Here is a 55,925-nt window from a genome sequence, read left to right as displayed (position 1 = left end):
TTTCCGGCAGGATGCGCTCGTGGATGACGTTCTGTGCGGGCTCGCCGCCAATCCGGCCCTGCCGCCCGAACTGGTCGACAGACTGATCGCGGTCGCGGACGACGACCTCGCCTGGGCCCTCACGGACCGTGTGGACCTCAGCCGCCCCCAGGCGCTGGCGCTGGCCCGGAGGGACGAGGGGGCTGCCGCCGTGCTCGCTCGTGAGGGCAGACTGACGGCAGCGGACATCGATCCCGCGGTACGGCCGGACGCGGCCCTCGCCCTGCTGGAGAGCGGCGCCGGCGGCCCCGAGTTGGCACGCCTTCTCGTCGTGGATCCGGACGTGCTGCGTCGGGAGAGGCTGGCCGCCTGCCCCGGTCTTCCGTCCGACGTGGTGGACAGGCTCGCCGCCGATCCGGACGTACGAGTCGTCGCCGAACTCGCGCTGTGGGCGCCCCCGGACCTGGCGGCGCGGCTCGCCTTCCACCCGCACTCCGAGGTGCGCGGCGCCGTCGCGGCCAACAAGCGGACGCCCCCCGGCATCCTGGCCATGCTCGTCACGGGGGAGGGGATTCCGCCGGCGCGATGGTGCCAGGTCTGCGAGCGAGAGGCGACGCCTTTCGTCCACCCCCCGAACTGCCCCCGCCCCACGTGTCGCCTCTGGTCAGGCGCGGCCTGCGATGGAACACACCAGAGCGCCGTGCACGGCATGCACGAGCAGGCGCTGGGCAATCCCGCGACGCCGGCCGGCGTCGCTGCCGGTTTCGCCGGCCACCCTTCGACGCCGCTCCGCCTGCGGCTGGCCGCCCGGCCCGACCTGACCCCCGAGATCTGCCGACGGCTCTCGGCTGACCCTTCTCCCCGCGTCCGGGCGGAGCTCGCCGCGAACCCCGCTCTCGACGAGACGCGGATACGGGTCCTGGCCGCGGACCGCGATCCGGAGGTCCGGCGTGGTCTCGCGTTCCACCCCCGGGTGCCGCTCGACGTTCTCGGCCTCCTGGCCGGTACCGCCAGGATCGGCTCCACCCTGCTGCCCCGGATCGCCGCCGCCTCTCCCGCCGAGGTCGACGGGCTGGCCCGGTCGCCCCATCCGGTGGTGCGCATGCTCCTCGCCGAACGGCGCGATCTGCCGGCGAGGGTACGTGATCTGCTCGCAGCCGACGCCGATGCGAAGGTCCTGAAGTCCATCGCGGTCCATCCCGGCCTGTCCGAACGGCAGTTGCGCGCCATGGTCGACCGGCACGGTGACCGGGTGATCGCCAGGGTGGCGGGCAACCCGGACGCCACCCCGGCACTGCTGGAGGACCTGGTGCGGCACGACCCCCCGGTCCGGCGGGTCCTCAGGGAGGTGGCCGCGCACGGGGCGGCGACGGCCACCGCGCTGCTCGCCTGCCTGGCGGACGAGCGAGGAAGGCGCGCCGCCGCCGGCAACCCCGCCCTGCCGCCGCGGTCGCTGGCCGGCCTGCTCGACGATGACGACTGCCGCGTGGTGCGGGCGGCGGCCGCGAACCCTTCCCTGCCCCTCGCCGTGATGGCCCGGCTCGTACCGTGATTCCGCTGAGCGTCCCGGCCGCGCGCACGGGGCCCGGCCGGCGCGGTCGGGACGCGCGATGCGGTGAGGCGGTCGCGCCGCGACCGTCACCGGTGGCCGGCCACGGCGACGTCCGCGGCTGTGGCGGACTTCGGCGCGGGCACGGCCGCAACGGTTCCAGGGACGACTGCCGCCCCGTGATCCGCTGCGTGGCCGCTGAGGTGGAGGATCGCGTACCCCCTCCGGGGTACGGGCGCCGTCCCCTCGTGGGCGTGGTCCTCCGGCGACGCGGCTCGTGTCGCAGCGGGCGGGGCAGGGGAGCACCAGGGGTTGCCGCGGAGACGGAGCCTCGGGTGGTCCGGGGTCATGGCCGGATGTCGTCGCAGGCGATGGACAGATGCCGGGGGCCGCGAAGGACCGCGTTCCGGCGGTACGGCGGCGGGTCCTCCAGCAGCCGGGGGTTGTGCAGCCTGCGCGCCAGATGACTCAGCGCGAGCTGTGTCTCCTGGCGGGCGAGCGGCGCGCCGAAGCAGATGTGGAGTCCGCTGCCGAAGCCCAGGTGCTGGGCGTCGTCGCGGTCGGGGTCGAACCGGTCGGGGTCGGCGAAGCGCCGGGGGTCCCGGTTGCCGGAGCCCGGCACCAGCCATACCGCGGCCCCCTCGGGGATGGTGACGCCACCGATGTCGATGTCCGCGACGGCGGTGCGGTTCGGCATGAGTTGCACCGGCGGTTCAAAGCGCAGCAGCTCCTCCACCAGACGCACGGCCAGCCCGGGGTCGTCCCTCAGCCGCCCGAGGACCTCGGGGTTGCGCAGCAGGGTGAGCATCCCGTTGGTGATCAGGTTGACCGTGGTCTCGTGGCCGGCGATCAGTAGCAGGGCCGCAGTGGTGACGGCCTCCATCGTCGACAGGGTGTCGACCGCCCCGGAGCCGGTCGCGAGCTCGGAGAGCATGTCGTCGCCCGGCTTGCGTCGGCGTTCCTCGAGGAGTCCGGCGAGGTACCCGCCGAGTTGCAGTTGGGCGTCACGGGTCCGTCGGTTGCGTTCCGTCGGGTCTTCCCCGGGCATGGGGTCCAGACTGGCCGCGATGGTGTCCGCCCATGCGTGGAAGCGTGACTCGTCCTCGCGCGGGATGCCGAGGAGGCGGCAGATCGCGGTGACGGGGAAGGGGTACGAGAACTGCTCGACGAGGTCGATCCGTCCCGTGTCCTCGATGCCGTCGATGAGCCCGGAGACGACCGCCTCCAGTTCACCGCGCATCTCGTGGACGCGCCGGGGCGAGTGCGGCGGCCCGAACGAGCGGTTGGTGATGGTGCGCAGCCGGTCGTGCTCCGGAGGGTCCAGGCGCAGGAACGGTGGCGGCAGGGTCGAACCCTCGTCCTCCTCCTCGGACAGGCCGTAGACGTCCCGCACGGTGCGCTTGCGCCGGTCGGAACTGACCCGCGGATCGTGCAGGAGGCTCAGGATCTCCCAGTAGGTGCTGACGACGTAGGTGCCGCCTTCGTCGTGGAGCACCGGCGTCTTTCGGAGCTCCGCGTACAGGGGGTAGGGGTTCGCGCGGTTGTCGTAGTCGAGGATCTGCCGGATCAGCGGTTGTGTCATGTCGAGTCCTTGGAAGTCCCTCACGGGTCGCTGCCGCGCGCCGGGCCCGTCGGCGTACCACGCCCGGAGGAACGAGCGGCAGGCGGTTCGTGGCGCGGGGCGTGACGCACTCGCCCGACGGCCCCGCGGTCCGAGGGCGACCCCTGGCGCGCCGCACGACGACCCTGCCGTCTCCGGCGTCTGGCCGGGCGACTGCGGTCCGCCCGCGGCAGGTGGGGCAGGCCGACCACCCGCCCGTCGTCCCCTGCGCCGAGCGGCCCTGGACGACGAGGGTCGTGGACCTCGCACACAAGAAGAGCGAGGACAGCCCGTCTGCCTGCTCCACCACCAGGATGATGGCCGGCGGCCGACTGTGCGAACGGGGAGCGCCACGGAGCCCGCTCCGTGGGTGGGACCGGATCGCCTCCGGCCCCACCCGCCACCGCCCGCCGGTGTGACGCCGGCTGGAACCCGCGCGGAGTCCGGCGAAGCGCCCCTGCGCGGGGCCGTCGCACGGGTGCGGGCACAGCTCGCCCCGGGCGGGGGCCGGTGCCAGGCGCAGCTGCCGCGCCTGCCTCGGCCGACGGTCCCGCCCCTCAGCACCAACCGCTGGTCGGACCCGCCGTGGCAGTCCCACGGGCGCGGCCGGGCCCCCCGCCGAGCAGTCGCCGCGGGGCACGTCCAGGCATCGCGTGTGTGAGCGCGCTGTGCGGGGAGCCCCAGTGCCCCGCCGTACCGCCGTTCCTGTTCGCGGCACCAGTTCGTGGCCGCCGATGCCTTCCCGGGCCTGGACAGTTGACGAACCGTTGGGTAGGTGGTGTGGGCACGTTCCGGCGGCGGCCCGGGCGGCACTGCGGCCGCCGCTCGTCGGCGAGCGCCGAGGGCGGCGCGGCACGGGAGGCGACCGCGCCGGTGCACGCCCGTCCGCCGGAGACCCGCCACCCGGTCCTCGCCCAAGGAGTGAGATGACTTTCACCGTCACCGAGTACGCCGACCGCGTCTGGAACGGCGAGATCGACGACAGCATCGTGAGCACGCCGAAGAGCGGCGCCGGAGTGATCGACGTCGTCGACGGCGTCGGATGGCGCCCCGGATTCGGCAACGTCTTCGCTTTCCGCGCGGCCGGCGAGCTGCTCCTGTTCGACACGGGGAACCCGTATGACGCCTCGGGCCTCCACCAGGACCTGCGCCGGTGGAGCCGGATGCCGGTCACCACGGCGGTCTTCTCGCACGGCCATGTCGACCACGTGGGTGGGACCGGCCCGTTCGACGCCGAGGAAGGCCCGGCTCTCACCGTCGTCGCGCACGAGATGACCGGGGCGCGCTTCGACCGGTATCTCCTCACCAACGGCTACAACGCGGTGATCAACCAACGGCAGTTCCAGCTTCCGGATCTGACCTGGCCCTCCGAGTACCGCCGCCCGGACGTCACGTACCGGGACGGCATGACCCTCACGACCGGCGGGCTGACCTGCGAGCTGTTCCACGTCCGAGGCGAGACCGACGACGCGACCGTGGCCTGGTTCCCCCAGCGGCGCATCCTGTGCCCCGGCGACATGTTCATCTGGCTCGCCCCCAACTGCGGCAACCCCCAGAAGGTGCAGCGCTATCCGCGGGAGTGGGCCCTCGCACTGCGCCGCATGGCCGCCCTGGACGCGGAGATCATGCTTCCCTCGCACGGCGCCCCGGTCTTCGGCGCCGATCGCGTCCGCCAGGCGCTGGAGGAGACGGCGGAATGGCTGGAGAGCCTGGTGGAGCAGACCCTGGCGGGACTCAACGCGGGCGCACGGCTGGACGACCTCCTGCACACGGTCAGTCCTCCGGCCCATCTGTCCGACCGTCCCTATCTGCGGGCCGCCTACGACGAGCCCGAGTTCGTGGTGCACAACCTGTGGCGCCAGTACGGCGGTTGGTACGACGGCAACCCGGCCCGGCTGAAACCCGCTTCCGACGCCCGGCTGGCCGCCGAGCTCGCCGGGCTCGCCGGGGGTGCCGAGGTGCTGTCCGAGGCCGCCCGTCGCCACGCCGAGGCCGGAGAGTTCCGGCTGGCCGGGCACCTCGCGGAGCTGGCCGTGCTCGCCGAGCCCGACAGGGCGTCCCTGCACCGTGTACGGGCGGAGGTCTACGAGGCACGAGCGGAGGAGGAGGCGTCCCTGATGGCCAGGGGGGTCTTCCGCTGGGCCGCTTCGGAGTCGCGGCGCAGGTGCGAGGAGGACGCCCGGGGTCCGGCCGCGCGCGAGGGAACGGAGCCGCAGGGGGACTCCGCGCCGGCGTAGCCGCCGCGCCCCTCGCCCGACGGCGCGGCGACCGGGCGAGATGCGCGGTCGCGCCGGCCGCGGGTCCACCCTGGCGTGTCCCCCGGCCCGGGGCCTCGGGCGATCGGCCGGCCGGAGGAACATCGACCCGCCTGCGCGTGGGGCGCCGTGCCGCGCGGTGGCCGAACTCCCGTCGCCCGCCGCGGTCGGCCTCGAACGGGCCTCGTCGACCGATGCCCGGCCCGCTCGGCGCGGAGGACGCATCATCAGCACACCGCATACTGACGAACCGTCAATTTCCACTGTCCGTTGCCCCATTGAACACTGAGTTGAACTCAACTTAATGTGAGGGGGTGACCATGCCCACACGTCCCCGCGGCGCCGCCTCACGCGCCCTGCTGCTGCGCGCCGCGGCCGAGGAACTGGCCGGGAACGGGACGCTGGAGGTCGCCGCCGTCGCCCGCCGTGCCGGAGTCAGCGTCGGCCTGCCCTATCGCTACTTCGGCACCCGGAGCGGGCTTCTCATCGCCGTCGTCGAGTCCTTCTACGAGCGGCTCGCCGAAGCCTGCATGCTGCGCGAGTACGACGACCCGACCTGGGCCGAACGGGAGTCGCGACGGGTCCGCGACTGGGTCGGGTTCCTCTACGCCGAACCACTCGCCCCGTTGATCCTCGGCGGGCACGCCGGCGACGGCGAGGTGGCCGCCTTCCACACGCGCCGGCGCTCCGTCCTCGTCGAACTGGGGGCCCGCAACATCGCCCGTGCCCAGCGCACGGGCGAACTCCCGTCCCGCATCGACCCCGAGTTGCTGGCCGCCGCCACCCTGGCGGGAGCCGCCGCCATGGTCTCGGTGGCCCTCACCCGCACCCCGCGCCCACCCGCCGAGGAGGTGACCGCCCATGTGTGGGCCTACCTCCGCGGCGCGGTGAACCTGCCCGGCACCGTCGCCTGAGAGGACGCACGCCGTGCCCCCGACCCCCGATGCCCTCCGTCGTGCAGGTGATCGCGTCGAGACGCCGGAAGACCTCGGCGCAGACCTGGCTGCCGGGTACCCGTGCACCCGCAGTGCGGGTGCACGGGTCGACCGCGTCACCGTCGGGGGTGACCTCGCCGCCGTCGAGCGCGACGGCTACGTGCTTCTCCCCGAACTGCTCACCCCCCGGGAGTGCGCCGAGATCCGGCAAGCCGTGACGCCGCTGCTCGACAGGACCGGCCGCAACGCCTTCGAGGGCCACCGGACGCAGCGCGTCCACAGTCTGCTCAACAAGACCCGCTGCTGCGACCGGCTCGTCGACCACCCCAGGGTTCTGGCCCTGCTGGACCGGCTGTTCGAACCCGGCTACCTGCTGTCCCAGTTCCAGGTCATCAACATCAACCCGGGCGAGCACGCCCAGCTGCTCCACACCGATGACGCGTTCTACCGTTCCCCGCGCCCGCGGCCACCGCTCGGAGCGGCCACGGTGTGGGCCGTCGACCCGTTCACCAGTGACAACGGCGCGACCGTCCTCCTGCCGGGCAGCCACCGCTGGGGCGACGAACGCCGCCCGGGCGGCCGTGACCCCCGCGTGACGGTCGTGATGCCCCCCGGCTCCTGCCTGTTCTTCGTCGGCACCCTGTGGCACGGCGGCGGCGCCAACCGCTCGGGCGGCGACCGCCTCTCCCTGACCGCCCAGTACTGTCAGCCATGGCTGCGGCCGCAGGAAGCCTTCACTCTTTCCGTCACGCGGGACACCGCCAGGGCGGTGTCCGAGGACATCCGGCGCATGATCGGCTACAGCGTCCATCCCCCTTTCATCGGCATGGTCGACGGTATGCACCCCCGCCGCCTGCTGGAGGCGCGTCCCTCCGCCTCGCGGCCGGCGGGCCGGTGACCGGCGGTCCACGGGGCGCAGGAGCGTCCCGGGCCGCCGTGCTCGCGGAGCCCGTGCGCCGGTGCCGCGGAGTGCGGCAGCTCGCATCCCGTCGGCCCCGGGGAGCGGCCCTCGGTCTCCTCGACCGCCGGCCAGACGACTCGCGGCTCGGCGACTCGCGGTGCGGCGACCGCCGGCTCGGCGACCGGCAGCGTGACGACCGGCACGGACACCGGGGCGAAGAAGGGAACTGCCGAAGAGCCGCTGTGGAGACGAGGCGGCGGTGACGGTGCCTTCCGCCTGCAGCGGCCCGGCGTCGCCTGCCGTCCCGCGCGTCCCGGGCGGGACGATCCGCCCCGCCGACGGACCGTCGCACACGTACGGACCGGCCGGTGCGCAGGCGCCGCCCCGCGGGACGAGGGTGCAGAGCCCGGGGTGATGCGGTGATCGCCGAGATCGTGGCCCCTGCGCTGGGGATCGCCCTGTCGCCCTTCCCGGTGGTTCCCGCGATCCTCCTGCTGCTGACACCGCGGGCGCGGGAGAACAGCAGTGCCTTCATCGTCGGCTGGACGGCCGGGGTCGCCGGTGCGGCCGTGCTGTTCACCCTGCTGACCTCCGCCGTCGAAACGACCGGCGAGCCTCCCGCCTGGGTCTCCTGGGGGCGGATCGGCCTCGGCGGCCTCCTGGTCCTCGTCGGCGCGGGGCTGTGGAGGCGAAGGGGGACGAGGGCGGATCCGGCGTGGATTCGGGCGCTGGAGACCGCCGCCTGGCCGAGAGCGCTGAGGCTGGGCCTGCTGCTCTCGGCTGCCAACCCGAAGATCCTGGTCCTGATCGCGGCCGGTGGCGTCGCGATCGGTTCGGCCCAGCCGGCGGCCGCGGGCAGGGCCGGCTCCATCGCCCTGTTCACGCTCATCGCCTCCGCGGGCGTCGCCCTTCCGCCGCTGCTGCGCCTGCTCGCCGGGGAGCGGATACTGCCACCGCTGGGCCTGGCCAAGGACTGGCTGAAGATCCACAACGCCGCGGTCCTCGCTGTCGTGACCGGCCTGATCGGGGTCATGCTGGTGGTGAAGGGCGCCGGCGGGCTGTGACGCCGCGGCCCGGGAGAGATCACTCCATTGCATAAAACTGCAGTCATGCGTATAGTCATGCCATCACGTACGGAGGAACCGATGGCACTGAGCGCAGCAGTCGCGGGAGCGAGCGGATACGCGGGCGGGGAACTGCTCCGACTGCTCCTCGCGCACCCCGAGGTCGAGATCGGGGCCCTGACGGCCAACTCGAACGCCGGGCAGCGGCTCGGCGCACTGCAGCCCCACCTGCTGCCGCTCGCCGACCGGGTGCTCGCGGCGACCACCGCCGATGTGCTCGCCGGGCATGACGTGGTCTTCCTCGCGCTGCCGCACGGCCAGTCCGCCGCGGTCGCCGAGCAGCTCGGCGACGATGTGCTGGTCGTCGACATGGGCGCCGACTTCCGCCTGCGCAGCGCCGCCGACTGGGAGCGGTTCTACGGTTCCGCGCATGCCGGCACCTGGCCCTACGGTCTCCCCGAACTGCCGGGTGCCCGCGCCGCGCTGGAGGGAGCCAAGCGCATCGCGGTGCCCGGTTGCTACCCGACCGCGGTCTCGCTCGCGCTGTTCCCGGCGTACGCGGGCGGCCTCGCCGAGCCCGAGGCCGTGATCACCGCCGCCAGCGGCACCTCCGGCGCCGGCAGGGCGCTCAAGCCCCATCTGCTCGGCTCCGAGGTCATGGGCTCCATGAGTCCGTACGGTGTCGGCGGCGGCCACCGGCACACCCCGGAGATGATCCAGAACCTCAGCGCCGTGGCGGGGGAGCCCGTCACGGTGTCCTTCACCCCCACGCTCGCGCCCATGCCCCGCGGCATCCTCGCCACCTGCAGCGCCAAGGCCGTGCCGGGCACCACCGCCGAGGCGGTGCGCGCCGCGTACGAGAAGGTGTTCGCGGACGAGCCGTTCGTGCGGCTGCTCCCGGAGGGGCAGTGGCCAGCCACGGCGTCCGTCCAGGGTTCCAACGCCGTTCAGGTCCAGGTCGCCCTGGACGCCGCCGCCGGCCGCATCATCGCGATCAGCGCCATCGACAACCTGACCAAGGGCACCGCGGGCGGCGCGGTCCAGAGCATGAACATCGCCCTCGGTCTGGACCAGACCACGGGCCTTTCCACGATCGGAGTGGCACCTTGAGCGTCACCGCTGCACAGGGATTCACGGCGGCCGGGATCGCCGCCGGGATCAAGGAGAACGGCAACCCGGACCTGGCCCTCGTGGTCAACGACGGGCCCCGCCACGCCGCCGCCGGCGTCTTCACGTCCAACCGCGTCAAGGCCGCCCCGGTCCTCTGGTCCGAGCAGGTCGTCAAGGGCGGTGAGGTCTCCGCTGTCGTCCTCAACTCCGGCGGCGCCAACGCCTGCACCGGCCCCAAGGGCTTCCAGGACACCCACGCCACCGCCGAGAAGGCCGCCCAGGTCCTGGAGGGACACAGCGCCGGCGAGATCGCCGTCGCCTCCACCGGCCTCATCGGAGTCCTGCTGCCCATGGACAAGCTGCTGCCCGGCATCGAGAAGGCGGCCGCCGAACTGAGCGCCCACGGCGGTGAGAAGGCCGCCATCGCGATCATGACAACCGACACCGTGCACAAGACGGCAGTCGTGACCCGGGACGGCTGGACCGTCGGCGGCATGGCGAAGGGCGCGGGCATGCTGGCCCCCGGCCTCGCCACCATGCTCGTCGTCCTCACCACCGACGCCGATGTGGACAGCGCCGGCCTGGACGAGGCCCTGCGCGACGCCACCCGCGTCACCTTCGACCGGGTCGACTCCGACGGCTGCATGTCCACGAACGACACCGTGCTGCTCCTGGCCTCAGGCGCGTCCGGGATCGCCCCGGACCGGGGCGAGTTCGCCGAGGCCGTACGGGCCGTGTGCGACGACCTCGCCCGCCGGCTCATCGGCGACGCCGAGGGCGCCAGCAAGGACATCCGCATCGAGGTGGTCAACGCCGCGAGCGAGGACGATGCCGTCGAGGTGGGCCGCTCCATCGCCCGGAACAACCTCCTCAAGTGCGCCATCCACGGTGAGGACCCCAACTGGGGCCGTGTGCTGTCCGCCATCGGCACCACCGGGGCCGCCTTCGAGCCGGACCGGCTCAACGTCGCCATCAACGGCGTGTGGGTGTGCCGAAACGGTTCCGTCGGCGAGGACCGGGAGCTGGTCGACATGCGCTACCGGGAGGTCCGGATCACGGCCGACCTGGCCGCCGGGGCCGAGTCCGCCGTCATCTGGGCCAACGACCTCACCGCCGACTACGTCCACGAGAACAGCGCCTACTCCTCCTGAACGAGCCCTGCCGCGCTCCCGGACGGACCGGCCGCCACGGCACTTCCGCGACCGGGTTCCGCCCTCCCGGACCGGATTCCCCGGAGGCCGGAGCGCGCAGGCGAGCCGAGGGCCCGGACCCGGCGCGGCAGCGAGTCCCGGGCGGGCGAGCCGTGAAACGAGTCCTGAGCCAGACCCGAGAGAGCCGGAGCCGATGAGCACCCGCAAGCACACCGCACTTCCCAAGGCGCAGACGCTGATCGAGGCGCTGCCCTGGCTCACCCGCCACCACGGCCGGACGGTCGTGATCAAGTTCGGCGGCAACGCCATGGTCGACGAGGAGCTGAAGGCCGCCTTCGCCCAGGACGTGGTGTTCCTGCGGCACGCCGGACTCAAGCCCGTCGTCGTGCACGGCGGTGGGCCGCAGATCAGCGCCCAGCTGGACAGGCACGGCCTGGTCAGCGAGTTCAAGGCCGGACTGCGGGTGACCACGCCCGAGGCCATGGACGTCGTCCGCATGGTGCTCGCCGGGCAGGTCCAGCGGGAGCTGGTGGGGCTGCTCAACCAGCACGGCCCCCTGGCCGTCGGTCTCACCGGTGAGGACGCCCACACCATCACCGCCACCCAGCACCGGCCCACCATCGACGGCGAACTCGTCGACATCGGCCGGGTCGGCGAGATCACCGAGATCGACACCGGCGCGATCAGGGCCCTACTGGACGACGGCCGGATCCCCGTCGTCTCCTCCATCGCCCGCTCCGCCGACGACGGCCACGTCTACAACGTCAACGCGGACACCGCCGCGGCCGCCCTGGCCGCCGCGCTCGGCGCGGAGACGCTGATGGTCCTCACCGACGTCGAGGGCCTCTACGAGGACTGGCCGCGCAGCGACGAGGTGATCAGCCGGCTCACCGCCACCGAGCTGGAGAAACTCCTGCCCGAGCTCTCCAGCGGCATGGTCCCCAAGATGCAGGGCTGCCTCCACGCCGTGCGCAACGGCGTGAACACCGCGCGCGTCATCGACGGCCGGGTGCAGCACTCCATCCTGCTGGAGATCTTCACCGACGAGGGCATCGGCACGATGGTCGTGCCCGACGGGACCGAAGGGGGACCGGCATGAGCGACGTCACCGCCAACCACCGGCTCGCGCAGCGCTGGCAGGGTTCGATGATGGACAACTACGGCACCCCGGCGCTCGCACTCGTGCGCGGTGAGGGAGCCAGGGTCCGGGACGCCGACGGCATCGAGTACCTGGACTTCGTCGGCGGTATCGCCGTCAACGCGCTCGGCCACGCACATCCGGCCGTCGTCGAGGCCGTCACCCGCCAGATCGGCACGCTCGGCCATGTGTCGAACCTGTACGTCGCAGAACCGCCCCTCGCGCTCGCCGAGCGGCTGCTCCGCCTGTCGGGCCGTCCCGGCCGCGTCTTCTTCTGCAACTCCGGGGCCGAGGCCAACGAGGCCGCCTTCAAGATCGGCCGGCTGACGGGCCGTTCGCACATGGTCGCCACTCAGGGCGGCTTCCATGGGCGGACGATGGGCGCGCTCGCGCTCACCGGCCAGCCGGCCAAGCAGCAGCCCTTCCTGCCCCTGCCGGGAGACGTCACGCACGTGCCGTACGGTGACGCCGACGCGCTGCGGGCCGCCGTCACCGAGGACACCGCCCTGGTGATCATCGAGCCGGTGCAGGGCGAGAACGGCGTGGTCGTACCGCCGCCCGGCTATCTCCGGGCCGCGCGGGAGATCACCCGCGCCACCGGGACGCTCCTCGTGCTCGACGAGGTGCAGACGGGCATCGGCCGGACCGGCCACTGGTTCGAGTACCAGGCGCACGACGGCGTCGACCCCGACGTCGTCACCCTTGCCAAGGGACTCGGCGGCGGCCTGCCGCTCGGGGCCGCCATCGCCTTCGGCCCGGCCGCCGAACTGCTCCGGCCCGGGCAGCACGGCACCACGTTCGGCGGCAACCCGGTCGCCTGCGCCGCCGGGCTCGCCGTCCTCACCGCCCTCGAAGGCACGCTCGACGAGGTCAAGCGGACCGGGGAGAGGCTGAGGGACGGGGTCGAGTCCCTGGGGCACCCACTGGTCTCCCACGTCCGCGGGGCGGGCCTGCTCCTGGGTATCGTGCTCACCGAGCCGCTGGCCGCCCGGGTGCAGCAGGTGGCTCAGGGTGTCGGACTCCTGGTCAACGCGCCCGCCCCCGACGTCGTACGGATCATGCCGCCGCTGATCATCGGCGACGCGGAGGTGGACGCCTTCCTCCGGGTGCTCCCGGGCATCCTCGACGAGACACGCGGGGACGGACGATCTGGAGAATGAGACGACGATGACCGATGCGCAGAGCACCGAGAACTGGGCGTCCCCCCAGACGGAGACCGGTGGAGGGCCGTCCGTGCCGCAGACCCGCACGGCGCGCCACCGCCGGATCGTGGACATCCTCAACCGGCAGCCGGTGCGCTCCCAGAGCCAGCTGGCCAAGCTGCTCGCCGACGACGGGCTCAGCGTCACCCAGGCGACCCTCAGCCGCGACCTCGACGAACTCGGGGCGGTGAAGATCCGGAACACCGGTGGAGAGCTCATCTACGCGGTGCCGAGCGAGGGCGGATTCCGCACCCCGCAGGCCCCGTTGGGCGAGTCCGCCAAGGAGGAGCGGATGCGCCGCCTCTCCGGGGAACTGCTGATCTCGGCCGAGGCCTCGGCGAACCTGGTGGTCCTGCGTACGCCACCGGGCGCTGCTCAGTTCCTCGCGTCGGCCATCGACCAGGCCGAACTCCACGCGATCCTCGGCACGATCGCGGGCGACGACACACTGCTGCTCATCTCCCGCGATCCGGCGGGCGGCCAGGCCCTCGCGGACCATCTGCTGCGACTGGCGCAGAGGGACCGCTGACCGGACGGGCCGGCAGCGGTCGCGCACCCCGCGCGGTCGCTGCCGGCCGCTCCGGCGCCGGCCGCGAAGGCTGCGCCGCCCGCGCCCGCCCGTCCGCCCGGTCGCGGGGCCGTCCGGCCCTTCAGGCCGCCCGGCCCTCCCCGTCACCGTGCCGCCCCTGGTACCGGGCGAATCCGCTGGTCTGCCAGGTGGTGCCGTCCGCTGCCACGGCGAACCCCTCCGTGCCGGGGAGCTGTTCCAGCCAGGCACGTGCTCCCGCGCCCATGGCGTACGCGGCCGTCGCCCGCGCGTCCGCCTGGGTCAGTCCCCGGCCGACGACGGTCATCGACGCCAGGCCGTCGCTCGGGGCGCCGCCCGAGCGCGGATCGACGATGTGGCAGCCGCGTTCGGCCGGGCCCGAGGTGGCGACGGCGAGACCGTCGTGCGCCTCGACGACCGCCGCGAGACCGCCGGGGTGCAGCGGATCGGAGATGCCGATCCGCCAGGGGCCGCCGTACAGCTGGACGTCGCCGCCGCCGTTGAGGCAGACCGCCGCCGCGCCGGACGAGGCGATCATGTCCACCGCGCGCTGCACGGCCCAGCCCTTCACCAGGCCGGTGGGATCGAGCCCGCCCGCGTAGCGCGGGGTGAACCAGCCGTCGCTCAGGCGTTCCTCGGTCTCGCAGAGCCCGAAGACCTCGGCGACGTCCGGCTCGCAGCCGGCGAGCGTGAGCTCGCCTCTGGCGAGCCTGCTGATCTGGCTGTCCGGGCGGTACGGCGAGAACAGCTCGTCCACGTGGTGCAGTCCGGCCACGGCGGCGGCCAGCCCGGCGCGTACACGCTCGCGGTCGGCATCGCCGTCCAGCCGCACGTCGAACGAGAACACCGTGCCCATGACGTGCTCCACATGGCGCATCCGCGCCCGTTCCCCGGTCACAGGCCCGCCTTGTCGAGGGCGCTCTGCAGGGAGCGGATGTAGCCCTGGCTGGTGTAGGTGGCGCCGGACACGGCGTCGATCTCGCCGCTCTGGGCGGCGACGGCGGCCTGGTTGAGCTTGGGTACGGCGTCGGCGGCGATCTTGCGGCTGTTGGCGTCGGAGCTGGGCGCCTTGACGGCCTCGGCGGCGGTGACCCGTCCGCCGCTGACGGTGAGGCGCACCTGCACATCGCCGTACTGGGTGCCCGCCACGTCCCCGAGCACCGACTCCGTCGCGCCACCCTCTCCGGAGCCGGAGCCCGAACCTCCACCGGAGCCGGAGCCCGAACCTCCATCGGAGCCGGTGCCCGCATCCCCGCCCGGGGTGCCCGCGCCGCTCCCGGCGCCGGGCGTCGCGCCCTGCTCCGCACCGTCCCCGGCGCCGGTTCCCGCCGCCCCCGCCTTGTCGAGGGCGCTCTGCAGGGAGCGGATGTAGCCCTGGCTGGTGTAGGTGGCGCCGGACACGGCGTCGATCTCGCCGCTCTGGGCGGCGACGGCGGCCTGGTTGAGCTTGGGTACGGCGTCGGCGGCGATCTTGCGGCTGTTGGCGTCGGTGCTCGGCACCTTGACGGCCCGGGCCCCCGTGATCCGGCCGTCGCTCAGGGTGAGCTCGACCTGCACGGGCCCGAACTGCGTGTCGGCCTCGTCCCCGAGCACGGTCTCGCCGCCCGCCGGTACGGCGCCGCTGCCGGCGGGTGCCGAGGCGGCGGGCGGTGCGCCGCCGGCCTGCGACGCGGCTCCGGCCACCGTGGTGCCCGGCTGCTTCAGCGTCAGGAGCAGCGCGACGGCCGACGTGGTGCCGGCGACCGCGATCATCATCCGGAGCAGTGGATGCTTCCTCTTCACGTACGGCCTCACATCTCGAACGACTCGTGATGGATGCGACGCGACGGAACGCCCGCCGCCCGCAGTGCGTTGTAGGACTCCTCGGCGAGCCCGGGCGGCCCGCAGAGGTACACGTCGTGCTCGTCGATGTCGGGGAACACTTCCCTCAGCCGCTCGGTGGTGATCTCCGGGCGTGCCCCGTCCGGCCCGTTCACGGCGTACAGCAGCTTCGCCCGGCGGGTCTCGGCGATCTCCTGGAGCTCGGTCCACAGCGCGAGGTCCTCCGTCGAACCGGCGCGGTAGAGCAGCGACAGGTCCCCCGGGCCGCCCGGCAGCGTCTCGAACAGCGCCCGCAGCGGGGTGATCCCGGCGCCTCCGGCGATCAGGAGCACCTTGTTCCGGCTGCGCCGCCCCGCGGTCATCGCCCCGTACGGACCCTCGGCCCAGACCCTGGTTCCCGGCTCCAGCCGGCCGAGCGCCCTGCTGTGCTCCCCGGCGGCCTTGACGGTGATGCGCAGCAGATCGGGACGCGGCGGCGCGGAGAGGGAGTACGGGTTGGAGCTCCAGCGCAGGCCGTCGGCGAGGAAGCGCCAGCGGAAGAACTGGCCCGCCTCCGCGCCGATCCGGTGCAGCCGCCGCCCTGTGATCAGGACGGACACCACGCCCGGCGCCTCGTCCACCACGGACTCCACCCGCATCCGGTGGCTGAGGTTGAGCCGCAGCGGCGCCAGTATCCGGTACCAGAGGAGCAGTGCGCCGACCGTGCCGTAGAGCACGTACCAGATGGTGCGGGCGGTCGCGCTCGCCACGAACTCCGAGCCGGTGGCGAGCTGGTGCCAGAACGTCAGGTACACGGCGACGTAGGTCAGCAGATGCAGGTAGTACCAGGTCTCGTAGCGCATCCGGCGGCGCACCGCGCCCGCCGAGACGAAGCCGACCAGCAGCAGCAGCGCCGTACCGATCGTCGCCTCGACCATCTCGGGGAAGTCGACGACGACGGTGACGGTCTGTTCGACCAGGCCGGTGCGCGCCTGGACGGAGTACCCCCAGACGGTGAGGACGACATGGGCGACGACGAGGCTGATCGCGTACCGGCCGCTCATCGCGTGCCAGCGCGTCGCCCGGTCGGAGCCCACCCGGCGCTCCAGCGCCGGGACCCGGGCCATCTGCAGCACCACGAGGGCGATCATGTAGCCGCCCAGCAGGCCCGTGATCCGGCCCGCGCCGACCAGCCACTCCGCGGTGTCCATGTGGACGACCGCGGTGTTGTCCCACCAAAGCCACATGACGGCGGCGGCCCCGGCCCAGGCGGCGACCAGGAGCACCGTCGCCGGATTGCGGCGCGGCCGGATCGCCTGCATGGTCAGGCGTCTGGCGGCCCGACCGCTCTGAATCATCGTCACCGCTGCTCCTCGGTCATCCGTATCGCTCAGGTGGATACGGAGAGGAGGTACGGCGGGTTCAATCGCCGGGCGGACCGTTCGGGGCGCCACCGGGCGAGGCATCCTCGAGACCGCCGGCCCGCCACCCGGAAGGGTTCGGGCCCGCGGTCCCCGGGCCCTGTTGCTCACGGCCGCCCCTGGGCCCCCGGCCCGGCGTCGGGGCGTCTCGCCGGGGAGGTGCGCAGCTCCGCGCGCGTCCGGCGTCCGGGCGGCTCAGTCGGTGCGCGCGGGCAGCGGCAGCGGCAGCGCCGGCAGCCCGTCCAGACTCACACCGACGTGCGGCTTCTTCTCGCAGTAGGCCGCGAACTCCTCGTCGGTCTTGCGCGCGAGGTGCTCCGCGTGCTGTGTGCGCTCCTCGCGGTAGTCCATGAAGGGGACGGCGAACCCGCAGGCGTCGCCGATGCGCCTGGCGCGCACGACGATCACCGCGCGGGCGCCGTCGCCGTCGGCGTCCCGGAAGTGTGCGAGGTACCCGGCCCAGCGCGGGTCGTCCCGGAACACCGCCTCGCCTTCTCCGTGCACCCGCAGCACCTTCGGCGCCCCGCTGAACGCACACCACATCAGGGTGATACGGCCGTTCTCCCGAAGGTGGGCGATGGTCTCGGCGCCGCTGCCGCCGAAGTCCAGGTAGGCCAGGGTCAGCTCGTCGAGGACGACGAGGGTGCCCTTCCGGCCCTTGGGGGAGAGGTTGACATGTCCGTCGGCGGCGAGCGGCGCGGTGGCGGTGAAGAAGACCGGCTGCTCCTCGATGAAGGTGCGGATGCGGCCGTCGATGCGTTCGTACGTCTGACCCATGCCCGAATTATGGCTCGGACGCGCCAACGGCGCCGGGGTGCGCCGCTGTTGCCCGGTGCTCCGGGGCCGCCCCTCGGCCCCGGAGTCCGCTCCTTCTCCCCGGCCGCCCCTTCTCCCCGGCCGTCCGGGGCCGGTCCGGTCGGTCCCGCCCGCCTCCGCGGGCGCAGCGGCGCGTCCTGGCTGAACGGATGGGTGCGGTGGTTCGGCGGCGCGTCCGGTTCGGCGGGATCGTGGTGACCCTCCGACCGGCTTCCGGGGGTTCTCGGTCCCACGGGGCGGGCCTCCGCGTCGCGCTCTGGCCGGGACGTCCGGGTTCGTCGCCCCGCGCGCCCGGTGCGGCCCCACCCCCTGCATCCGCCGCTCGACGGCCGTGTTCTCCCTGGTCAGCGCTGAGCGAGGACATGCGGCGGGGTGGCCGACGGCCACCGGGTTTCCCCTGCGTTGACAAAACATACGGAGGACTGCATAGTTATACCCATCACCGCATGCACCGTAAGGAGAAACCCGTGACCGAGCGCGTCGTACTCGCCTACTCGGGCGGTCTGGACACCTCCGTCGCCATCGGCTGGATCGCCGAGGAGACGGGCGCCGAGGTCATCGCCGTTGCCGTGGACGTCGGCCAGGGCGGCGAGGACCTGGACGTCATCCGCAAGCGCGCACTCGCCTGCGGTGCCGTCGAGGCCGAGGTCGCGGACGCCAAGGACGAGTTCGCCGAGGAGTACTGCCTCCCGGCGATCAAGGCCAACGCCCTCTACATGGACCGCTACCCGCTGGTCTCCGCCCTCTCCAGGCCGACGATCGTCAAGCACCTGGTGGCCGCCGCGAAGAAGCACGGCGCCTCGATCGTGGCCCACGGCTGCACCGGCAAGGGCAACGACCAGGTGCGGTTCGAGGCGGGCATCGCATCCCTCGCCCCCGACCTGAAGTGCATCGCCCCGGTCCGTGACTACGCGATGACCCGGGACAAGGCCATCGCGTTCTGCGAGGCGAAGCAGCTCCCGATCGCCACCACCAAGAAGTCGCCCTACTCGATCGACCAGAACGTCTTCGGGCGCGCCGTCGAGACCGGCTTCCTGGAGGACATCTGGAACGGGCCGATCGAGGACATCTACGAGTACACCTCCAACCCGGCCGAGGTCCGCGAGGCCGACGAGGTGATCATCTCCTTCAAGGAGGGCGTGCCGGTCGCCCTCGACGGCAAGCCCGTCACGGTGCTGCAGGCGATCCAGCAGCTCAACGAGCGGGCCGGCGCCCAGGGCATCGGCCGGATCGACATGGTCGAGGACCGGCTCGTCGGCATCAAGTCCCGCGAGGTGTACGAGGCCCCGGGTGCGATCGCGCTGATCACCGCCCACCAGGAGCTGGAGAACGTCACCGTCGAGCGCGAGCTGGCCCGGTACAAGCGGCAGGTCGAGCAGCGCTGGGGCGAGCTCGTCTACGACGGCCTGTGGTTCTCCCCGCTCAAGCGGGCCCTGGAGGGCTTCGTCGACGAGGCCAACCAGCACGTCACCGGCGACATCCGGATGACCCTGCACGGCGGCCGCGCCGTCGTCACCGGCCGGCGGTCGGAGCAGTCGCTGTACGACTTCAACCTCGCGACGTACGACACGGGCGACACGTTCGACCAGTCGAAGGCCCAGGGCTTCATCGACATCTTCGGTCTCTCGTCGAAGATCGCCGCGAAGCGCGACCTCACCTGATTCCCTGGGTCCATCGCCTTCCAGGTGCACCGCCGCCGCCTCCCCTCCCGTCCGTCGGGTCCCGGGCCCGCCGAGGCCCGGGAGCAGGGGAGGCGGCCGCACATCCGAAGCCCGGCAATTCTTGAGGAGCAAGTGCTGTGAGCAGCAACAACGGTGACGTCCGGCTCTGGGGCGGCCGGTTCGCCGACGGTCCCTCCGAGGCGCTGGCGAAGCTGTCGGCGTCGGTCCACTTCGACTGGCGGCTCGCGCCCTACGACATCGCCGGCTCCCGCGCGCATGCCCGTGTGCTCCGCAAGGCGGGCCTGCTCACCTCCGACGAGCTGGAGCGGATGCTCGCCGGGCTCGACCGCCTGGAGGCGGACGTCGCCGACGGCAGCTTCACCGGCACCATCGCCGACGAGGATGTCCACACCGCCCTCGAACGCGGCCTCCTGGAGCGCCTCGGCCCGGATCTCGGCGGCAAGCTGCGCGCCGGCCGGTCCCGCAACGACCAGGTCGCCACGCTCTTCCGGATGTACCTGCGCGACCACGCCCGGATCATCGGCGGGCTGATCGCCGAGCTCCAGGACGCGCTGGTGGGGCTGGCGGAGGCACACCCCGGCGTCGCCATGCCGGGCCGCACGCACCTCCAGCACGCCCAGCCCGTGCTCTTCGCCCATCACGTGCTGGCCCACGTCCAGTCGCTTTCCCGGGACGCCGAACGGTTGCGCCAGTGGGACGAGCGGACCGCCGTCTCCCCCTACGGCTCCGGTGCGCTCGCCGGGTCCTCGCTCGGACTGGACCCGGAGGCCGTGGCGCAGGACCTCGGCTTCGAGCACGGCAGCGCGGGGAACTCCATCGACGGCACGGCCTCGCGGGACTTCGCCGCCGAGTTCGCCTTCATCACCGCGATGATCGGGGTGAACCTCTCCCGGATCGCCGAGGAGGTCATCATCTGGAACACGAAGGAGTTCTCCTTCGTGACGCTCCACGACGCCTTCTCCACCGGTTCGTCGATCATGCCCCAGAAGAAGAACCCCGACATCGCCGAGCTGGCCCGCGGCAAGTCGGGCCGGCTCGTCGGCAATCTGACCGGTCTGCTCACCACGCTGAAGGCCCTGCCGCTCGCCTACAACCGCGACCTGCAGGAGGACAAGGAGCCGGTCTTCGACTCCTGCGACCAGCTGGAGGTGCTGCTGCCCGCCTTCACCGGGATGATGGCCACCCTGACCGTCAATCGGGAGCGGATGGAGGAGCTCGCGCCCGCCGGCTTCTCGCTGGCCACGGACATCGCGGAGTGGCTGGTCAAGCAGGGTGTGCCGTTCCGCGTCGCGCACGAGGTCGCGGGCGAGTGCGTCAAGGAGTGCGAGGCGCACGGGATCGAGCTGGACCAGCTCACGGACGAGCAGTTCGCGAAGATCTCGCCGCACCTCACGCCCGAGGTCAGGACCGTGCTCGACGTCCCCGGCGCGCTCGCCTCCCGCAGCGGCCGCGGCGGTACGGCCCCGTCGGCCGTCGCCGCCCAGCTCGCCGAGGTCAAGGCGGACCTGGCCGTCCAGCACGCCTGGGCCACCGCCAAGCGGTGACCTCACGGCGGCGCCGGCCCGACCGGAGCCGCCGCCCCCCGCCACCCGCGGCGTCCCGGTTGCCCGCCGGCGCCCCGCGATCGAGCACCACCGCGGTTCAGAGCGCCGCCGCCCGGTCCGCGAGCGCGTCGAAGTCCGGCCGGACCAGTCCGATCCGGTGGTCGACGTGCAGCAGCAGGGCGGCGGCGAGGTGCTTTTGGTCGACGTACTCACGGTCGAGGTCCTCGATCTCGTCGTCGATCCAGGCGAACGGCCGCCCCGCCGCGTACTCCAGCACGTACTGGGTCTTCCAGAACGTCCCACTCGGCGAGGCGCCGTGCATCACGGGCCAGTCGATGAACGGCAGCTCGGGCAGCCCCAGACGCGGCCCCACCCAGACATTGGCGTCACCCTTCCACGTCGTCGCCCACACCAGTTCGTACCGGTCCCCGAGCGCGAGCAGCTCCGTGCCGTGACCCGGGTTGAGCCAGACCCGCAGGGGCCTGTCGTGCGCCCAGCCGCTGGGCCGCATCCGGTGCGTCGTGTACCCCTCGGGCCGGCGCTGCGGCTTACCGCCGTACGGGTTCAGCGGTCCGTCGATGTCGATCAGCAGCAGTGGCTTCATGCGCTCAGCTTCCCGCCCACCCTTCGGTGAGGCATTGAATTATCGAGTGAGACATTGACGTCTCATTCGGTGTATGGTTGTCTCATGGCCATGGATCGTGAACAGGTGCTGCGCGCCGCCGCCGCCCTCCTCGCCCGGAAGTCGACCGCGACAATGGACGAGGTCGCCCGCGCGGCGGGCATCGGGCGCGCCACCCTGCACCGGCACTTCGCCGGGCGGGACGCGCTCGTGAAGGCGCTCGAAGCCTTCGGCATCGAGGAGTTCGAGGCGGCCGTCGACCGCGCCGCGCTCGAGGACGGCCCCGCCGGCGACGCGCTGCGCCGGCTGATCGCCGAGATGGAGCCCGCGGCGGAGCTTCTCGCGTTCCTCGTCACGGAGAACCAGCTGTTCGAGGGCGACCAGGTCGACGAGGGCTGGGCCCGGCTCGACGCCCGGGTCAGCGCCCTGTTCCGAAGGGGCCAGGAGCAGGGCGAGTTCCGGATCGACCTGTCGCCCGTCTGGCTCACCGAGGCCCTCTACGGCCTCATCGGCACCTGCGCCTGGGCCGTCATGGACGGCCGGGTCGCCAAGAACGAGTTCCAGTACATGATCACCGAGCTGCTGCTCGGCGGAGCACGACGGAGTGTGGAGAAATGACCAGCGGTACCGTCCAGCGCACGAGCGGGGCGGACGAGACCCTGTACCGCCCCGGGCGCTGGCTGGCCCTGGCGGTACTCGTGCTGGCCGTGCTGCTGGTGGCGGTGGACGCCACCGTGCTCGGCCTCGCGACGCCCTTCCTCAGCGAGGACCTCCAGCCCACCGGCACCCAGCTGCTGTGGATCGGTGACGTCTACTCGTTCGTCATCGCGGGTCTGCTGGTCTCCATGGGCAGCCTCGGCGACCGGATCGGGCGCAAGAAGCTGCTGCTGACCGGCTCTGTCGCCTTCGGTGCGGTGTCCGTGCTCAACGCCTACGCCACCACGCCCGAGATGATGATCCTCGCCCGGGCCCTGCTCGGGGTCGCCGGGGCCACGCTGATGCCCTCCACGCTTGCGCTGATCCGCAACATCTTCCACGACCCGCGCGAACGCAGCATAGCCATCGGCATCTGGGGCGCCATGGCCTCGGCCGGCGCCGCCGTCGGACCGGTCGTCGGGGGCTTCCTGCTGGAGCACTTCTGGTGGGGCTCCGTCTTCCTCATCAACCTGCCCGTGATGGCCGTCCTCGTCCTCGTCGGCGTCAAGCTGCTGCCCGAGTCGAAGAACCCGGTCGCCGGCCCCTGGGACCTGATCAGCGTCGCCCTGTCGCTGATCGGCATGATCGGGGTGGTGTACGCGATCAAGGAGGCCGCGAGCCGCGGTGTGAGCTGGGAGTCCGGCGCCGCCGCCCTCATCGGCGTCGTCGCGCTGTACGGATTCGTCAGGAGGCAGCTCACCCTGCCCTCCCCGCTGCTCGACATGCGGCTGTTCCGGAACCGTGGCTTCTCCGGCGCGGTCCTCGCCGACCTGCTGACCATCCTGGGTCTGTCGGGACTGGTCTTCTTCCTCTCCCAGTTCCTCCAACTGGTCCAGGGGAGGCCGCCCTTCGAGGCCGGGCTCGCGGAACTGCCCGCCGCGATCGGTGCGGTGGCGACCGGGCTCGTCGCCGGCCGCTTCGCCCGCCGGTTCTCCGTCCGGTCCGTCGTGGCGGGTGGACTCGCCGCCATGGGTGCCGCACTCGCCGTGCTGACCTTCATCGGCAGCTCCACGGGCTACCCGCTGCTCGGCGCGGCCCTGCTCGTCGTCGGAGTCGGCGCCGGCTTCTCGTTCACCGTCACGGCCGACGTCATCCTCTCCAGCGTGCCGAAGGAGCAGGCCGGCTCGGCCTCGGCCGTGTCCGAGACGGCGTACGAACTCGGTGCGGCGCTCGGCATCGCGCTGCTCGGCTCGATCGTGACCGGCGTGTACCGGGACTTCGCGACACCGGCCGGAGTGCCGGCGGACGTGGCGTCCGCCGCGCATGAATCGCTGGGCGGGGCGGTGGAGGTCGCGGCCGTGCTGCCGGCCCACCAGCAGGCCGAGCTGATCGGCGCGGCACAGGAGGCGTTCGTCGAGGGGCTGCGGCTCGCGTCGGGCGTGGGCGCCGCGGTGCTGCTGGTCACCGCGGTGGCCGCCTGGTTCCTCATGCGCGGCCAGAAGCTGGCGGACGGCATCGAGCACTGACGCCCGGGGCGGCGGCTCCTCGGGTTCTCCGGGGCCACGGCCCCGCGCCCGGGAGGGGCCGCTCCCCGTACGTGCCGTCGCGCCCCCGCACATCACGGCGGGGGCGAGGCAGGTGCCGGAGCGGCTCCGGGACCGGCGCCTGGCCGGCGGTCACGCGGCCCCGGCAGCGTCGACCCGTGCGCGCTCCGTGCGAGGTCCGGCCTCGTCCCCCGGCGGCAGGGCCGGACGAAGCCGGTCCTGCGGAGAAGCTTCAGGCGGCCTTCGCCTTCGTGGCGTACATGTCCACGTACTCTTGGCCGGACAGCCGCATCACCTCGGTCATCACCGAGTCGGTCACCGCCCGCAGCACATAGCGGTCGCGGTCCATCCCCTCGTAGCGCGAGAACTCCATCGGCCGGCCGAAGCGGACCGTCACCCGGCCCGGCCGCGGCAGGCCGGCGCCGCCCGGCTGGAGCTTGTCCGTGCCGATCATGGCGAACGGGACGACGGGCGCGCCGGTCATCAGGGTGAGCCGCGCGATGCCCGTACGGCCGCGGTACAGACGGCCGTCGGGGGAGCGGGTGCCCTCCGGGTAGATGCCGAAGACCTTGCCCTCCTCCAGCACCCGCCGGCCCGTCATCAACGCCGCCACACCGCCGTTCGCGCCGTCCCGGTCCACCGGGATCATGCCGACGCCGGTGAAGAACCAGGCCATCAGACGGCCCTTGAACCCCTTGCCGGTGACGTACTCGTCCTTGCCGATGAAGTAGACCGGCCGGTCGCACACGATCGGGAGCACCATCGAGTCGATGAAGGTGAGGTGGTTGCCGGCGAGGATGACGGGGCCGTCCCCGGGGATGTTCTCCGCGCCTTCCACACGCGGGCGGAACATCAGGCGCAGGATCGGTCCGAGCACTGCCTTGATGAGCGACAAGCGGGACAACGGGTCCTCCGGTGTCAGGAGCGGGACGGCGGTACGGCCGGCGAAGTCTCTGCAGGTGAGGACGATACTCGCGGGTGCCGCCCGACCGCACATTGGGTTCACCGAGCAGATACACAGTGTTGACCTGAGTTTGGCCGGCGTTTGCCCTGGGTCTCCCGCAGGTAACGCCCGGGGCCTAGCCTGTCCGCCGCGCGGCCGCGCCCATCGGCCGCGGGACAACACCAGTCGACGGAGGAGCGTTTATGACACACGGTGCGGAAAGTACCCCCGGGCGGCGGACCCTCCTGGGGGCGGCGGTGCTCGGGTCGGCGGCCCTGGGGATGGCCGCCGCGCCGGGCGCGCACGCCGCCGAACGCGCCGCCGGGGACGGCCGGGCCCCGGGGGAGCGGCACGGCGGCGGCTCCGGACACCGCTCGCTGCCGGTGCCCACCGTCATCGCCCACCGCGGGGCGAGCGGTTACCGGCCGGAGCACACCATCGGCTCCTACCAGCTGGCCCTGGACATGGGGGCGCACGTCATCGAGCAGGACCTCGTGCCCACGAAGGACGGGCACCTGGTCTGCCGCCACGAGAACGACATCACCGGCACCACCGACGTCGCCTCGCGCCCCGAGTTCGCCTCGCGCCGGACGACCAAGTCGGTGGACGGCTCCGCCATCACGGGCTGGTTCACCGAGGACTTCACGCTCGCCGAGCTGAAGACGCTGCGCGCCAAGGAGCGGATACCGGCGAGCCGCCAGGAGAACACCCTCTACGACGGGCGGTGGACGATCCCCACCTTCGAGGAGGTCCTGCGCTGGGCGGACGCGGAGGGCCGCCGCCTGGGCCGGCCGGTCTGGCTGCACGCCGAGACCAAGCACCCCACCTACTTCCGCGGCCTCGGTCTCGGCCTGGAGGAGCGCCTGGCGAAGCTGCTGCGCCGCCACGGCCGGCACCGCGCCCACTCGCCCGTCTTCCTCCAGTCGTTCGAGCCGAGCAGCATCCAGCGGCTCGCGAAGCTGGTGGACTCGCCGCGCGTCGTCCTGCTCTCCGGCGCGAACACCCGCCCCTGGGACTTCGTCCGGGCCGGTGACCCGCGTACGGTCGCGGACCTGGTCACCCCCGAGGGCCTGAAGTGGATCGCCTCGTTCGCGCAGGGCATCGGCCCCACCCTCGACCTCGTCGTGCCGAGGGACGCCGACGGCAGGCTGGGCACGCCCACCACGCTCGTCCGCGACGCCCACGCCCGGGGTCTGATCCTGCACCCCTACACGATGAGGAACGAGAACTCCTTCCTGCCCGCCGACTTCCGGCGCGGCACGGACCCGAACGCGTACGGGGACGTGTTCGGCGCGTACAAGGTGTACTTCGAGCAGGGCATCGACGGGATCTTCACCGACAACCCGGACACGGGTCTGCTGGCGCACGCCGACTTCGTCGGCGGCTGAGGGTTCGCCGAACCGCGCACCGGCCGGGTGACGGGCCACCGTCGCCCGGCCGGCCCACGTCAGCCGCCGTACGGCCGTCATGCGGTCGGGTGAGACCCTGTCACGGCGGCAACCGCAACTCGTGGCGGGGCGTCCCGCAGGGCATGACACCGTGTGAAGAGGACGCCGCCCCACCCTCCGTCACCGCGCGGCGCGCCGTGGCGACCGGGCCCGCAACCGCCCGGAGCGGTCCCGCACTGGGGCCGGGGGCCGGCCGTCGCGCCGCGGGGCTCGGCACCGCCTCCGGCGCCGTGCGGTCGGGGGCCGCCGGAGCGCTCGTGCGCGATCTGCGGCCGCTCGTCGCGGCGGAGGCGAGCGCCGAGGCGGACGGCGCGGCCCTGGACTCCGGGGACCTGGAACAGTCCGTCTGGGTGCGGCTCCTGGAACGGCTCGACACCGAGGGCCCACCGCCCGACGCGGCAGGCTGGGTCGCCGGGGCCGTACGGGAGGAGGCGAGCCGGGCCCGGCACCACGCCCTGCGGGAGGGCCCCTACCAGGACGAGCCCGCCACGGGACCCGCCGCCTGCCCCGAACGGGCCGCGCTCGTCGCGGAACGGCGCCGGACCCTGAGGGCCGCCGTCGCGCGGGCACCGGGCCAATGCCGTCGGCTGCTGACTGCGATGCTGGCGCCCGAGGACCCCACCTACCGCGAAATCGCAGGAGAGTTGGGAATCTCACAAGGAAGTCTGGGGCCGATGCGTTCCCGCTGCCTGGGATGTTTGCGCAGAATGCTCGCGACAGAGGTTGCGGCTCCTGAACTCCGGGGAATGGAGCGGTAGACAACCGGGCGGCAGGTGAGCGGGAGGCATGCGCACATGGGCATGAGCGTGACCATCTCAGCGGCAACGGCAGAGGACGCCGAACAGATCCTCAAGCTGCAGTACCTGTGCTACCAGAGCGAGGCCGAGCTGTACGGCGACTACCGCCTGGAACCGCTCACCCAGACCCTCGGCGAACTGCGCGCCGAGCTGGACCGCGGCCACGCCCTGGTGGCCCGCCTCGGGGACGAGGTGATCGCCTCCGTACGTGGCGAGGTCGACGGCGAGGGCACCGCCACGATCGGCAAGCTCATCGTCCACCCCCGGATGCAGCGCCACGGACTCGGCGGGCGGCTGCTCGACGCCATCGAGGCGCACTTCGCCGGCGCGCCCGCGGCCCGCCGCTTCCAGCTCCTCACCGGGCACCGCAGTGAGCGGAACCTGCGCCTGTACCGCAGTCACGGCTACGCGGCCGTGTCCACCCGGGTGCTGACCCCGAAGCTGACACTCGTCACGATGGAGAAGGACGCGGCGGCCGCGGTGCCCCCGGCCCGGGCCGCGGGGGCGTTCGTCACCAGCGCGTAGTCCTGCGCGGCCGGCGAGGGGCCGGGTCCGGCGGGAGGCCCCGGGGTCGCACGCGAGGGGCCGGTACGCCGGGGGGCGGGCGGCGTTCGGCGTGTGGCCGCGGGGTCGGGTTCAGCCCCGGCCCCGGCGCAGCCAGAGCAGTCCGGTGACGGGCAGCAGTACCGGAATGAACAGGTACCCCATGCCGTAGCCGGACCAGACCGTGGTGTCCGGGAAGGCCGACGGGTCCACCAGCGTCCACGTGCCCACGGTCAGCACGCCCACCAGCTCCGCGGCGCAGCACACCAGTGCCGCCCTGCGGGCCCTCTCACCGCCGCGGAACAGGGTGTACGTGATGAACGCGTAGACCACCGCGGCGATCGCGGAGAGCGAGTACGCGAGCGGGGCGCGTTCGAACGCGGTGGCGATCTCGAAGACCGAGCGTGACACGGCGCCCACCGACATCACCCCGTACAGCCACACCAGCAGCAGCCCGGGGCCCTTGACCAGCCTCGTCGCCGACGCCTCCAGGCCGCGGCCCTCGGTGGAGCCCGCGGTCGTCCCCGTCTCGCCGGCCATCTCAGCCTCCCCAGATGTCGTGGAGCCGGACCTCCAGCACCGCGAGCACGACCGCCCCGGCCGCGACCGTCGCCGAACCCCAGCGGGTCCGCTCGGCCAGCGACAGGAACCCGGCGGCGGGAACCGCGGCGAACGCCCCGATCAGATAGGCGATGAAGATCGTCGCACCCTCGTCGGCCTTCTCGCCCCTCGCCAGCTGCACCACCCCGATCACCAGCTGGACCAGAGCCAGCAGCGTGACCACGGCCATGCCGATGAAGTGCCAGTCCTTGGTGGGCTGGTCCCGGAACGCGGCGAAACCGCACCAGGCGGCGAGGGCGAGAGCGGCCACGGACACCGCGACGGTCAGAGCGACGAGCATGGGTGAGAGCGTATTACGGGCCAAAAGACCCCATGCGCGCGGCCCCGGCGGGACCCGTGCACGGGCGGGGCGCGGGCGTCGCCCCCGGGACGACGACCGTGGCGCCGGCCACAACCCGGGCCGCGCCCGAGCCGGCCGCCGGCACCGCCGCCCCCGCCCTCCCGGCCGTGTCCCCGCGCAGGTCACGGCCGGGAGGAGTGGGGACCGCCGGCATCGCCTGGCATCCGGATTCCGGACTCAAGCATTCCGCTATTCGGACGGTCGTGATCCGCTCCCGGGTCGGTCTGTTTTACTGGCCGCATGACCACGACGAGCAGCCGCACCCTTGCGACCGAGGCGATGACGACGCCCGGTGCTCGTTGTATGTGTCGAATGTGCGCCTTCTGAGGGCCCCTGCCTGAGCCTCGCGCCCCGAAGCGAGACCCCGACAGCCATGCCGTGTCCGCCGTGACGGCGACGGACCGAGCCTGCCCGCGCACACGCTGCCGAACCGGCCGCCCGTGCTGCGCCGGCTGTCCCCAAGACGACATGCCCCGTGCCCGGCGAGGGAACCCCGCGCCGTGCACTCGACAGTGACGGAAACCCTGTGATCACCACTACGGGCCTCACCAAGGTCTATCGGTCGCGAGGCCGCGACATCACCGCTCTCGACGGAGTCGACCTGCACGTCCGCGAGGGCGAGGTGTTCGGCGTCGTCGGCCGCAGCGGAGCCGGGAAGTCCTCCCTCATCCGCTGCGTGAACCTGCTGGAGCGTCCCACCTCCGGCAGCGTCGTCGTCGACGGCACCGACCTCACCGCCCTCGCCGGACGCGGCAACCGCGCCGGGAAGGAACTCCGCCGGGCGCGCAGCCGCATCGGCATGGTCTTCCAGCACTTCAACCTGCTGTCCTCGCGCACCGTGCGGGACAACGTCGAGCTGCCGCTGGAGATCCTCGGCGTGTCCGGTGCCGAACGCTCCCGCCGCGCCCTCGAACTCCTCGACCTCGTCGGCCTCGCCGACAAGGCCGGGGCCTACCCCGGACAGCTCTCCGGCGGCCAGAAGCAGCGCGTGGGCATCGCCCGTGCCCTCGCCGGCGACCCCAAGGTGCTGCTCTCCGACGAGGCCACCAGCGCCCTCGACCCCGAGACCACCCGGTCCGTCCTCCAGTTGCTGCGCGACCTCAACCGGCAGCTCGGGCTGACCGTGCTGCTGATCACGCACGAGATGGACGTCGTCAAGACCGTCTGCGACTCCGCCGCCCTGATGAAGCAGGGCCGGATCGTCGAGTCCGGCACGGTCGGCGAACTGCTCGCCACCCCCGGCTCCGAGCTCGCCCACGAGTTGTTCCCCGTCACCGGGGACGCCTCGGGTCCGGACCGCACCGTCGTGGACGTCACCTTCCACGGCGACGCCGCCACCCAGCCGGTCATCTCCCAGCTGTCCCGCACCTACAACATCGACATCTCGATCCTCGGCGCCGCGATGGACACCGTCGGCGGCAAGCAGATCGGCCGGATGCGCATCGAACTCCCCGGCCGCTACGAGGACAACGTCGTACCCGTCGGCTTCCTGCGCGAACAGGGGCTGCAGGTCGACGTCGTGGACGAGGACGCGTCGTCCGCGGTGCCCGCGCAGAGCAGCGGGGCCCGGGACACCGCACCGGTGAAGGAGGCCGTCAAGTGACGTGGTCGGAGATGCAGCCCCTGCTCACCCAGGGCACCCTCGACACCCTCTACATGGTCCTGTGGTCGACCCTGGTCACCGCGCTCGGCGGACTGCCGCTCGGCATCCTCCTCGTCCTCACCGACAAGGGCGGACTGCTCCAGAACACCCCCGTGAACAAGGCCGTCGGCGTCGTCGTGAACATCGGCCGCTCGCTGCCGTTCATCATCCTGCTGATCGCGCTGATCCCCTTCACCACGGCCGTGGTCGGCACCTTCATCGGCCCCACCGCCATGATCGTGCCGCTGGCCGTTGGCGCCATCCCGTTCTTCGCGCGACTCGTCGAGACGGCGATCCGCGAGGTCGACCACGGACTGGTCGAAGCCGTCCAGTCCATGGGCGGATCCGTCCCGACGATCATCCGCAAGGTGCTGCTCCCGCAGGCCCTGCCCTCGATCGTGGCCGCGGTCACCACCACCGTGATCGTGCTCGTCGGCTACTCGGCCATGGCCGGCGCGGTCGGCGGGGAGGGCCTCGGTTCCAAGGCCGTCACCTACGGCTTCCAGCGGTTCGAGACCGAGTTCATGCTCGTCACGGTCGTCGTCCTGATCGGGATCGTCACGGCCGTACAGCTGATCGGCGACGGAATCGTCCGACTGCTGGCCCGCCGCGGCCGCACCGCCTGACCACCACCCCGCACCACCCGGTGCCGGCGCTTCGCCCCGGCACCTCCAGCGAGCCCGCACTCCTTGTCCGGGCGTCATCACCGCAACACCAGAAAGAGGCACTCTTCGTGCGCAACCACCGACAGAACACCAAGCTCGCCGCCGCCGCTGCCACCGCCGCGCTCGCGCTCGGCCTCACGGCCTGCGGCACCGCCTCCGACCCGGCCGCGGCCGGGTCCGGCGGCAAGGCCGCGGAGTCCGGGCCCCTCGTCGTCGCGGCCTCGCCGACCCCGCACGCCGACATCCTGAACTTCGTCAAGAAGAACCTCGCCGACAAGGCCGGCCTCGATCTGGAGGTCAGGGAGTTCACGGACTACGTCCTGCCGAACACCGCCACCCAGTCCGGCCAGGTCGGCGCCAACTTCTTCCAGCACAAGCCGTACCTGGACGACTTCAACAAGAAGAACGGCACCACCATCGTCCCGGTGGTCGACGTCCACCTCGAGCCACTCGGCCTGTACTCGAAGAAGGCCACGTCGGTCGAGGACATCAAGCCCGGGCAGACCGTCGCCGTCCCCAACGACACCACCAACGAGGGCCGCGCGCTCCAGCTCCTCGCCGAGCACGGCCTCATCACCCTCAAGCCGGGTGTCGGCACCAGCGCCAAGCTGTCGGACATCACCGACAGGAAGGGCCTGGAGTTCAAGGAGCTGGAGGCCGCGACCGTGCCGCGCGCCCTGAACGACGTCGACGCCGCCGTCATCAACGGCAACTACGCCATCGAGGCCGACCTCAAGCCCTCCGAGGACGCGCTCGTCCTGGAGAAGGCGGAAGGCAACCCCTACGCCAACTTCCTCGCCGTCAAGAAGGGCAACGAGAAGGACGCGCGCGTCGCGAAGCTCGCGAAGCTCCTCAACTCACCCGAGGTGAAGCAGTACATCGAGGACACCTACACCGGCTCGGTCGTCCCGGCGTTCGGCGCTCCCGCCAAGTGACACCGTCCGTACGGCCCTTGAGGACGTACCGATGAAAGAGGGCTCCGCGCACCCCGGTGGTGCGCGGGGCCCGCGGCGTATCGAGGGCCGTTGCGACCCGGCCATGCACACCGCCGCCCCGATGCTGCATGCTGTGCCTTTACGGCCCTTACGACGGTCTTCGGCATGGAGCTGCGCATGACTACCACCTTCCCGGACATCTCCATCAGCACGGAGCGGTTGGTGCTGCGCGCGCTCGAACCCGCCGACGCCCCCGCCCTCGCCGAGATGATGAACGACGAGCAGGTCGCCGCCTGGACCGCCGTGCCCCAGCCCTACACCGAGTCCGCGGCCCACGGCTGGATCGCGGACCGCGCCCCCACGGAACGCGCCGCGGGCCGGGGCATAGACCTCGCCGTCACCGAGTTCCTCACCCAGCGCCTGGTGGGGGTGATCCAGCTGAGCAGGACCGACTGGCGGGTGCGCGCCACCGAGATGTCGTACATCATCGCCCCCTGGGCCCGCGGCGAGGGCTACGCCTCCGAGGCGGCCCTCGCCACCGCCCAGTGGCTCTTCCGCGACCAGCGCTTCGAGCGCCTCGAACTGCGCACCGCCGCCGACAACACCGCCTCCCAGCAGGTCGCCCAGAAGATCGGCTGCATCAGCGAGGGCGTCCTGCGCGGCGCCTGCATAGCCCGCACCCGCACCGAGAGCGGGGGCTGGGCCGATCTGCGCACCGATTTCATCGTCTGGAGCCTGCTCCCCGAGGACCTCGAAGGGGTCGCCGACCAGATGGCCGAGGCGGGTGGGTTCGGGGCCTGCACCGACTGGAACTGACCGGCAGGCGGCGTCGCCGGGCCGCGGACCTGGCCCTCGGAACGCGTACGGGCCCGGCCGGGCACGGCGTCCGGGAACGACGCCCTCCCGACCGCCACGAACGCACCGGGAGGCGGACGACGCGGTCCCCGGCCGGACGCACCGGGAGACGAGCACGCCCGTATCGTCCCCTCGGGACGCGAGGTGCCCTTCGGGCGCGGGTCGGGCCGTACGGATCCGGAACGACCGGCGGACCCGCACCGCAGCGGCCCGCACCACCGCCCGTCACCGACACCGGGTACCCTCGGCCCTGCCTGCCCCGCACCCCGTGGGTACGGTCCTCACCTGCGACGACACCAGGAGAAAGACGACGATGGCCGACCGGGTCACGGTGATCGGCTGGGACGGCTCGCCGCTGACCGCGGCCGCGAGATCCGCCCTGTCCGCGGCCACGCTCGTCGCCGGGGCCGCCCATCACCTGGCGCTTCCCGAAGTACCGCCGGGCGCCGAGCGCATCCGCCTCGGCAGCGTCGACCTCGCCGCCCGCAGGATCGCGGGCCACCGCGGCAGCCCCGTCGTCCTCGCCGACGGCGATCCGGGCTTCTTCGGCGTCGTACGCACCCTGCGCGCACCGCAGCACGGCCTCGAGGTGGAGGTCGTTCCCGCCGTCTCCTCCGTCGCCGCCGCCTTCGCCCGGGCGGGCATGCCCTGGGACGACGCCCGGATCGTCGTCGCCCACAGCCGCACGCTGCGCCGCGCGGTCAACGTCTGCCGGGCCCACCCCAAGGTCGCCGTCCTCACCTCTCCGGGGGCCGGTCCCGCCGAACTCGCCCTGCTCCTCGACGGCGTCCACCGCACCTTCGTGATCTGCGAGGAACTCGGCACCGAACGCGAGCAGGTCACCGTCCTGACCTCCGACAAGGTCGCCGACCACAGCTGGCGCGACCCCAACGTCGTCATCGTCATCGGCGGCGCCGCCGGCGCCCAGGGCGGCGCCGGCTGGGTCGCCGGCGGGGAGTTCGGGCACTCCGCACAGGCACGCGGCTGGGCCCTGCCGGGCGGCGAGGGCCGGCCGGCCGCCGAGAGCGAGTCGCTGCAGCTGCGCGCCGCCCAACTCGCCCGGCTCGGACCCCGCCTGGGCGACCTCGTGTGGGACGTCGGCTGCGGCAGTGGGGAGCTTGCCGCCGACGCGGCCCGCTTCGGGGCCGCGGTGATCGCCGTCGACGACGACCCCGCCGCCTGCATCCGGGCGGACGCCGCCGCCCGCCGCCACGGCGTCCTCCTGCAGACCGTACGCGGCCGGGCGCCGCACGTACTGGAGCGGCTTCCGGAGCCGGACGTCGTGCGGATCGGCGGGGGCGGTGTCCCCGTCGTCACCGCCTGCGCCGACCGCAGGCCCGAGCGGATCGTCACCCACGCCTCCACCCGGGACGAGGCCGAGGCGATCGGCGCCGCGCTCACGGAGGGCGGCTACACCGTCGAGTGCGCCCTCCTCCAGTCCGTCGAGCTCGACACCGACGACTGGTCGGAACGCGAGCGGTCGGTCGTCTTCCTGCTCGCCGGCCGGCGTCGGGAACACGCTTCCTGATCGTTCGACGGCCGTCCCCCGGCCGCCCCTGGACCGGGCGCGAAACCGTGGCGCGGTAGGCTGGCCGATCGTTGTACCGCAGCCGGTCGTTGGTCGATTCGCTCACCAATATCCGGAATAGGGGGCGATTTTGACCCCGGTTGTGGTACGGCGTGACCGGGGGACGCGCAACGTGGCGCAGTCCACACCGAACCGTGACCGATCCTGCTGCCGCGGACGCGAACGCCCACGACAATGCTTGTGTCCGCGGGCTTTCGTGCCGCGTGGGGCACACGCTCGTTCTTGTAGTGACGGGCACGGGTGTGTGCCGCGATCGGGCGTCCCGGGCGAAGGTCTGAAGGAGCACAACCGATGGGCGAGGGGTACGCATGACTGACACCGGCCAGGTCCCGGGCCAGGGACTGCCGGAGAACGCAGGCATGGTGGAGCAGCCGGGCGTCCCCGCTCCCGGCGCGTACACCTTCCTCGACCACTCCGGCGGTGCCCCAGAAGCCGTCACCGAGGACGACGACCTGCTCCTCATGCCGGGCGCACAGGGGGCGTGGAGCGACCCGGCCGCGGCCCCGCCCGCGGCGCCCGAGCCGGCCCCGGCGGCGGCTCACGGCGCCGGTCATGTCCAGCCCGTACCGGTCGTCCAGGACACCGCGGCGGCCCGGTATCAGCAGGTTCCGGGCGCGCAGCCCGCGCCGGGGTACGCCGGGGCCGGGGCGGCCGCCGTGCCGGGGACCGGGCAGCCGCACGAGCACACGGCGCAGGAGCAGCAGTACACGGTCCACGAGCAGCGGCTCCGAGCGGCGGAGCAGCAGGCCACCCCCGGCCCGGGCGGGCCGGAGCAGGCCGCCCCCGCGCAGGCCGCTGCCGGCCCGGTGGCGGCCGAGCAGGCAGCGACCGCCGGGGCCGCCGCGCACGGACAGCCCGTCGTTCCGGGGCAGCCGCCCGCACCGGCACAGCCGACGGCCGACGACGGGCAGTACGTTCACGGTCGGGCCGTTCCGCACGGTCGGCCCGCGGACCCGCAGGCCGCGGTGGGGCAGCTCTTGTACGAGACCGGCGCCCACGAGGCCGGCGCCCACGAGGCCGGCGGTCGGGACTCCGGATCCCTCGATCTCGGCGGTGTGCGGATGCCGCCGCCCGCCGCGCCCGCGCAGACGCCGGCCCCCGCCCGCCGCCCTCTCCACATGGGCCCGCCGGTCCCCGAGGCGAACAACGGTGTGGTCCGCTCACTCGCCGACCGCGGCCCCGCCGCCTCCCGGCAGGGAGCCGTGACGGCACCCGCCGCGGGTCAGCCGGCCGGCGCACCGGAGTACCTGGACGTACCGCGTGACGAGGCGGACCTGCTGCCCGGTCCGCAGCTGGGCGAGATCCCTCCGCAGGGCGCGTCCCAGTGGGCCGCCCGGCACGTGCCGCCCCGGACCGCCGTGACCGTCCCCGAGGAAGCCGCATCCGAGGCGGTCGCCCCGGTCCCCGCCGAAACGGTCCCCCCGCAGGCCGTCCCCGCCTCCGCCGCCGAACCGGCGGCGCCCGAGCCGGGCGAAGCGCCCGCCGAGGCGGCACCGGAGTCCATGGCCACCGGGCAGTTCGCGGCCGTGGAGGGTTCCCTGGCGACGGGTCCCCGGCCCGCGACCCCGCCGGCGGCCGTGATCGTGGCGGTCGAGGAGGGGCAGCCGGGACCCGGGGCTCCAGCGGCCTCCGCCGAGCCTGCGGTCGAGTCCCCCCTGCCCGCCGCCGAGTCCCCCCTGCCCGCCCCCGACGTCGTCACGTCCTCCCCTGGGGCCTCCCCGGAGGCCGTCGCGGTCTCCGAGCCGGAGCCCGCGTCGTTGGAGGCGCCCCGGCCCGTCGGAGTGTCCGGGTCCGTGCCGGCGCCCTCGACCGAGTCGGCTGAGCCCGTCGTCGCTCCGGACCCCGTCGTCGCAGCCGGAGGCGGTGCGGCTCCGGAGCCGGAGGCCGTCGCCGTCGTGCCCGCCCCCCGCGAGGGAGAGGACGAGACCCCTGCGGCCCACCAGGCGGGGCCGAGCGGGCGGAGCGCCGAACCCCTCGACGCCACGCAGCCGGCCGGGACCCCCGCACCGGCTGCCGAGGACCGCTCCACCGGTGAGCCCGGGGCGGTCGGCCCCGTGCCCGCGGCCGAACGGACGTCCGGGACCGAGGCCGCCGCGGACGCCGAACGGCCCGTCGTACCGGAGGCCGCCGGGAACGCGGCCGCCGCGTCCCCACCGGCCGCGGCGGTGGAAACCGCCCCCGGAACCGAGTCGCCCGCCGAGCTCCGGCCGGGGGCCGGCCCCGAGTCGCCCGCCGAGCGCGAGCCCGAGCCCGAGCCGGGCCCGGAGCCCGGGGCACACCCGGTCGCCGACGGGGCACAGGGCGCCGGCGAGGACGTCGAGGCGACTGCCGAGGAGACCCACGGCACGGCGGCGCCCGGATACGCCGACGCCGAACGCGAAGCCGTGCTCCGCGTGATGCGCGAGCGTCGGGACATCCGCAACGGCTTCCGCAGCGACCCCGTCCCGCACGACGTCCTGCTCCGGGTCCTGGAGGCCGCGCACACCGCGCCCTCCGTGGGCCATTCCCAGCCCTGGGACTTCGTCGTCATCCGCTCCGCCGAGACCCGGCGCTCGATGCACGAACTCGCCCAGCGCCAGCGCGAGGCGTATGCCGAGTCGCTGCCCAAGGGGCGGGCCAAGCAGTTCAAGGAACTGAAGATCGAGGCCATCCTCGACACACCCGTCAACATCGTCGTCACCGCCGACCCGACACGCGGCGGCCGCCACACCCTCGGGCGGCACACCCAGCCGCAGATGGCGCCGTACTCCTCCGCCCTGGCCGTCGAGAACCTCTGGCTCGCCGCCCGCGCCGAGGGGCTCGGCGTCGGCTGGGTCAGCTTCTTCGACGAGCGCGAGATGGTTCGCGCGCTCGGCCTGCCCGAGCACCTGGAGGTCGTGGCCTACCTCTGCGTGGGATACGTCGACGAGTTCCCCGAGGAGCCCGAACTGATGCAGGCGGGCTGGTCCAAGCGGCGGCCGCTGTCCTGGGTCGTCCACGAGGAGACGTACGGCCGCCGCGCCCTGCCCGGCGAGGAGCCCCACGACCTGCTCCAGGAGACCGTCTCCAACATCCGCCCGCTGGACGCCAAGGCGCTCGGTGAGGCGTGGGAGCGGCAGAAGCGGATGACCAAGCCCGCGGGCGCTCTCGGCATGCTCGAGATCATCTCCGCGCAGCTGGCCGGACTGTCCCGGATGTGCCCGCCCCCGATCCCGGAGCCCGCGGCCGTCGCGATCTTCGCCGGCGATCACGGGGTGCACGCCCAGGGAGTCACGGCCTGGCCCCAGGAGGTGACCGGCCAGATGGTCGCGAACTTCCTCGGCGGGGGAGCGGTCTGCAACGCCTTCGCCAACCAGGTCGGTGCCGAGGTCTGCGTGGTCGACGTCGGCGTCGCCTCCGACCTCCCGGCCACCCCCGGGCTGCTGCCGCGGAAGGTGCGCCCCGGAACGGCCGACTTCACGACCGGCCCGGCGCTCGGCCGCGAGGAGGTCCTCGCCGCCATCGAGGTGGGCATCGAGACCGCCCGCGACCTGGTCTCCGCGGGCAACAAGGCGCTGCTCACCGGTGAGATGGGCATCGCCAACACCACGGCGTCGGCCGCGCTGATCTCCGTCTACACCGGGGTGGACCCGGCGGAGGTCACCGGACGCGGCACCGGGATCAACGACGAAATGCACGCCCGGAAGGTGGATGTCGTCCGCCGTGCACTGGAACTCCACCAGCCGGACGCGGCCGACCCCGTCGGCGTCCTAGCGGCGGTCGGCGGCCTGGAGCACGCGGCCCTGGTCGGCTTCATCCTCGGCGGTGCGTCGCTGCGTACGCCGGTCGTCCTGGACGGCGTCTCCGCGGGTGCCGCGGCACTGGTCGCCCGGGCGGTGGCGCCCGAGGCCCTGGCGGCGTGCATCGCCGGCCACCGCAGTGCCGAGCCCGGCCATGTCGCCGCCCTGAACAAGCTGGGCCTGCGTCCGCTGGTCGACCTGGACCTCCGCCTCGGCGAGGGTACGGGCGCCCTGCTCGCGCTCCCGCTCGTCCAGAGCGCGGCCCGCGCGATGCACGAGGTGGCGACGTTCGACTCGGCCGGCGTCACGGAGAAGTAGCGCCGCGGCAGGGGGCGCGCCACCCGTCAGGGGTGGCGCGTCCGCGCCGATTCCGCACCTGGGTGCGGGCGTTCCGCGTCCGCGCCGACGGCTGTGCGCGGGCGTTCCGCGTCCGTGCCGGCGTTGCGAGCGTCGGCGTGCACGTCCGCGCGGCGACCGGCGTGCGGATGCCGCGCCGTAGGGGAGCGAGGTGCGGCCCACCCCGGGCGCGGCTGTCCCTCCCGGCGCTCGCAACGCCGCGCCCCGCACCCCGTATCGTGTTCGCCAGGACCGCCCCACCCGTTCCCACCAGCCGCTTCACCGTCGCAGCGGCCCCGCACCGCCGCACCGAGGAGCCGCACCGCCATGGTCGAGCCCGCCGAGCAAGCCAAGAGCCCCGCGCACCCGCAGCCCGACTCCCGCGAGGAGCATCCCGCCTACCCGGTCGGACTCCGCCTCACGGGCCGTCGCGTCGTCGTCCTGGGCGGTGGCCAGGTCGCCCAGCGCCGTCTCCCGGCCCTCATCGCGGCCGGGGCCGACATCACCCTGGTCTCGCCGTCCGCGACCCCGTCCGTCGAGGCCATGGCGGAGGCGGGGGAGATCACCTGGGCCCGCCGCCGCTACCAGGACGGGGACATCGCCGGCGCCTGGTACGCGCTCGTCGCCACCAGCGACCCGGTCGCCAACGAGTCCGCCTCCGCCGAGGCGGAGAGGACGAAGACCTGGTGCGTGCGGTCCGACGACGCCGAAGCGGCGACGGCGTGGACACCGGCCACCGGGCGCAGCGAGGGGGTGACGGTCGCGGTGCTGACGGGCCGGGACCCGCGCCGGTCGGCAGCCGTGCGCGACGCCATCGTCGAGGGCCTGCGCGACGGTTCCCTCGCCGCACCGCACAGCCGTGACCGTACGCCGTTCGTCGCCCTCGTCGGCGGCGGCCCGGGCGACCCCGACCTGATCACCGTGCGGGGCCGCCGGCTCCTCGCCGAGGCCGACGTCGTCATCGCCGACCGTCTCGGCCCGCGCGACCTGCTCGACGAACTCCCGCCGCACGTCGAGGTGATCGACGCGGCGAAGATCCCGTACGGGCGCTTCATGGCGCAGGAGGCGATCAACAACGCCCTCGTCGAGCACGCCAAGGCGGGCAGGTCGGTCGTGCGGCTCAAGGGGGGCGACCCGTTCGTCTTCGGCCGCGGCATGGAGGAGGCGCAGGCCCTGGCAGAGGCCGGTATCGCCTGCACGGTCGTGCCGGGCATCTCCAGTTCGATCTCCGTCCCGGGCGCCGCCGGTATCCCGGTCACCCATCGCGGGGTGGCCCACGAGTTCACGGTGGTGAGCGGTCATGTCGCGCCGGACGACCCCCGTTCGCTCGTCGACTGGGAGTCGCTCGCCAAGCTGACCGGCACACTGGTGATCCTCATGGGTGTCGACAAGATCGGTGCCATCGCCGAGGCGCTCGTCTCCCACGGCAAGGCGCCGGACACCCCGCTCGCACTGGTGCAGGAGGGCACCACGGCCGCCCAGAGACGGGTGGACGCGACGCTCGCGACGGTCGCAGAGACCGTCAGGACGCAGGACGTCCGGCCCCCCGCGGTCATCGTCATCGGCGATGTCGTCGCCGAGGGCCCGCACAAGTAACCATCGGTAACGGAACTCCGTCCCGCCCGTTGGCACCTCTCCCCGGACAAGGCAGTATCACCCTGTGGCAGATCTCATCACCGTCGACGACCCCGAGGACCCGCGTCTGCGTGACTACACGGGCCTGACCGACGTCGAACTGCGGCGCAAGCGCGAGCCCGCGGAGGGCCTGTTCATCGCCGAGGGGGAGAAGGTCATCCGCCGCGCCCGGCACGCCGGCTACGAGATGCGGTCGATGCTGCTGTCCGCCAAGTGGGTCGACGTCATGCGCGACGTGATCGACGAGGTTCCTGCGCCGGTGTACGCGGTCAGTCCGGACCTCGCCGAGCGCGTCACCGGATACCACGTCCACCGGGGCGCCCTTGCGTCCATGCAGCGCAGGCCACTGCCGACGGCCGGCGAGCTCCTGCGGGGCGCCCACCGTGTCGTGATCATGGAATCGGTCAACGACCACACCAACATCGGGGCGATCTTCCGGAGTGCCGCCGCCCTCGGGATGGACGCGGTGCTGCTCTCGCCCGACTGCGCGGACCCGCTCTACCGGCGCTCGGTGAAGGTCTCGATGGGAGCGGTGTTCTCCGTTCCGTACGCCCGCCTCGACTCCTGGCCCAAAGGACTGGAGACCGTACGGGAGTCGGGCTTCAAGCTGCTCGCGCTCACCCCGGACGAGAAGGCGTCGCCGATCGACGAGGCCGCTCCGCACCGGCTGGACCGGGTCGCGCTGATGCTGGGCGCCGAGGGCGACGGACTGTCCACGCAGGCCCTGATGGCGGCCGACGAGTGGGTGCGCATCCCGATGGCCCACGGCGTGGACTCGCTGAACGTCGGCGCGGCCGCGGCGGTGGCTTTCTACGCGGTGGCCACGGGCCGCCCCGGGAACTGACCGGTCCGGTCTCAGCGGGGCCCGTCACGCCTACGGTGTGTCGCGAGAGTCCCGTCCGGCCGAGGGCCGGCGACGCCCCTCTCGAAGCACGCCCTAGCCCCGCAGGCCCTGTGCCACCGTGATGCCCAGCGCCACGAAGAGCGTCACCACGACGAACACGAAGATCCGCTGGCGCAGCAGGCGGGGGTTGGCCGGCCTGCGCCCGGTGGACGTCGTCCTGGCCCCGGGCCGGGACGCGGGCCGGCCGCCCGTCTTCGCGCCGCCACGCGACTGCGGCGGCCGCGAGCCGCCCGTACGGGGGGCCTGCCGTCCCGGCATCCGTTCCCGGGACGCGGCCGGCCCCGAACTCCCCCCCGTGGCCGGCGGCCTGCCGCGTGTCGTCCGCTCCGTGTAACGCGCGGTCCCGCGCCCCGGCGTCAGCTCCTGCTCGGTCCGTTCCCGCTGCGCCGGGGGACGCACCTCCGAAAGCCCCTGCGCCTCACGGGCCGCGATCTCCTTCAGGCGCATGGACAACTGCAGGGTGCTGGGCCTTTCCTCGGGGTCCTTGGCCAGGCATGCGCGCAGCAGCGGGGCCAGCGCGTCCGGCACGCCGTGCAGTTGCGGCTCCTCGTGCACCACCCGGTACAGCATCACTTCGGAACTGCCGTGCCCGAAGGGGGAGTCGCCGGTCGCGGCGTACGCCAGCGTGGCCCCCAGCGAGAAGACGTCCGTGGCGGGGGTGACCACGGCGCCGCGCACCTGCTCGGGGGCGAGGAAGCCGGGGGAGCCGACCGCGGTGCCGACGTGGGTCAGCGTGCTCGCGCCGGTGGCCCAGGCGATGCCGAAGTCGATGATCCGGGGGCCCTTGGGGGAGAGCAGGATGTTCGACGGCTTGAGGTCCCGGTGGACCACCCCGGCCTCGTGGACGGCCACGAGCCCCTCGGACAGCGCCGCCCCGACGGAGGCCGTCTCGGCGGCGGACAGCAGGCCCTCCCCGGCCACCCTGTCGTGCAGGGACGGACCGGGTACGTACTGGGTGGCGAACCAGGGACGGTCCGCCTCGAGGTCAGCGGCGACCAGCCGGGCGGTGCAGCCGCCCCGGATGCGCCGGGCGGCCGACACCTCGCGGGCGAAGCGGGACCGGAACTCCTGGTCCTCCGCCAGGTCCGGGCGGATCACCTTCAGCGCGACGCGCTGGCCGCGCCGGTCGGAGCCCAGGTACACGACACCCATGCCCCCGGCGCCCAGTCGCCGGTGCAGTCTGAACGAGCCGACGACACGCGGATCCTCGCGCCGGAGCCGCATCATCGCCATGTTCATCCCCGCCGGCCGGTGGTCCTTCTGACGTGGCACAGCTTACGTACCCGCGGGCCGGTGTGCTCATAGGCCGCGCCCTCGCGGGCCGATCGAGTGTCAGTGCCCGGTGGGGGAATTGAGCAGTGGTCAGAAGCCCTGGGCAGCCACGGCCGCTGACCCGTGCGCGATCCCAACGAGGCGCGGCAGAAGGGGGGTTGGATCGGTGGAGGGCGACCGAGCGGAGATGACCGTGGACGCGGGGGACACGAGGGGGACGTACGAAGTGGTGGCAAGCCGGGCGGGACGGCGGGCCGGGACCGCGGTCCGGCGGGGGGTGGTCGAGGTGAGCGAAGTCACGCGTTCCGGTTCCATCGTGCAAACGACCCGCCTCATGGCAGACCGGGTACTGGCGCTGGTCGAGCGGCCCGCGCCCGCCGAGGCGCCCGGAGACCGCCGTCCCCTCCGGAAAGACCCCCAGACCGAGGTCCACTTCTCCACCCAGGGGAGTACATCGGGCCGGCCTGACTCATCCTCCCGGAGGCCCGCCAATCGGTACGCGGGCATGACGTGGCGAACCTCCCGGCTCCCTAGTCTTGAGGTCAAGCGGCGGGGGCGGCACTCGTCCCCCGAGGTCACGCACCCGCCGCGCCGACTCGACGGGAGAGGAACCATGGCGGACACGGCATCGCGGACCATGATCCGCACGCAGGGGCGCAAGGCCTTCGCCGCGTTCGACGGCCGTCCCGGCGGCCGTCGCCACCCGCTGGTGGCCACGGCCATGGTCCTCCCCCTCGCGACCCTGCTCGTCGTCGTCTTCGGCGGCTGGGAGGCAGTGGTCACACAGGCGTCGTCCGTGGGCGTGATGCTGGGGCGCTGAGCGGCGCCCCGGGCCCGGGAGAGCGGCCCGGGCCGGGGACATCCCACCCATAACCCCGTGGGGACGGGGGTGCGGCGGACGGCAGCGCTCGGCCGGCCAGCTGGGGAGCTGGCCGGCCGGCGCCATTGCTCCGGCCTGGACTGCGCCGTTCCGGTCCCCGAGCCAGGGACGGCGACCCCGTCGCCGTCCCTTCCACCCCGCACGCGGCACTCCGGGGCCCGTCCCGACCTCGCATCCGTGTGCCACCGGCCCCGGCCTTCGGTCACCACCGGTCCAAGGTCCGCCGGAGGCCCGGGCGCCCCTGCCCGTACCCTCGGCGCGTGGAGCGGAGCGATCGCGCGCTGGTGCGCGCCCTTGCGGAGGTGGCGCGGCAGGCCGCGCACGTGCCCGGGCCGCGGGGTGCGTGCCGGGCCTGCGGGCAGGAGGCGGACGTGCTGGCCGAACGGGCCGACGCCGTCGTCGTACGGCACGGCCCCGCGGTCGCCAAGGCCCACGCGCCGTGGACGGACCCCGAGGCGCACCGCGTGCGGATCGCCGTCGCCTCACATCCGCGACTCGCCGGGATACTCCTGCCTCCGGTCCGGGGCACCGCGCACCTCGGCGAGCGCCCCGTCACCGCTTGGCCCTACGGCAGTCCGGTGGACCCCGCCGACCCGGACGCGGCCCCCTGGGAGGAGGCCGCGGCGCTGCTCGCCCGGCTCCACTCGGTGCCGCCCGACGCCCTGCCCGGCCCGCTGCCCGCGATGCGGGGCCCCGCCAAGGCCGCCGCCGCGGTGGCGCGGATGCGCTCGGCAGCGCCCGCGCACCCCGCCGCGTGCGCCGTGCTCGGCGCCTGGAGCCGGCTACCCGCCTGGGCACGCGACGAGGCCCCCGCGCCCGTGCCCGCCCGGCTGTGCCACGGCGACCTCCATCTGGGCCAACTGGTCCGCCATCCCGCGGGCGAGGGCCCGTGGCAGCTCATCGACGTCGACGACCTCGGCCTCGGCGACGCCGCCTGGGACCTCGCGCGTCCCGCGGCATGGTTCGCGGCGGGCCTCCTCGCCCCCGACGTGTGGGCGCGCTTCCTGGGTGCCTACCGGGCCGCCGGCGGCCCGGCCGCGGGGCCCGGCGGAGCCGATCCGTGGCCACCGCTCGACGTGCCGGCCCGCGCCGTGACCGTCCAGGCCGCGGCCCTCGCCGTGGCGAGGAGCACCGCCGAGGGGCGCGATCTCGACGACGTGGAACGGGCGATGACCGACGCATGCGCCCGAATTGCCTCCCTCCCGCCCGAGTTGGACGACATGATCCCGTCGTAGATTGGGAACGGGATCACCCGATGAGACCGAGCGGCGAGGAGCTGACCGAACGATGCAGTGTCCCAAGTGCCATGCACCGATGCACACGTACAACCGCAACGGCGTCCAGATCGAGCAGTGCAGCGGCTGCCGGGGGATATTCCTGGACTACGGTGAACTGGAGGCGCTGACCCGTCTGGAGAGCCAGTGGGTGCAGCAGCCTCCGCCGCCCGCCCCGCAGGGCTATCCGGCGCCCGCGCAGCCGGCCTGGGGCGCCCCGCACCATGGCGGTCACCACCGCGGGCGGGGCTTCGGGCGGATGCTCTTCTCGTCCTGACGACCGGCCGGCCGCTCCCGGGACCGGTTCCCCCCGGGGTGACCGGGACCCGGCGGCGAAGGCGCTGGGAAACACGACGGTGCCCCCGGCCGCGCACTGCGACCGGGGGCACCGGACTGTGGACGATACTGGGATTGAACCAGTGACCTCTTCCGTGTCAGGGAAGCGCTCTCCCGCTGAGCTAATCGTCCTCGGGACCACGGCCCGGAGGCCGTGGGTACTGCGTGTGCTGCGTGGACGATACTGGGATTGAACCAGTGACCTCTTCCGTGTCAGGGAAGCGCTCTCCCGCTGAGCTAATCGTCCTTGGAGGTGGAGACGGGATTTGAACCCGTGTAGACGGCTTTGCAGGCCGTTGCCTCGCCTCTCGGCCACTCCACCCCGGAGTGCGGGGGTCGGGAAGATCCCCCTCATTCGAGCGGACGACGAGATTCGAACTCGCGACCCTCACCTTGGCAAGGTGATGCTCTACCAACTGAGCCACGTCCGCCTGTCGTTTCCGGCCCGCTTCCGCGTCCCGGCGACGTGTTGAACTTTAGCGGATTCCTGGGCCAGCACAAAAACGCGTTTCCGCAGCGTGCTGAGCCGTGCTCACGCGGGGTTGGTCTCCGGGTGCGCGCCGGAGCGGCCGCCCGGGCCCCGCCATAGACTCACAGCCGTGCACGATCTCGCTCCCATGGCCCGCTTCGGCGGCCTCGTCGCCACCGACCTCAGGGACGTCACCAGCGACCCCGAGGCGCTGGACTCGTCCGGCTTCTGGGCCGTCTCCGCCGATTTCGAAGGGCGTCTGACCTGCGCCCGCTTCGGTGACGTCCGGCCCGAGCCGGTGCCGGCGCCGGACCCGGCGCGTTGGTGCGGACCCGCCGCCGGGGACTGGACCTCGTCCCTGGACCGGGTCGCGTACACCGCCGGGGTGCGCCGCATCCGGGAGCACATCGCGGCCGGCGAGGTCTACCAGGCGAACCTCTGCCGGGTGCTGTCCGCGCCGCTGCCCGATCCCGCAGCCGCCGACGTCGACGCCCTGACCGCGCTCCTCGCGCGCGGCAACCCCGCCCCCTACGCGGGAACGATCAGGTTGCCGGCGCACGGCGTGGAGATCGCCACCGCCTCGCCCGAACTCTATCTGCGCCGGGAGGGGAGCACGGTGGAGTCCGGGCCGATCAAGGGGACCGGCCGCACGGCGGCCGACCTCCTGGAGAAGGACCACGCCGAGAACGTGATGATCGTGGACCTGGTCCGCAACGACCTCGGGCGGGTGAGCGCCTCGGGGTCCGTGACCGTCCCGGCCCTGTGCGCCGTCGAGGCCCATCCCGGCCTGGTCCACCTCGTGTCCACCGTCCGCGGCGAGCTCCTGCCCGGCGCCGGATGGCGCGAGCTGCTGGACGCCACTTTCCCGCCGGGCTCGGTCACCGGAGCGCCGAAGTCCAGCGCCCTGCGGATCCTGGCCGGGCTGGAGACGGCACCGCGCGGCCCGTACTGCGGCGGCATCGGATGGGTCGACGCGGACCGGGCGACCGGCGAGCTGGCCGTGGGCATACGCACCTTCTGGATCGACCGCTCCCAGGGGGTCCTCCGCTTCGGCACCGGCGCCGGGATCACCTGGGGCTCCGACCCGGAGCGGGAGTGGGACGAGACCGAGCTGAAGGCGTCCCGGCTGCTCGCGGTAGCGTCGGGAACGTACGCGCAGAGTGGAAGGACCGTGTGATGAGGATCTGGGTCAACGGTGGGCTGCGGGGCGCCGACGAAGCCCTGGTTTCCGTGTTCGACCACGGGCTGACCGTGGGCGACGGCATCTTCGAGACCGTGAAGGCGACCGACGGCCGCCCCTTCGCCCTCACCCGGCACCTCGACCGGCTCACCCGCTCGGCCCGCGGCCTCGGCCTGCCCGACCCGGACCACGACGAGGTACGCCGCGCCTGCACGGCCGTGCTCGAGGCCAACCCCATGCCGCTGGGCCGGCTGCGGATCACCTACACCGGCGGGTTCTCCCCGCTCGGCTCCGACCGCGGCGACAAGGGGCCCTCCCTCGTCGTCGCCCTCGCCGCGACCACGCGCAGGCCCGACACCACCGCGGTGGTCACCGTGCCGTGGACCCGCAACGAGCGCGGTGCGCTGGCGGGGCTGAAGACGACCTCGTACGCCGAGAACGTCGTCGCCCTCGCCCGGGCCCACGAGCAGGGCGCGTCCGAGGCGCTGTTCGCCAACACCGTCGGGCGGCTCTGCGAGGGCACCGGCTCGAACGTCTTCGTCGTCGTCGACGGCCAGCTGTTCACCCCGCCCGTCTCCTCGGGCTGCCTCGCCGGGATCACCCGCGCGCTGACCGCGGACTGGACCGGGGCGCAGGAGGCGGACCTGCCGATGGACGTGCTGGAGCGCGCCGAGGAGATCTTCCTGACCTCCTCGACCCGTGACGTCCAGGCCGTCCACCGCGTCGACGGCCGTGAGCTGCCCGGCGCCCCCGGCCCCCTGACGGCCAAGGCCATGCGGATCTTCGAGGAGCACGCCGCCGCGGACCCCGATCCGCTGCCCTGAGGAACGAGTCCGTACGGGCGTGGTGACGGGTGGCCTCCGGGCAGGTAGAACACCCCTGATGACCACCACCCTGCGGCCGACCGGGCCGCTTCAGCGGGGCGCGGACGGCGCCCAGGCACGCGGCTACGACGTCTGCGTCAACGGCAGGCCCGTGGGCACCGTCGAACTCGCCCGCGACCCGGACGCCGGTCCGTCGACCGGTGTCGTGCGGTCCCTGGGCATCGACGAGGGGGACCGGGGCCGGGGACGCGGCACGGTCGCGGCGCTCGCGGCCGAGGAGGTGCTGCGCGGCTGGGGCTGCAGCCGCGTCGTGGCAGTCGTCCCCGCGGACGCCGCCGCCGTCCTGCGCCTGGCCGGCGCGCTCTGGTACACCGAGACCGGTCGCACCCTGCGCAAGGAACTGCCGCCCGAGCCGCCCGCTCTGCCCGCCGGAACGGTGAGTCGCCCTCTCACGGACGCGGAGTTCGCGTCGTGGCGGTCGGCGGCCGTCGAGCGGTACGCGCGCACCTGGACGGAACGGGGCCTGCCACCGGACCGCGCCCGCGCCCGGTCCGAGGCCGACCACCTGAAGAAGCTCCCCGACGGCCTCGGGACCCGAGGCGCATGGCTGCGCGCGCTGGTCGTGGACGGTCGCACCGTGGGGCACGTCTGGGTCGCGCGACGGGCGCCGCGTCCGGAAGAACGGGGCGCCTACGTGTACGACGTGCACGTGGCCGAGGAGCACCGCGGCCGGGGCTGCGGACGCGCCCTGATGCTGGTCGCCGAGCGGATCGCCCACGAGGCCGGCGCGCCCGTGCTCGGCCTGTACGTCGCCGCCGGGAACGCCCGGGCCGTCGGCCTCTACGCGTCACTCGGCTATCGGACCGCCTTCCACCACCTCGCCAAGCCGCTGGTCTAGGGGGTGTCGCGGCGGGCAGCAACCCGCCCGGCTCCTGGCCCGGTCAGGACCGGTGTCCGGTGCAGGGGGTCACCCCCCGGCCCTCCGGCCCGGGGAAGGGTCGCGAGCGCCGGACCCGGTTGTGCCGCGCGTACGGCCGGGCGGGCGCGGGCCGCGCGTCACTCCGCGAGGAGCCGGTCCGCGATCTCCTCGATGCGCTCGCGCAGCCCGTCCTGGCTCTTGCCGCCGTCGAGCCTCTCGTCGCCGATGACGTACGTCGGGGTGCCGGTGACCCCGATCGCCCTGCCCTCGGCCTGGTCGGCGTCGACGATCAGGATGTGCCGCCCGTCGACCAGGGCGGTGTCGAACTCCTCGGCGTCCAGGCCGAGTTCACGGGCGACCCGGACGAGGAAGGACTCGCCCTCACCGTCCAGCTCCTCGACCCGGGCGAGCACGGCCTCCACGTACTCCCAGCCCTTGCCCTGTTCGACGGCCTCCTCCGCGGCCTGCGCGGCGGCGAAGGCGTGCTTGTGCTTCTCCAGCGGGAAGTGGCGCAGTCGCAGCTCCAGCCGGTCGCCGTAGCGCGCGCGCAGGGCCCGCAGGTCGGAGAGGGCGGTACGGCAGTCGGTGCACTGCAGCTCGCACCAGACGTCCAGGACGACGGGGGCGGGGGAGGGGTCGCTCATGGGGTCAGTCTTCCAGCCGTGCCGACCGGCTCCCAACCCGGACCTGCCCGGCACCTCAGGAGGAGGCCGTCCCGGAGATCTCCCTGAGGTGGGCCGGGTCCGTGGCCCCGGCCCCGTCGCCCGGTGCAGGATGGAGGTGACCGCTTTCCCCGGGGCGCCCCCCGGGGTGCCGTCCCGCTCGCCTGGAGGACCGGATGATTGCCGAGACGATTTGTGCCGCGGTGTCCGCGGCCGGACTGGGCATCGCCGCGGTCGCGGCGTACCGGAAGCGCTTCCTCACGGCGGCCCGCATCGCCGCGTACGCACTCGTTCCCCTGGGCCTCGTCCTGACGGGCGTCGTGGAGTGGGCGGCGGGCACGGTCTTCAGCCCCACGGCCTGGGTCGGCGTGGGCGTGCTCGGCGCGGCGTGGGGACTGTTCATGACCACGCGCACCGTGGAGCGGCGCAGGCTGGCCAGGGTGTCCGCGGCGGACGCCGCCGGACCGCGCGCGGTCGGGCCCTCGTCGTCGGCGCCCGCGGTCGGCGGGACAGGCCGCCCGAGCGCCGGGGCCGGGGGAGCCGCCAAGGCCAGGGGGAAGCAGTCCGCCGCCGGGGCGGACGACGACTTCAGCGACATCGAGGCCATTCTGAAGAAGCACGGCATCTGAGCCGCGGGGAGCCGGCCGGTCCCCGAAGTGCGCGGCCCGGGCGTCGAACACCACCACGGAATCCGGTGAACTGCCCCGGCGTTCAGGCGTGTTGGACGATCGTCGGGGCCCGTCCTGGGTCATCATCACCCCGAGATGCTGGATACCTCCCGGGGCCAGGCCCCCGCCCCCTCAGACGAGCCGCGTGGCTGCCTCTTCGCGCTCTCCCAGCCGCCCCTGATGATCTTCCTCGGGGTGATCGGCTGCCTTCTGCTCATGGCCGCGGTCCACGACCTGTTCCTGCTGTGAAGCGGCGGTCGTGCGTGATGAGACCGGGACTCAGCCGGCCGCTTCCCTGCGGCGTGCCCGGTAGGCGGCGACGTGCAGGCGATTGCCGCAGGTACGGCTGTCGCAGTAGCGGCGCGAGCGATTGCGTGACAGATCGACGAAGGCGCGGCCGCAGCCCGGCGCCTCGCAGCGCCGCAGCCGCTCCTGCTCGCCCGCCACGATCATGAACGCCAGGGCCATGCCGCAGTCGGCCGCGAGGTGCTCGGCGACCGAGGCGCCCGGCGCGAAGTAGTGGACGTGCCAGTCGTAGCCGTCGTGATCCGTCAGCTGTGGTGTGGTCCCCGCCGAGGCCACGAGCCGGTTGATCAGCTCGGCGGCCTCTCGGGCGTCCGGCGCGGCGAACACGTCCTCGAACCTGCTCCGCACGTCGCGCACGGCTTCGAGGTCCGGTGCGCGGAGCTCGCCCACGTCACTGATGTTGTACTTCTGCACGAACTTGTACAGCGACGGTACGTCCCCGAGCTCGTCGCCCTCGGGGCTCTCGTCGCGCTCGGGCGCGGTGTTCACCAGATCGACGACGATGTCGAGGGCGATGCGGGTGTCGTGAGGGATCAGCACGATTCGCTCCCTGGCCTGCTGCGGGCTGGGCGCCCGCCGAATTGCGCTGACTCTAGCCGGTCCGCGGAGAACGCGACGGCGCCGCCGTCGCGGTGGATTCCGCGACGACGGCGCCGGAGCTGTGCCCTTATGCGGTTCTCCGCGCAGTGCCGTCTCCCCGAGTCGGACGGCGCCTGCTGTCCTCGCCCTGGTTCAGCTTTCCGCCAGGATGTGCGAGAGCTCGGTATCGAGATCGAAATGGCGATGCTCCGTGCCGGGCGGGACCGCGGCGTCCGTCCGCTTGAGGAACGACTCCAGGGCCCGCGCCGGCGCCTCCAGCAGGGCCTCGCCCTCCGGAGAGCTCAGTGCGATGCAGACGACGCCCTGGCCGTGACTGCGCGACGGCCAGACTCTGACGTCGCCGGTTCCGGTGGGCCGGTGAAGACCCTCGGCGAGAAGGTCGCGGGCGAACACCCATTCGACCGTCTCCTCGGCTCCGGTGTGGAAGGTGGCGTGCACGGCATACGGATCGGCCGTGTCATACCGCAGGCCCGCGGGTACAGGCAGTGAGGACTCGCTCGATACAACGAGGCGCAGGTGCAGCTCGCAGCTGACCGTGGTGTTCATAAGCGCCAGGGCCTTTCGCTCAGTGTGCGCTCGGGGATTCGCACGTCGGCGAAATCGACATGCCACCTACGGTGCCGTTGTAAACCCCTCTGTCTGTTTTGTGATCCTTGGGGTACCCCGTTCGGAGGAGTTCAACGTACGACCGTGCGGTCATGCCGACCGGCTGATTCGTCGGGTACGTTTGGATTATGAATGCGGAGAGTGACGAGCGGACCGGGGCTGCCGCCACTGCGGCCCGGGGCTCCGCCACGGGGGATGTGACCGCGCCCGCCGATCCCGTTCTCGGCTCGAGGGCGCCCGAGTTCGTGAAGAGCAGGCGGACGCTTCATCTGAGCTGGCAGGTCGGCGTCTTCATCGTCGGCTTCGCGGTCGTCGTGGCCGGTGTGATCATGCTTCCGCTGCCCGGGCCGGGCTGGTTGGTGATCTTCGCGGGCATGGCGATCTGGGCCACCGAGTTCGTCTGGGCGCAGCTCGTCCTGCACTGGACGAAACGGAAAGTGACCGAGGCGGCACAGCGGGCGCTGGATCCCAAGGTCCGCCGCCGCAACCTCGTCCTGACCACCGTCGGACTGGTGATCATCGGCGTGCTGTGCGCGATCTACCTCAGGAACTTCGGGTTGGCGATGCCGTGGAGGATCGACCAGTGACCGACGCCTGAGACGACCGCCCGAATGCCGCTTCCGGGCCGGGGTCGGATGGTCATGAGGCACCGCTGACATGGGGTAATGTTTGCGGTGCGCCCGGGCGATTAGCTCAGTGGGAGAGCGCTTCGTTCACACCGAAGAGGTCACTGGTTCGAACCCAGTATCGCCCACCACCCGGACCGAGGGCCCCGCAGACCGAGAGTCTGCGGGGCCCTCGGCGTGCACGGCCGCATCCGGCGGGATCACCCGTTCAGCGCATCCGGCCGAGGGTTTCCCGGATCCGGCGAGCGTCGCGCAGCCGCTGCTCGTACGTCGCCCCCACGGCCAGCAGCAGCAGTCCCGCCAGCGCGGGCGGCAGCCACCGCGGCAGGGCGTCGACGACCTGGATGACGTACGGCGCGAGCTCGTGCAGCGCGACCAGGGCCAGGGTCAGGCCGCCGAGGAGCAGCGGCGCCCGGAGCCGCAGTCGGGCGCCGGCGAGCGTCACCCCGAGGGCGGCGAGACCCAGCAGAAGCGGTCGCGGCCAGCCGGTGTCGCCCCAGGCCGCCAGCAGGCTCGGCACCAGCGTCGCGGCGAGTCCGGGACCGTAGGCCACCCATGACGAGGCGGACGGGTCCCTGCGGCGCCGCAGTAGGCCGACGGCCAGCGCCGGGACGGTCACGGGCAGGGTGTACGCCTCGGGCACGTCCACCTCGGACGCGGCGAGGCGTACCCACGTCGCGGCGACGAACAGCACCGCGGCGACGTACCCGGCCAGGGGCCGGCGCTCGGCCCGGACCGCCGTGCCCGCGGCCACGACGCCCGCGAGCGCGAGCACCAGCGCCAGGGTCGGCGGGTGCGGCACCGCCAGTGCCACGGCGACGAGTCCGGCCGCAGCGGACGTCGTCTCCAGCGGCAGGGCGACCGGGTGCCGGCCGAGCCCGGCGCCGAGCAGTGCGACCGCCGCCGGTACGGCGAGGAGCGCGAGGCCGATGCGGTGGCCGGGAAGCTCCGCCGCGGCCGCGGCTGCGGCCACGAGCCCCGACGCGCCCACCACGGCCGCACAGGCGGCGGCGGTCCGGACCGGCCCGCGGGCCGCCGTCGCGGCGGCGGCGCACAGCGCCACCAGTACGCCCAGCGCGATGAACGTGGTGGGCCGGGACGCCAGCCCGAGCAGCGCCGCGCTGGTCGCCGATCCCAGAGCGCACACGAGCGCCGTCCCGGCGAGGGTGCGGGCGGGGTCGAGGGCGCGTGACGGGGGACCCGGTGGTGCGGCGACGGGTTCGCCACGGGTGGTGCCGTCGGGCCGGACCGGTCCCGCCACGGGCCCCGCGGCGTCGCCGGACGCCTCGCCGGGGGCGCGGCCTCCGGCGACGGGGCCGGCCGGGTGCGGCTCGGGCCCGGCCTCCTCCGCCGTCGGCAGGAAGGCGGCCGCGAGCGAGGGGCGGGCCGCCAGGGTGAGCGCCGCGGCCGTCACCGTCAGCTGGACGGCGAGCGTGGGCCCGAGCGGGAGCGACAGGGCGACGGGGACGGCGACGGTGGCCGACCATGTCAGCACGAGCGCCGCGCACTCGGCGGCGGGGCGGGGCAGCGGTACCGCGGGGAGCAGCCGTGGTGCCGCCCACAGCACCGCCGCCACCGCCGCCAGGACCACCGGAGCGGTCACCGCACCCTCCGGCAGGGCGACGTCGTCGACCGGCGGTCCGCCCCAGACGTCATCGAGGGCGGCGGCCGGTCCCGTCAGGGCGAGCAGGGCGACCGGCGCGGCCCACAGCGCCGAGGCGAGATGGACCAGGCCGGACGAGACCGCGAGCCCGGTGAGCACCCCCCGCGGCAGCGGGGCGCGTACGGCCGTGAGCAGCACCGCTGCGCACAGCAGGTACGCGGGCACGGTCCAGCTCGCCGGGACCGTCGTCCGCAGTACGCCGCCGGCCGCGGCGACCGCCGCGAGACCGCCGACGGTCGCGGTCACCGCCGCTGCCGCCGGTGCGCGCCACGCCGCCACCAGGGCCAGGGCCGCGGCGGTGAGAAGCAGCAGGGCCGGTTCCGCCGAGGCGGCCGGGGATCCCGCGGACAGGGACAGCCAGAGGCCGGTCAGCAGGGACCAACCGCCCGTCGTCACGGCGCCGGTGACGGCGAGCGCCCGGACGGCCTCCCGCCGGGCGGCGAGCGCGATCACGACGTCGGTACCGGCCGTCGCCAGCGCCGCCCACGCGGTGACCTCGGCGCCGCCGCCCGTGGACAGCGCCCAGAGCGGCAGTGGGAGCTGGCCCGCCACCACCGCAGCCGGCAGCGGCAGGCGCAGCCTGCCGACGGCGCGCCCGTACGCGGCCCACACCGCCGCGAGAACACCGGCGGCCACGGCCGTGAAGGCCACGGCGTCGGTCCCGGGAAGCGCGGCGCGCCGCAGCGCGTACGCGTCGAGGACGGTCAGGACGAGACCGAGCGCCGCCACCGACTCCGCGGTGGAGACGAGCTTTCGGCGCAGCAGCAGGAGCGGCGTCCCGAGGGCGGTGACGGTCACCGCACCGAGCACGAGCGCGCGGCCGCCGATGCCCATGTGCCCCCAGCTGACCAGGGTGAACGCGACGGCGGCGATCGTCAGCAGGACCCCGCCCAGGGTGAGCAGGACGTTCTGCGCACTGGGCGGCGACGTCTCGGCCGCGGTTGCCGGGGAACGGGCGGGGACCGGGGCCGGTGCGGTGCCGGGGGGCCGCAGGGCCGTCAGCAGCCAGGCCCTGCGGGCCAGCAACCGGGCCCTGCGGGCGTCGAGTTGGACCAGCTCACGGTCGATGAGCCGAAGCTCTTCGGCTGGCGGCGGTGCGTTCTCCATGGTGGCGAGTGTGGCGCGGGACACAGGGGGCCGGAATGGGCGTGGATACTCAGATCGAGGGTGAGTACGTGCGTACCCGGGCCGGCGCCCCGCCGGGGTCGGCCGGCGGGGCGCCGAAGGGGGTTTGAAGGAAACCCGCCGGTACCTGTATGGTTCAGTCCGTTCCCGGGCGATTAGCTCAGCGGGAGAGCGCTTCGTTCACACCGAAGAGGTCACTGGTTCGAACCCAGTATCGCCCACAGGCAGAGGCCGGTCCGTCATCAGACGGGCCGGCTTTGCGCGTTCCCGGCCCATGGTGCCTGATGGATCGTCACCGAGGTCGTGGGGAACGGAGTCGGAACCGCTTCCCGCACGCCCCTTGACTCGTTCCCGTCCGTTGGCTTGAATGCGCATGAAGAGGTCCAGACCAATCCGCCCCATGATGGCCGGCCTCCCTTCTCCCCGTCCGCCGGTGCCGAGGGGCCGGCACCGGAGCGGGGGAGAGTGACCGGAGGTCCGGACGGGCGGCCGGTGCCCGGTCCCACGGAACGTACGGGTGTCCCGAAGCGGCGGGGCACCCGTACCCGTGTCCGTTGTCCGGTCCGTACCCTTGTCCCGACCTTCCCGACCTTCCCGACCTTCCCGACCTTCCCGACCTTCCCGACCTTCCCGACCTTCCCGACCTTCCCGACCTTCCCGACCGGAACGCCGGTCATGCCGCCCGGGCCTGCATCTCGGGCCGCAGCGGCCAGGCCGGATCCACCGACTCCTCCGAGCCGTTCCGGGCGAACCACGCCTGCAGTCCGCGCGCCTGCGCCGCGTGCCACACGGCCTGCAGCGTGTGCAACTCCGCCGCCGAGAGCCGCTCCAGACGTGCCGCGAAACGGCGCCCGACCGCCCGGACGACGTCCAGCGCGGCGGTCGCGTCCGCCGCCGCGTCATGGGCCCCGGCCAGCTCGACGCCGTACTGCTCGCACAGATCGGTGAGCGTGCGGCGGCCCTTGCGGTAGCGGTCCAGATGCTTGTCCAGAACCCGGGGGTCCAGCACGCACATCGGGACGTTCTCGAGGTACCGCGCCAGCGACGAGGCGCGGTGGCGGCGCAGTTCACGGTCGAGCAGGGTCAGATCGAACGGTGCGTTCATCACCACGAGGGGGCGACCCGCCGCGCACTGCTCGGCCAGCGACCGGCCTATCTCCTCCATCACCGGCGCCGGCCAGCGGCCGTTGTGCTGCAGATGCTCCTCCGTGAGGCCGTGCACCGCGGTCGCCTCGGCCGGTACCGGTACGCCCGGGTTGACCAGCCAGCCGGTGACGCGCGTGCGTCCTCCCGGCGAATCCTGGACCACGAGCGCGGCCGACACGATGCGGTCGTGCTCCACGTCCACTCCGGTTGTCTCGGTGTCAAATGCGGCCAGGGGCCCTTCGTACCAGTGCGTCATCCCCGAACTCCTCGCCCATGCCTGGCAGATGGTGATATCCCCTGCCCGAATCGGTGATACCCGGACCGTTTGCGCACTACGCAGGCGGGTGACAACACAGATGACGGGACGCGCTGCTGACGGTCCGTCGTAAGGACAAACCATCGGCACAGCCCGGAAGGCAGACGGAGCCATGGCGCTCGCGCAGCCCGAACCGGGTGCGCTGCCCGAGCGGACCGCACCGCTGCGCGGAGCACTCGCCACCACCGCCTGCATGGAGACCCTCCAGGTGGGGTACCTCCACGCGGTCGCGGCCGCCGCCGGCTGCTCGCTGTCCCAGCCGTTCCCCGACAACGGGATCGACTGGCACGTCAGCCACAGCGCTCCCGGCCACATCGTCGACGACGAGGTCACCATCAAGGTGCAGTTGAAGGCCACCTACCAACTGGCACCCCACCCGCCCGGACCCGCCTTCTCCTTCACGCTCGACAACGAGCACCTGGTGAAGCTGGCCCGTACGCCCGTGTCGGTGCACAAGATCCTCGTCGTCATGATCGTGCCGCGGACCCGGGACGAGTGGCTGCGGGCCGGTCACGACCGGCTCGATCTCCGGCACTGCTGCTACTGG

At 73.3% G+C, this 55,925-nt stretch carries 50 protein-coding genes, 6 tRNA genes and 1 pseudogene (1 of these 57 only partly in view); 38 read left to right on the top strand and 19 right to left on the bottom strand.

The genetic code is table 11. The features are described from left to right. Positions 1-19: 19 nt before the first annotated feature. Complete coding sequence (locus tag AB0J10_RS04945) at positions 20-1,531, top strand: hypothetical protein (protein WP_363057876.1); 1,512 nt, start codon at positions 20-22, stop codon at positions 1,529-1,531. A gap of 343 nt (positions 1,532-1,874) precedes the next feature. Here the strand turns inward: AB0J10_RS04945 and AB0J10_RS04940 are convergent, their stop codons facing one another. Continuing rightward, positions 1,875-3,110 (bottom strand): cytochrome P450, encoded by a 1,236-nt coding sequence (locus AB0J10_RS04940; protein ID WP_363057874.1) that lies wholly within the window; start codon positions 3,108-3,110, stop codon positions 1,875-1,877. A 944-nt stretch (positions 3,111-4,054) separates the two neighbouring features. On the opposite strand from AB0J10_RS04940, the gene AB0J10_RS04935 reads away from it, so the two are divergent. The 9 genes from AB0J10_RS04935 to AB0J10_RS04895 all read left to right on the top strand — a co-directional run bounded on the left by AB0J10_RS04935 (position 4,055) and on the right by AB0J10_RS04895 (position 13,413). Continuing rightward, the gene (locus AB0J10_RS04935; RefSeq protein ID WP_363057872.1) at positions 4,055-5,365 is read left to right on the top strand and encodes an alkyl sulfatase dimerization domain-containing protein; all 1,311 of its coding nucleotides are present in this window, start codon (positions 4,055-4,057) and stop codon (positions 5,363-5,365) included. 338 nt (positions 5,366-5,703) lie between these two features. Then, on the top strand, positions 5,704-6,297 hold the full coding sequence (locus AB0J10_RS04930; protein ID WP_363057870.1) for a TetR/AcrR family transcriptional regulator: 594 nt from the start codon (positions 5,704-5,706) through the stop codon (positions 6,295-6,297). A gap of 13 nt (positions 6,298-6,310) precedes the next feature. Then, entirely contained in the window at positions 6,311-7,216 is a 906-nt protein-coding gene (locus AB0J10_RS04925) for a phytanoyl-CoA dioxygenase family protein (protein WP_363057868.1), read from the top strand. 422 nt (positions 7,217-7,638) lie between these two features. Then, a complete protein-coding gene (locus AB0J10_RS04920) occupies positions 7,639-8,283 on the top strand; it encodes a GAP family protein (protein ID WP_363057866.1) in 645 nt (214 codons plus the stop codon). A gap of 81 nt (positions 8,284-8,364) precedes the next feature. Next, entirely contained in the window at positions 8,365-9,393 is a 1,029-nt protein-coding gene (gene argC, locus AB0J10_RS04915) for an N-acetyl-gamma-glutamyl-phosphate reductase (protein WP_363057864.1), read from the top strand. Continuing rightward, complete coding sequence (gene argJ, locus AB0J10_RS04910; protein WP_363057862.1) at positions 9,390-10,544, top strand: bifunctional glutamate N-acetyltransferase/amino-acid acetyltransferase ArgJ; 1,155 nt, start codon at positions 9,390-9,392, stop codon at positions 10,542-10,544. The genes argC and argJ overlap by 4 nt, the downstream gene beginning before the upstream one ends. A gap of 193 nt (positions 10,545-10,737) precedes the next feature. Then, positions 10,738-11,643: an acetylglutamate kinase gene (gene argB / locus AB0J10_RS04905; protein WP_363057860.1), complete on the top strand. Its 906-nt coding sequence runs from the start codon at positions 10,738-10,740 to the stop codon at positions 11,641-11,643. Beyond that, positions 11,640-12,842 carry an acetylornithine transaminase gene (locus AB0J10_RS04900; protein ID WP_363057858.1) on the top strand — a complete coding sequence of 401 codons (1,203 nt, stop codon included), beginning with the start codon at positions 11,640-11,642 and terminating at the stop codon, positions 12,840-12,842. Before argB ends, AB0J10_RS04900 begins: the two co-directional genes overlap by 4 nt. A 7-nt stretch (positions 12,843-12,849) precedes the next feature. Beyond that, the gene (locus tag AB0J10_RS04895; protein ID WP_363057856.1) at positions 12,850-13,413 is read left to right on the top strand and encodes an arginine repressor; all 564 of its coding nucleotides are present in this window, start codon (positions 12,850-12,852) and stop codon (positions 13,411-13,413) included. Positions 13,414-13,534: 121 nt separating this feature from the next. On the opposite strand, the gene AB0J10_RS04890 is transcribed toward AB0J10_RS04895, so the two are convergent. From AB0J10_RS04890 to AB0J10_RS04875, 4 genes are all read right to left on the bottom strand, one after another. Further along, complete coding sequence (locus tag AB0J10_RS04890) at positions 13,535-14,287, bottom strand: FAD:protein FMN transferase (RefSeq protein WP_363058264.1); 753 nt, start codon at positions 14,285-14,287, stop codon at positions 13,535-13,537. A 38-nt stretch (positions 14,288-14,325) separates the two neighbouring features. Next, positions 14,326-15,183 (bottom strand): FMN-binding protein, encoded by an 858-nt coding sequence (locus AB0J10_RS04885; protein ID WP_363058262.1) that lies wholly within the window; start codon positions 15,181-15,183, stop codon positions 14,326-14,328. A 38-nt stretch (positions 15,184-15,221) separates the two neighbouring features. Continuing rightward, positions 15,222-16,589: a ferric reductase-like transmembrane domain-containing protein gene (locus AB0J10_RS04880; RefSeq protein WP_363058260.1), complete on the bottom strand. Its 1,368-nt coding sequence runs from the start codon at positions 16,587-16,589 to the stop codon at positions 15,222-15,224. A 258-nt stretch (positions 16,590-16,847) separates the two neighbouring features. Beyond that, complete coding sequence (locus AB0J10_RS04875) at positions 16,848-17,429, bottom strand: pyridoxamine 5'-phosphate oxidase family protein (protein WP_363057854.1); 582 nt, start codon at positions 17,427-17,429, stop codon at positions 16,848-16,850. Between the two features lie 506 nt (positions 17,430-17,935). Between AB0J10_RS04875 and AB0J10_RS04870 the strand changes: the two genes are divergently transcribed. Both AB0J10_RS04870 and argH read left to right on the top strand, forming a co-directional pair. Then, the gene (locus AB0J10_RS04870) at positions 17,936-19,129 is read left to right on the top strand and encodes an argininosuccinate synthase (protein WP_363057852.1); all 1,194 of its coding nucleotides are present in this window, start codon (positions 17,936-17,938) and stop codon (positions 19,127-19,129) included. A 137-nt stretch (positions 19,130-19,266) separates the two neighbouring features. Continuing rightward, the gene (argH, locus tag AB0J10_RS04865; protein WP_363057850.1) at positions 19,267-20,694 is read left to right on the top strand and encodes an argininosuccinate lyase; all 1,428 of its coding nucleotides are present in this window, start codon (positions 19,267-19,269) and stop codon (positions 20,692-20,694) included. Between the two features lie 97 nt (positions 20,695-20,791). On the opposite strand, the gene AB0J10_RS04860 is transcribed toward argH, so the two are convergent. Further along, positions 20,792-21,298 (bottom strand): hypothetical protein, encoded by a 507-nt coding sequence (locus AB0J10_RS04860; RefSeq protein WP_363057848.1) that lies wholly within the window; start codon positions 21,296-21,298, stop codon positions 20,792-20,794. Positions 21,299-21,382: 84 nt separating this feature from the next. Here AB0J10_RS04860 and AB0J10_RS04855 point away from each other — a divergent pair, with 84 nt between their 5' ends. Together AB0J10_RS04855 and AB0J10_RS04850 are read left to right on the top strand one after the other, a co-directional pair. Beyond that, positions 21,383-21,934, top strand: a complete 552-nt coding sequence (locus AB0J10_RS04855; protein ID WP_363057846.1) for a TetR/AcrR family transcriptional regulator — start codon at positions 21,383-21,385, stop codon at positions 21,932-21,934. Next, positions 21,931-23,478, top strand: a complete 1,548-nt coding sequence (locus AB0J10_RS04850; RefSeq protein WP_363057844.1) for an MFS transporter — start codon at positions 21,931-21,933, stop codon at positions 23,476-23,478. The genes AB0J10_RS04855 and AB0J10_RS04850 overlap by 4 nt, the downstream gene beginning before the upstream one ends. Before the next feature lie 250 nt (positions 23,479-23,728). Here AB0J10_RS04850 and AB0J10_RS04845 read toward each other — a convergent pair whose 3' ends face one another. Then, entirely contained in the window at positions 23,729-24,391 is a 663-nt protein-coding gene (locus AB0J10_RS04845) for a lysophospholipid acyltransferase family protein (protein WP_363057842.1), read from the bottom strand. Positions 24,392-24,642: 251 nt separating this feature from the next. On the opposite strand from AB0J10_RS04845, the gene AB0J10_RS04840 reads away from it, so the two are divergent. The 3 genes from AB0J10_RS04840 to AB0J10_RS04830 all read left to right on the top strand — a co-directional run bounded on the left by AB0J10_RS04840 (position 24,643) and on the right by AB0J10_RS04830 (position 27,209). Beyond that, positions 24,643-25,827 (top strand): glycerophosphodiester phosphodiesterase, encoded by a 1,185-nt coding sequence (locus tag AB0J10_RS04840; RefSeq protein WP_363057840.1) that lies wholly within the window; start codon positions 24,643-24,645, stop codon positions 25,825-25,827. A gap of 143 nt (positions 25,828-25,970) precedes the next feature. Further along, positions 25,971-26,645: a sigma-70 family RNA polymerase sigma factor gene (locus AB0J10_RS04835; protein WP_363057838.1), complete on the top strand. Its 675-nt coding sequence runs from the start codon at positions 25,971-25,973 to the stop codon at positions 26,643-26,645. Positions 26,646-26,681: 36 nt separating this feature from the next. Next, the gene (locus AB0J10_RS04830; protein ID WP_363057836.1) at positions 26,682-27,209 is read left to right on the top strand and encodes a GNAT family N-acetyltransferase; all 528 of its coding nucleotides are present in this window, start codon (positions 26,682-26,684) and stop codon (positions 27,207-27,209) included. 111 nt (positions 27,210-27,320) lie between these two features. Here AB0J10_RS04830 and AB0J10_RS04825 read toward each other — a convergent pair whose 3' ends face one another. Continuing rightward, positions 27,321-27,767, bottom strand: a complete 447-nt coding sequence (locus AB0J10_RS04825; RefSeq protein ID WP_363057834.1) for a hypothetical protein — start codon at positions 27,765-27,767, stop codon at positions 27,321-27,323. Between the two features lies 1 nt (position 27,768). Next, positions 27,769-28,128 (bottom strand): hypothetical protein, encoded by a 360-nt coding sequence (locus AB0J10_RS04820; protein WP_283297871.1) that lies wholly within the window; start codon positions 28,126-28,128, stop codon positions 27,769-27,771. A 586-nt stretch (positions 28,129-28,714) separates the two neighbouring features. On the opposite strand from AB0J10_RS04820, the gene AB0J10_RS04815 reads away from it, so the two are divergent. The 8 genes from AB0J10_RS04815 to AB0J10_RS04780 all read left to right on the top strand — a co-directional run bounded on the left by AB0J10_RS04815 (position 28,715) and on the right by AB0J10_RS04780 (position 40,446). Then, entirely contained in the window at positions 28,715-29,791 is a 1,077-nt protein-coding gene (locus AB0J10_RS04815; protein ID WP_363057832.1) for an ATP-binding cassette domain-containing protein, read from the top strand. Beyond that, positions 29,788-30,456: a methionine ABC transporter permease gene (locus tag AB0J10_RS04810; RefSeq protein ID WP_363057830.1), complete on the top strand. Its 669-nt coding sequence runs from the start codon at positions 29,788-29,790 to the stop codon at positions 30,454-30,456. Before AB0J10_RS04815 ends, AB0J10_RS04810 begins: the two co-directional genes overlap by 4 nt. Before the next feature lie 107 nt (positions 30,457-30,563). After that, entirely contained in the window at positions 30,564-31,430 is an 867-nt protein-coding gene (locus AB0J10_RS04805) for a MetQ/NlpA family ABC transporter substrate-binding protein (RefSeq protein ID WP_363057828.1), read from the top strand. A gap of 177 nt (positions 31,431-31,607) precedes the next feature. Beyond that, positions 31,608-32,246: a GNAT family N-acetyltransferase gene (locus AB0J10_RS04800; RefSeq protein WP_363057826.1), complete on the top strand. Its 639-nt coding sequence runs from the start codon at positions 31,608-31,610 to the stop codon at positions 32,244-32,246. Positions 32,247-32,598: 352 nt separating this feature from the next. Continuing rightward, complete coding sequence (gene cbiE, locus AB0J10_RS04795; RefSeq protein WP_363057824.1) at positions 32,599-33,813, top strand: precorrin-6y C5,15-methyltransferase (decarboxylating) subunit CbiE; 1,215 nt, start codon at positions 32,599-32,601, stop codon at positions 33,811-33,813. Between the two features lie 368 nt (positions 33,814-34,181). Then, complete coding sequence (gene cobT, locus AB0J10_RS04790) at positions 34,182-37,949, top strand: nicotinate-nucleotide--dimethylbenzimidazole phosphoribosyltransferase (RefSeq protein WP_363057822.1); 3,768 nt, start codon at positions 34,182-34,184, stop codon at positions 37,947-37,949. Positions 37,950-38,294: 345 nt separating this feature from the next. Beyond that, positions 38,295-39,563 (top strand): uroporphyrinogen-III C-methyltransferase, encoded by a 1,269-nt coding sequence (gene cobA / locus AB0J10_RS04785; protein ID WP_363057820.1) that lies wholly within the window; start codon positions 38,295-38,297, stop codon positions 39,561-39,563. 64 nt (positions 39,564-39,627) lie between these two features. Beyond that, positions 39,628-40,446 (top strand): RNA methyltransferase, encoded by an 819-nt coding sequence (locus tag AB0J10_RS04780; protein ID WP_363057818.1) that lies wholly within the window; start codon positions 39,628-39,630, stop codon positions 40,444-40,446. Between the two features lie 93 nt (positions 40,447-40,539). Here the strand turns inward: AB0J10_RS04780 and AB0J10_RS04775 are convergent, their stop codons facing one another. Continuing rightward, positions 40,540-41,745 carry a protein kinase gene (locus AB0J10_RS04775; protein WP_363058258.1) on the bottom strand — a complete coding sequence of 402 codons (1,206 nt, stop codon included), beginning with the start codon at positions 41,743-41,745 and terminating at the stop codon, positions 40,540-40,542. Positions 41,746-41,944: 199 nt separating this feature from the next. Here AB0J10_RS04775 and AB0J10_RS04770 point away from each other — a divergent pair. The 4 genes and pseudogenes from AB0J10_RS04770 to AB0J10_RS04755 all read left to right on the top strand — a co-directional run. After that, positions 41,945-42,202 (top strand): annotated as a pseudogene (locus AB0J10_RS04770) (hypothetical protein); the annotation flags it as partial. Positions 42,203-42,391: 189 nt separating this feature from the next. Then, positions 42,392-42,598 (top strand): hypothetical protein, encoded by a 207-nt coding sequence (locus tag AB0J10_RS04765; protein WP_093656992.1) that lies wholly within the window; start codon positions 42,392-42,394, stop codon positions 42,596-42,598. A gap of 344 nt (positions 42,599-42,942) precedes the next feature. Beyond that, positions 42,943-43,893 (top strand): aminoglycoside phosphotransferase family protein, encoded by a 951-nt coding sequence (locus AB0J10_RS04760; RefSeq protein ID WP_363058256.1) that lies wholly within the window; start codon positions 42,943-42,945, stop codon positions 43,891-43,893. 52 nt (positions 43,894-43,945) lie between these two features. After that, entirely contained in the window at positions 43,946-44,209 is a 264-nt protein-coding gene (locus AB0J10_RS04755) for a zf-TFIIB domain-containing protein (protein ID WP_363057816.1), read from the top strand. A 119-nt stretch (positions 44,210-44,328) separates the two neighbouring features. On the opposite strand, the gene AB0J10_RS04750 is transcribed toward AB0J10_RS04755, so the two are convergent. The 4 genes from AB0J10_RS04750 to AB0J10_RS04735 form a co-directional block, all read right to left on the bottom strand. Further along, a tRNA-Val gene (locus tag AB0J10_RS04750) sits at positions 44,329-44,400 on the bottom strand. Positions 44,401-44,443: 43 nt separating this feature from the next. Beyond that, positions 44,444-44,515, bottom strand: a tRNA-Val gene (locus tag AB0J10_RS04745). Between the two features lies 1 nt (position 44,516). Next, positions 44,517-44,590: transfer RNA gene (locus AB0J10_RS04740), tRNA-Cys, on the bottom strand. 36 nt (positions 44,591-44,626) lie between these two features. Continuing rightward, positions 44,627-44,699, bottom strand: a tRNA-Gly gene (locus AB0J10_RS04735). A gap of 168 nt (positions 44,700-44,867) precedes the next feature. Between AB0J10_RS04735 and AB0J10_RS04730 the strand changes: the two genes are divergently transcribed. From AB0J10_RS04730 to AB0J10_RS04720, 3 genes are read left to right on the top strand one after another with little or no spacing between them, the layout of a single operon-like run. Continuing rightward, positions 44,868-45,914: a chorismate-binding protein gene (locus tag AB0J10_RS04730; protein ID WP_363057814.1), complete on the top strand. Its 1,047-nt coding sequence runs from the start codon at positions 44,868-44,870 to the stop codon at positions 45,912-45,914. Continuing rightward, a complete protein-coding gene (locus AB0J10_RS04725) occupies positions 45,914-46,741 on the top strand; it encodes an aminodeoxychorismate lyase (RefSeq protein WP_363057812.1) in 828 nt (275 codons plus the stop codon). Before AB0J10_RS04730 ends, AB0J10_RS04725 begins: the two co-directional genes overlap by 1 nt. A 58-nt stretch (positions 46,742-46,799) precedes the next feature. Then, a complete protein-coding gene (locus AB0J10_RS04720) occupies positions 46,800-47,639 on the top strand; it encodes a GNAT family N-acetyltransferase (RefSeq protein ID WP_363057810.1) in 840 nt (279 codons plus the stop codon). Between the two features lie 158 nt (positions 47,640-47,797). Here AB0J10_RS04720 and AB0J10_RS04715 read toward each other — a convergent pair whose 3' ends face one another. Then, the gene (locus tag AB0J10_RS04715; RefSeq protein ID WP_363057808.1) at positions 47,798-48,304 is read right to left on the bottom strand and encodes a DsbA family protein; all 507 of its coding nucleotides are present in this window, start codon (positions 48,302-48,304) and stop codon (positions 47,798-47,800) included. 194 nt (positions 48,305-48,498) lie between these two features. On the opposite strand from AB0J10_RS04715, the gene AB0J10_RS04710 reads away from it, so the two are divergent. Both AB0J10_RS04710 and AB0J10_RS04705 read left to right on the top strand, forming a co-directional pair. Beyond that, positions 48,499-48,951, top strand: a complete 453-nt coding sequence (locus AB0J10_RS04710; protein ID WP_363057806.1) for a hypothetical protein — start codon at positions 48,499-48,501, stop codon at positions 48,949-48,951. A 135-nt stretch (positions 48,952-49,086) separates the two neighbouring features. Then, positions 49,087-49,239: a hypothetical protein gene (locus AB0J10_RS04705; RefSeq protein ID WP_017945528.1), complete on the top strand. Its 153-nt coding sequence runs from the start codon at positions 49,087-49,089 to the stop codon at positions 49,237-49,239. Positions 49,240-49,269: 30 nt separating this feature from the next. Here AB0J10_RS04705 and AB0J10_RS04700 read toward each other — a convergent pair whose 3' ends face one another. Both AB0J10_RS04700 and AB0J10_RS04695 read right to left on the bottom strand, forming a co-directional pair. Then, positions 49,270-49,836, bottom strand: coding sequence for a CGNR zinc finger domain-containing protein (locus AB0J10_RS04700; RefSeq protein WP_363057804.1), 567 nt, complete (start codon positions 49,834-49,836; stop codon positions 49,270-49,272). A 192-nt stretch (positions 49,837-50,028) separates the two neighbouring features. Beyond that, the gene (locus AB0J10_RS04695; protein WP_003959770.1) at positions 50,029-50,442 is read right to left on the bottom strand and encodes an SsgA family sporulation/cell division regulator; all 414 of its coding nucleotides are present in this window, start codon (positions 50,440-50,442) and stop codon (positions 50,029-50,031) included. A gap of 188 nt (positions 50,443-50,630) precedes the next feature. Here AB0J10_RS04695 and AB0J10_RS04690 point away from each other — a divergent pair, with 188 nt between their 5' ends. Together AB0J10_RS04690 and AB0J10_RS04685 are read left to right on the top strand one after the other, a co-directional pair. Next, positions 50,631-51,089, top strand: a complete 459-nt coding sequence (locus AB0J10_RS04690; protein WP_363057802.1) for a TIGR02611 family protein — start codon at positions 50,631-50,633, stop codon at positions 51,087-51,089. Positions 51,090-51,184: 95 nt separating this feature from the next. After that, positions 51,185-51,259, top strand: a tRNA-Val gene (locus AB0J10_RS04685). 77 nt (positions 51,260-51,336) lie between these two features. Here AB0J10_RS04685 and AB0J10_RS04680 read toward each other — a convergent pair. After that, the gene (locus AB0J10_RS04680) at positions 51,337-53,898 is read right to left on the bottom strand and encodes a hypothetical protein (protein WP_363057800.1); all 2,562 of its coding nucleotides are present in this window, start codon (positions 53,896-53,898) and stop codon (positions 51,337-51,339) included. 167 nt (positions 53,899-54,065) lie between these two features. On the opposite strand from AB0J10_RS04680, the gene AB0J10_RS04675 reads away from it, so the two are divergent. Then, positions 54,066-54,137: transfer RNA gene (locus tag AB0J10_RS04675), tRNA-Val, on the top strand. 452 nt (positions 54,138-54,589) lie between these two features. Here AB0J10_RS04675 and AB0J10_RS04670 read toward each other — a convergent pair. Continuing rightward, on the bottom strand, positions 54,590-55,318 hold the full coding sequence (locus AB0J10_RS04670) for a 3'-5' exonuclease (protein ID WP_363057798.1): 729 nt from the start codon (positions 55,316-55,318) through the stop codon (positions 54,590-54,592). Between the two features lie 172 nt (positions 55,319-55,490). Here AB0J10_RS04670 and AB0J10_RS04665 point away from each other — a divergent pair, with 172 nt between their 5' ends. Further along, positions 55,491-55,925, top strand: partial view of a DUF4365 domain-containing protein gene (locus AB0J10_RS04665; RefSeq protein WP_363057796.1) — the 5' portion only. The gene runs 129 nt beyond the window's last position; the window shows 435 of its 564 coding nt (coding positions 1-435); its start codon is at positions 55,491-55,493; the stop codon falls past the right edge of the window.

It is taken from the genome of Streptomyces sp. NPDC049887 (assembly GCF_040656535.1).
GTDB lineage: Bacteria > Actinomycetota > Actinomycetes > Streptomycetales > Streptomycetaceae > Streptomyces.
This window is presented reverse-complemented; position numbering and strand designations above follow the sequence as displayed.

Coding starts and splice junctions, on each gene's coding strand:
- AB0J10_RS04800 (WP_363057826.1), top strand. CDS start 31,608: ATGACTACCACCTTCCCGGACATCTCCATCAGCACGGAGCGGTTGGTG.
- AB0J10_RS04690 (WP_363057802.1), top strand. CDS start 50,631: ATGAATGCGGAGAGTGACGAGCGGACCGGGGCTGCCGCCACTGCGGCC.
- AB0J10_RS04720 (WP_363057810.1), top strand. CDS start 46,800: ATGACCACCACCCTGCGGCCGACCGGGCCGCTTCAGCGGGGCGCGGAC.
- AB0J10_RS04820 (WP_283297871.1), bottom strand. CDS start 28,128: ATGCTCGTCGCTCTGACCGTCGCGGTGTCCGTGGCCGCTCTCGCCCTC.
- AB0J10_RS04830 (WP_363057836.1), top strand. CDS start 26,682: ATGGGCATGAGCGTGACCATCTCAGCGGCAACGGCAGAGGACGCCGAA.
- AB0J10_RS04695 (WP_003959770.1), bottom strand. CDS start 50,442: ATGAACACCACGGTCAGCTGCGAGCTGCACCTGCGCCTCGTTGTATCG.
- cobT (WP_363057822.1), top strand. CDS start 34,182: ATGACTGACACCGGCCAGGTCCCGGGCCAGGGACTGCCGGAGAACGCA.
- AB0J10_RS04755 (WP_363057816.1), top strand. CDS start 43,946: ATGCAGTGTCCCAAGTGCCATGCACCGATGCACACGTACAACCGCAAC.
- AB0J10_RS04855 (WP_363057846.1), top strand. CDS start 21,383: ATGGCCATGGATCGTGAACAGGTGCTGCGCGCCGCCGCCGCCCTCCTC.
- AB0J10_RS04860 (WP_363057848.1), bottom strand. CDS start 21,298: ATGAAGCCACTGCTGCTGATCGACATCGACGGACCGCTGAACCCGTAC.
- AB0J10_RS04840 (WP_363057840.1), top strand. CDS start 24,643: ATGACACACGGTGCGGAAAGTACCCCCGGGCGGCGGACCCTCCTGGGG.
- AB0J10_RS04895 (WP_363057856.1), top strand. CDS start 12,850: ATGACCGATGCGCAGAGCACCGAGAACTGGGCGTCCCCCCAGACGGAG.
- AB0J10_RS04900 (WP_363057858.1), top strand. CDS start 11,640: ATGAGCGACGTCACCGCCAACCACCGGCTCGCGCAGCGCTGGCAGGGT.
- AB0J10_RS04880 (WP_363058260.1), bottom strand. CDS start 16,589: ATGATTCAGAGCGGTCGGGCCGCCAGACGCCTGACCATGCAGGCGATC.
- AB0J10_RS04835 (WP_363057838.1), top strand. CDS start 25,971: ATGACACCGTGTGAAGAGGACGCCGCCCCACCCTCCGTCACCGCGCGG.
- AB0J10_RS04715 (WP_363057808.1), bottom strand. CDS start 48,304: ATGAGCGACCCCTCCCCCGCCCCCGTCGTCCTGGACGTCTGGTGCGAG.
- AB0J10_RS04775 (WP_363058258.1), bottom strand. CDS start 41,745: ATGAACATGGCGATGATGCGGCTCCGGCGCGAGGATCCGCGTGTCGTC.
- AB0J10_RS04725 (WP_363057812.1), top strand. CDS start 45,914: ATGAGGATCTGGGTCAACGGTGGGCTGCGGGGCGCCGACGAAGCCCTG.
- cobA (WP_363057820.1), top strand. CDS start 38,295: ATGGTCGAGCCCGCCGAGCAAGCCAAGAGCCCCGCGCACCCGCAGCCC.
- AB0J10_RS04875 (WP_363057854.1), bottom strand. CDS start 17,429: ATGGGTCAGACGTACGAACGCATCGACGGCCGCATCCGCACCTTCATC.
- AB0J10_RS04825 (WP_363057834.1), bottom strand. CDS start 27,767: ATGGCCGGCGAGACGGGGACGACCGCGGGCTCCACCGAGGGCCGCGGC.
- AB0J10_RS04885 (WP_363058262.1), bottom strand. CDS start 15,183: ATGATCGCGGTCGCCGGCACCACGTCGGCCGTCGCGCTGCTCCTGACG.
- argC (WP_363057864.1), top strand. CDS start 8,365: ATGGCACTGAGCGCAGCAGTCGCGGGAGCGAGCGGATACGCGGGCGGG.
- AB0J10_RS04705 (WP_017945528.1), top strand. CDS start 49,087: ATGCTGGATACCTCCCGGGGCCAGGCCCCCGCCCCCTCAGACGAGCCG.
- AB0J10_RS04670 (WP_363057798.1), bottom strand. CDS start 55,318: ATGACGCACTGGTACGAAGGGCCCCTGGCCGCATTTGACACCGAGACA.
- AB0J10_RS04850 (WP_363057844.1), top strand. CDS start 21,931: ATGACCAGCGGTACCGTCCAGCGCACGAGCGGGGCGGACGAGACCCTG.
- argB (WP_363057860.1), top strand. CDS start 10,738: ATGAGCACCCGCAAGCACACCGCACTTCCCAAGGCGCAGACGCTGATC.
- AB0J10_RS04680 (WP_363057800.1), bottom strand. CDS start 53,898: ATGGAGAACGCACCGCCGCCAGCCGAAGAGCTTCGGCTCATCGACCGT.
- AB0J10_RS04710 (WP_363057806.1), top strand. CDS start 48,499: ATGATTGCCGAGACGATTTGTGCCGCGGTGTCCGCGGCCGGACTGGGC.
- AB0J10_RS04940 (WP_363057874.1), bottom strand. CDS start 3,110: ATGACACAACCGCTGATCCGGCAGATCCTCGACTACGACAACCGCGCG.
- cbiE (WP_363057824.1), top strand. CDS start 32,599: ATGGCCGACCGGGTCACGGTGATCGGCTGGGACGGCTCGCCGCTGACC.
- AB0J10_RS04890 (WP_363058264.1), bottom strand. CDS start 14,287: ATGGGCACGGTGTTCTCGTTCGACGTGCGGCTGGACGGCGATGCCGAC.
- AB0J10_RS04765 (WP_093656992.1), top strand. CDS start 42,392: ATGGCGGACACGGCATCGCGGACCATGATCCGCACGCAGGGGCGCAAG.
- AB0J10_RS04930 (WP_363057870.1), top strand. CDS start 5,704: ATGCCCACACGTCCCCGCGGCGCCGCCTCACGCGCCCTGCTGCTGCGC.
- AB0J10_RS04935 (WP_363057872.1), top strand. CDS start 4,055: ATGACTTTCACCGTCACCGAGTACGCCGACCGCGTCTGGAACGGCGAG.